At 58.4% G+C, this 56065-nt stretch carries 58 protein-coding genes and 2 tRNA genes (1 of these 60 running past the window's edge); 35 read left to right on the top strand and 25 right to left on the bottom strand.

Features of this window, described 5'->3' with window-relative positions; translation table 11 throughout:
- The 6 genes from LA321_RS00240 to rnm form a co-directional block, all read right to left on the bottom strand.
- On the bottom strand, positions 1-537 hold the 5' portion of the coding sequence (locus tag LA321_RS00240) for a DUF637 domain-containing protein (protein WP_042072913.1). 270 nt of this gene lie to the left of the window's left edge; 537 of the gene's 807 nt are visible here — the first part of the coding sequence; it begins with the start codon at positions 535-537; its stop codon lies off the left edge, out of view.
- A gap of 9 nt (positions 538-546) precedes the next feature.
- Positions 547-1470: a 23S rRNA pseudouridine(2605) synthase RluB gene (gene rluB, locus LA321_RS00245; protein ID WP_042072915.1), complete on the bottom strand. Its 924-nt coding sequence runs from the start codon at positions 1468-1470 to the stop codon at positions 547-549.
- 96 nt (positions 1471-1566) lie between these two features.
- The gene (gene scpB / locus LA321_RS00250) at positions 1567-2169 is read right to left on the bottom strand and encodes an SMC-Scp complex subunit ScpB (RefSeq protein ID WP_042027635.1); all 603 of its coding nucleotides are present in this window, start codon (positions 2167-2169) and stop codon (positions 1567-1569) included.
- 86 nt (positions 2170-2255) lie between these two features.
- On the bottom strand, positions 2256-3140 hold the full coding sequence (locus LA321_RS00255) for a segregation and condensation protein A (protein WP_042072916.1): 885 nt from the start codon (positions 3138-3140) through the stop codon (positions 2256-2258).
- A complete protein-coding gene (locus tag LA321_RS00260) occupies positions 3133-3753 on the bottom strand; it encodes an L-threonylcarbamoyladenylate synthase (RefSeq protein ID WP_042072917.1) in 621 nt (206 codons plus the stop codon). Before LA321_RS00260 ends, LA321_RS00255 begins: the two co-directional genes overlap by 8 nt.
- Before the next feature lie 104 nt (positions 3754-3857).
- Positions 3858-4739 carry an RNase RNM gene (gene rnm / locus LA321_RS00265; protein WP_042072919.1) on the bottom strand — a complete coding sequence of 294 codons (882 nt, stop codon included), beginning with the start codon at positions 4737-4739 and terminating at the stop codon, positions 3858-3860.
- A 446-nt stretch (positions 4740-5185) separates the two neighbouring features.
- Between rnm and LA321_RS00270 the strand changes: the two genes are divergently transcribed.
- The 7 genes from LA321_RS00270 (at position 5186) to LA321_RS00300 (ending at position 14252) form a co-directional block, all read left to right on the top strand.
- Entirely contained in the window at positions 5186-6832 is a 1647-nt protein-coding gene (locus tag LA321_RS00270; RefSeq protein ID WP_042072921.1) for an anthranilate synthase component 1, read from the top strand.
- A complete protein-coding gene (locus LA321_RS00275) occupies positions 6825-7424 on the top strand; it encodes an aminodeoxychorismate/anthranilate synthase component II (RefSeq protein ID WP_042072922.1) in 600 nt (199 codons plus the stop codon). Before LA321_RS00270 ends, LA321_RS00275 begins: the two co-directional genes overlap by 8 nt.
- A gap of 15 nt (positions 7425-7439) precedes the next feature.
- Positions 7440-8468, top strand: coding sequence for an anthranilate phosphoribosyltransferase (gene trpD, locus LA321_RS00280; RefSeq protein ID WP_042072924.1), 1029 nt, complete (start codon positions 7440-7442; stop codon positions 8466-8468).
- Positions 8468-9976 carry a bifunctional indole-3-glycerol-phosphate synthase TrpC/phosphoribosylanthranilate isomerase TrpF gene (gene trpCF, locus LA321_RS00285; protein ID WP_042072925.1) on the top strand — a complete coding sequence of 503 codons (1509 nt, stop codon included), beginning with the start codon at positions 8468-8470 and terminating at the stop codon, positions 9974-9976. Before trpD ends, trpCF begins: the two co-directional genes overlap by 1 nt.
- Positions 9977-10056: 80 nt before the next feature.
- Positions 10057-11250: a tryptophan synthase subunit beta gene (trpB, locus tag LA321_RS00290; RefSeq protein ID WP_042072926.1), complete on the top strand. Its 1194-nt coding sequence runs from the start codon at positions 10057-10059 to the stop codon at positions 11248-11250.
- Complete coding sequence (gene trpA / locus LA321_RS00295) at positions 11247-12053, top strand: tryptophan synthase subunit alpha (protein WP_042072928.1); 807 nt, start codon at positions 11247-11249, stop codon at positions 12051-12053. Before trpB ends, trpA begins: the two co-directional genes overlap by 4 nt.
- A 603-nt stretch (positions 12054-12656) precedes the next feature.
- Positions 12657-14252 carry a DUF4435 domain-containing protein gene (locus tag LA321_RS00300; RefSeq protein ID WP_082043456.1) on the top strand — a complete coding sequence of 532 codons (1596 nt, stop codon included), beginning with the start codon at positions 12657-12659 and terminating at the stop codon, positions 14250-14252.
- 164 nt (positions 14253-14416) lie between these two features.
- Here LA321_RS00300 and LA321_RS00305 read toward each other — a convergent pair whose 3' ends face one another.
- Positions 14417-14950 carry a metal-dependent hydrolase gene (locus tag LA321_RS00305; RefSeq protein WP_042072931.1) on the bottom strand — a complete coding sequence of 178 codons (534 nt, stop codon included), beginning with the start codon at positions 14948-14950 and terminating at the stop codon, positions 14417-14419.
- Positions 14951-15091: 141 nt separating this feature from the next.
- On the opposite strand from LA321_RS00305, the gene LA321_RS00310 reads away from it, so the two are divergent.
- Together LA321_RS00310 and LA321_RS00315 are read left to right on the top strand one after the other, a co-directional pair.
- The gene (locus tag LA321_RS00310; RefSeq protein ID WP_005302916.1) at positions 15092-15334 is read left to right on the top strand and encodes a DUF3297 family protein; all 243 of its coding nucleotides are present in this window, start codon (positions 15092-15094) and stop codon (positions 15332-15334) included.
- 198 nt (positions 15335-15532) lie between these two features.
- Complete coding sequence (locus LA321_RS00315) at positions 15533-16081, top strand: beta/gamma crystallin-related protein (RefSeq protein WP_042072932.1); 549 nt, start codon at positions 15533-15535, stop codon at positions 16079-16081.
- Between the two features lie 69 nt (positions 16082-16150).
- Here the strand turns inward: LA321_RS00315 and LA321_RS00320 are convergent, their stop codons facing one another.
- A complete protein-coding gene (locus LA321_RS00320; RefSeq protein WP_042072934.1) occupies positions 16151-16594 on the bottom strand; it encodes an inhibitor of vertebrate lysozyme family protein in 444 nt (147 codons plus the stop codon).
- Between the two features lie 563 nt (positions 16595-17157).
- Between LA321_RS00320 and LA321_RS00325 the strand changes: the two genes are divergently transcribed.
- The 5 genes from LA321_RS00325 (at position 17158) to LA321_RS00345 (ending at position 23306) form a co-directional block, all read left to right on the top strand.
- Positions 17158-18132, top strand: a complete 975-nt coding sequence (locus tag LA321_RS00325; RefSeq protein WP_042072935.1) for an autoinducer 2 ABC transporter substrate-binding protein — start codon at positions 17158-17160, stop codon at positions 18130-18132.
- Positions 18133-18230: 98 nt separating this feature from the next.
- Positions 18231-19727, top strand: coding sequence for a sugar ABC transporter ATP-binding protein (locus tag LA321_RS00330; protein WP_042072937.1), 1497 nt, complete (start codon positions 18231-18233; stop codon positions 19725-19727).
- Complete coding sequence (locus LA321_RS00335; RefSeq protein WP_026458385.1) at positions 19720-20703, top strand: ABC transporter permease; 984 nt, start codon at positions 19720-19722, stop codon at positions 20701-20703. Before LA321_RS00330 ends, LA321_RS00335 begins: the two co-directional genes overlap by 8 nt.
- Positions 20703-21662 carry an ABC transporter permease gene (locus tag LA321_RS00340; protein ID WP_042072939.1) on the top strand — a complete coding sequence of 320 codons (960 nt, stop codon included), beginning with the start codon at positions 20703-20705 and terminating at the stop codon, positions 21660-21662. Before LA321_RS00335 ends, LA321_RS00340 begins: the two co-directional genes overlap by 1 nt.
- A gap of 9 nt (positions 21663-21671) precedes the next feature.
- Positions 21672-23306 carry an FGGY-family carbohydrate kinase gene (locus LA321_RS00345; RefSeq protein ID WP_042072941.1) on the top strand — a complete coding sequence of 545 codons (1635 nt, stop codon included), beginning with the start codon at positions 21672-21674 and terminating at the stop codon, positions 23304-23306.
- A 157-nt stretch (positions 23307-23463) separates the two neighbouring features.
- Here the strand turns inward: LA321_RS00345 and LA321_RS00350 are convergent, their stop codons facing one another.
- The 7 genes from LA321_RS00350 to LA321_RS00380 all read right to left on the bottom strand — a co-directional run bounded on the left by LA321_RS00350 (position 23464) and on the right by LA321_RS00380 (position 29808).
- A complete protein-coding gene (locus tag LA321_RS00350; RefSeq protein ID WP_042072942.1) occupies positions 23464-24675 on the bottom strand; it encodes a NupC/NupG family nucleoside CNT transporter in 1212 nt (403 codons plus the stop codon).
- A gap of 347 nt (positions 24676-25022) precedes the next feature.
- The gene (arsC, locus tag LA321_RS00355; RefSeq protein WP_042072943.1) at positions 25023-25448 is read right to left on the bottom strand and encodes a glutaredoxin-dependent arsenate reductase; all 426 of its coding nucleotides are present in this window, start codon (positions 25446-25448) and stop codon (positions 25023-25025) included.
- Between the two features lie 63 nt (positions 25449-25511).
- Complete coding sequence (gene arsB, locus LA321_RS00360; RefSeq protein WP_042073364.1) at positions 25512-26576, bottom strand: ACR3 family arsenite efflux transporter; 1065 nt, start codon at positions 26574-26576, stop codon at positions 25512-25514.
- A 101-nt stretch (positions 26577-26677) separates the two neighbouring features.
- On the bottom strand, positions 26678-28441 hold the full coding sequence (gene arsA, locus LA321_RS00365) for an arsenical pump-driving ATPase (protein ID WP_042072944.1): 1764 nt from the start codon (positions 28439-28441) through the stop codon (positions 26678-26680).
- 46 nt (positions 28442-28487) lie between these two features.
- The gene (gene arsD / locus LA321_RS00370) at positions 28488-28856 is read right to left on the bottom strand and encodes an arsenite efflux transporter metallochaperone ArsD (RefSeq protein ID WP_042072946.1); all 369 of its coding nucleotides are present in this window, start codon (positions 28854-28856) and stop codon (positions 28488-28490) included.
- A gap of 4 nt (positions 28857-28860) precedes the next feature.
- On the bottom strand, positions 28861-29229 hold the full coding sequence (locus LA321_RS00375; RefSeq protein WP_042027661.1) for an ArsR/SmtB family transcription factor: 369 nt from the start codon (positions 29227-29229) through the stop codon (positions 28861-28863).
- Positions 29230-29412: 183 nt separating this feature from the next.
- Positions 29413-29808 carry an META domain-containing protein gene (locus tag LA321_RS00380; protein ID WP_042027662.1) on the bottom strand — a complete coding sequence of 132 codons (396 nt, stop codon included), beginning with the start codon at positions 29806-29808 and terminating at the stop codon, positions 29413-29415.
- A 158-nt stretch (positions 29809-29966) separates the two neighbouring features.
- Here LA321_RS00380 and LA321_RS00385 point away from each other — a divergent pair, with 158 nt between their 5' ends.
- Positions 29967-30446, top strand: coding sequence for a hypothetical protein (locus LA321_RS00385; RefSeq protein WP_042072947.1), 480 nt, complete (start codon positions 29967-29969; stop codon positions 30444-30446).
- Between the two features lie 3 nt (positions 30447-30449).
- On the opposite strand, the gene LA321_RS00390 is transcribed toward LA321_RS00385, so the two are convergent.
- Together LA321_RS00390 and LA321_RS00395 are read right to left on the bottom strand one after the other, a co-directional pair.
- Positions 30450-30929, bottom strand: a complete 480-nt coding sequence (locus tag LA321_RS00390; RefSeq protein WP_042072949.1) for a putative 4-hydroxy-4-methyl-2-oxoglutarate aldolase — start codon at positions 30927-30929, stop codon at positions 30450-30452.
- A 39-nt stretch (positions 30930-30968) separates the two neighbouring features.
- Positions 30969-31370: a DUF3293 domain-containing protein gene (locus LA321_RS00395; protein ID WP_082043468.1), complete on the bottom strand. Its 402-nt coding sequence runs from the start codon at positions 31368-31370 to the stop codon at positions 30969-30971.
- 397 nt (positions 31371-31767) lie between these two features.
- Between LA321_RS00395 and arcA the strand changes: the two genes are divergently transcribed.
- Complete coding sequence (gene arcA, locus LA321_RS00400; protein WP_042072952.1) at positions 31768-32487, top strand: two-component system response regulator ArcA; 720 nt, start codon at positions 31768-31770, stop codon at positions 32485-32487.
- Positions 32488-32679: 192 nt separating this feature from the next.
- On the opposite strand, the gene LA321_RS00405 is transcribed toward arcA, so the two are convergent.
- Both LA321_RS00405 and LA321_RS00410 read right to left on the bottom strand, forming a co-directional pair.
- Positions 32680-32754 (bottom strand) — tRNA-Gly (locus tag LA321_RS00405).
- A gap of 92 nt (positions 32755-32846) precedes the next feature.
- Positions 32847-32920: transfer RNA gene (locus LA321_RS00410), tRNA-Gly, on the bottom strand.
- Between the two features lie 201 nt (positions 32921-33121).
- Here LA321_RS00410 and cydD point away from each other — a divergent pair.
- From cydD to LA321_RS00430, 4 genes are all read left to right on the top strand, one after another.
- A complete protein-coding gene (gene cydD / locus LA321_RS00415; protein WP_042072953.1) occupies positions 33122-34891 on the top strand; it encodes a heme ABC transporter permease/ATP-binding protein CydD in 1770 nt (589 codons plus the stop codon).
- Positions 34884-36629 (top strand): heme ABC transporter ATP-binding protein/permease CydC, encoded by a 1746-nt coding sequence (gene cydC / locus LA321_RS00420; RefSeq protein ID WP_042072956.1) that lies wholly within the window; start codon positions 34884-34886, stop codon positions 36627-36629. The genes cydD and cydC overlap by 8 nt, the downstream gene beginning before the upstream one ends.
- Positions 36630-36726: 97 nt before the next feature.
- Complete coding sequence (gene rcsF / locus LA321_RS00425) at positions 36727-37095, top strand: Rcs stress response system protein RcsF (protein ID WP_026456265.1); 369 nt, start codon at positions 36727-36729, stop codon at positions 37093-37095.
- A 3-nt stretch (positions 37096-37098) separates the two neighbouring features.
- A complete protein-coding gene (locus tag LA321_RS00430; protein WP_042027672.1) occupies positions 37099-37488 on the top strand; it encodes a DUF488 domain-containing protein in 390 nt (129 codons plus the stop codon).
- A gap of 93 nt (positions 37489-37581) precedes the next feature.
- Here the strand turns inward: LA321_RS00430 and LA321_RS00435 are convergent, their stop codons facing one another.
- Positions 37582-38568: an NAD-dependent epimerase/dehydratase family protein gene (locus tag LA321_RS00435; RefSeq protein WP_042072957.1), complete on the bottom strand. Its 987-nt coding sequence runs from the start codon at positions 38566-38568 to the stop codon at positions 37582-37584.
- 269 nt (positions 38569-38837) lie between these two features.
- Here LA321_RS00435 and tsaA point away from each other — a divergent pair, with 269 nt between their 5' ends.
- Both tsaA and LA321_RS00445 read left to right on the top strand, forming a co-directional pair.
- Positions 38838-39542, top strand: a complete 705-nt coding sequence (tsaA, locus tag LA321_RS00440) for a tRNA (N6-threonylcarbamoyladenosine(37)-N6)-methyltransferase TrmO (protein WP_042072960.1) — start codon at positions 38838-38840, stop codon at positions 39540-39542.
- Between the two features lie 211 nt (positions 39543-39753).
- Positions 39754-40302 carry a cytochrome b gene (locus LA321_RS00445; RefSeq protein WP_042027676.1) on the top strand — a complete coding sequence of 183 codons (549 nt, stop codon included), beginning with the start codon at positions 39754-39756 and terminating at the stop codon, positions 40300-40302.
- Positions 40303-40365: 63 nt separating this feature from the next.
- Here the strand turns inward: LA321_RS00445 and LA321_RS00450 are convergent, their stop codons facing one another.
- Positions 40366-40845 carry a bactofilin family protein gene (locus LA321_RS00450; RefSeq protein ID WP_224212236.1) on the bottom strand — a complete coding sequence of 160 codons (480 nt, stop codon included), beginning with the start codon at positions 40843-40845 and terminating at the stop codon, positions 40366-40368.
- Positions 40846-41244: 399 nt separating this feature from the next.
- Here LA321_RS00450 and LA321_RS00455 point away from each other — a divergent pair, with 399 nt between their 5' ends.
- The 8 genes from LA321_RS00455 to LA321_RS00490 all read left to right on the top strand — a co-directional run bounded on the left by LA321_RS00455 (position 41245) and on the right by LA321_RS00490 (position 46600).
- Positions 41245-41919: a response regulator gene (locus tag LA321_RS00455; protein ID WP_042028195.1), complete on the top strand. Its 675-nt coding sequence runs from the start codon at positions 41245-41247 to the stop codon at positions 41917-41919.
- Positions 41919-43304 (top strand): ATP-binding protein, encoded by a 1386-nt coding sequence (locus tag LA321_RS00460; protein ID WP_042072964.1) that lies wholly within the window; start codon positions 41919-41921, stop codon positions 43302-43304. Before LA321_RS00455 ends, LA321_RS00460 begins: the two co-directional genes overlap by 1 nt.
- Positions 43305-43493: 189 nt before the next feature.
- Positions 43494-43973: a TIGR00645 family protein gene (locus LA321_RS00465; RefSeq protein ID WP_224210078.1), complete on the top strand. Its 480-nt coding sequence runs from the start codon at positions 43494-43496 to the stop codon at positions 43971-43973.
- Positions 43974-44360: 387 nt separating this feature from the next.
- Positions 44361-44591, top strand: coding sequence for a hypothetical protein (locus LA321_RS00470; protein ID WP_082043457.1), 231 nt, complete (start codon positions 44361-44363; stop codon positions 44589-44591).
- A 117-nt stretch (positions 44592-44708) separates the two neighbouring features.
- A complete protein-coding gene (locus tag LA321_RS00475; RefSeq protein WP_224212281.1) occupies positions 44709-44978 on the top strand; it encodes a putative quinol monooxygenase in 270 nt (89 codons plus the stop codon).
- A 248-nt stretch (positions 44979-45226) separates the two neighbouring features.
- Complete coding sequence (locus tag LA321_RS00480; RefSeq protein ID WP_124238224.1) at positions 45227-45511, top strand: peptidase associated/transthyretin-like domain-containing protein; 285 nt, start codon at positions 45227-45229, stop codon at positions 45509-45511.
- Between the two features lie 100 nt (positions 45512-45611).
- Positions 45612-46040: an N-acetyltransferase gene (locus tag LA321_RS00485; protein ID WP_042072966.1), complete on the top strand. Its 429-nt coding sequence runs from the start codon at positions 45612-45614 to the stop codon at positions 46038-46040.
- A gap of 95 nt (positions 46041-46135) precedes the next feature.
- Positions 46136-46600, top strand: a complete 465-nt coding sequence (locus tag LA321_RS00490) for a hypothetical protein (protein ID WP_082043459.1) — start codon at positions 46136-46138, stop codon at positions 46598-46600.
- Here the strand turns inward: LA321_RS00490 and LA321_RS00495 are convergent.
- Both LA321_RS00495 and LA321_RS00500 read right to left on the bottom strand, forming a co-directional pair.
- Positions 46507-47424, bottom strand: coding sequence for an IS5 family transposase (locus LA321_RS00495; RefSeq protein WP_042072968.1), 918 nt, complete (start codon positions 47422-47424; stop codon positions 46507-46509). The genes LA321_RS00490 and LA321_RS00495 overlap by 94 nt on opposite strands.
- A 286-nt stretch (positions 47425-47710) precedes the next feature.
- Positions 47711-49018, bottom strand: coding sequence for a sigma-54-dependent transcriptional regulator (locus tag LA321_RS00500; RefSeq protein ID WP_042072970.1), 1308 nt, complete (start codon positions 49016-49018; stop codon positions 47711-47713).
- A gap of 366 nt (positions 49019-49384) precedes the next feature.
- On the opposite strand from LA321_RS00500, the gene LA321_RS00505 reads away from it, so the two are divergent.
- From LA321_RS00505 to LA321_RS00525, 5 genes are all read left to right on the top strand, one after another.
- Positions 49385-49963 (top strand): hypothetical protein, encoded by a 579-nt coding sequence (locus tag LA321_RS00505; protein WP_224212237.1) that lies wholly within the window; start codon positions 49385-49387, stop codon positions 49961-49963.
- A gap of 87 nt (positions 49964-50050) precedes the next feature.
- Positions 50051-51148: a hypothetical protein gene (locus LA321_RS00510; RefSeq protein ID WP_042072972.1), complete on the top strand. Its 1098-nt coding sequence runs from the start codon at positions 50051-50053 to the stop codon at positions 51146-51148.
- Positions 51149-51202: 54 nt separating this feature from the next.
- Positions 51203-51880: a C39 family peptidase gene (locus LA321_RS00515; protein WP_042072974.1), complete on the top strand. Its 678-nt coding sequence runs from the start codon at positions 51203-51205 to the stop codon at positions 51878-51880.
- 7 nt (positions 51881-51887) lie between these two features.
- Entirely contained in the window at positions 51888-52547 is a 660-nt protein-coding gene (locus LA321_RS00520; RefSeq protein WP_042072976.1) for a hypothetical protein, read from the top strand.
- Between the two features lie 59 nt (positions 52548-52606).
- A complete protein-coding gene (locus LA321_RS00525) occupies positions 52607-53803 on the top strand; it encodes a transporter (RefSeq protein ID WP_042072977.1) in 1197 nt (398 codons plus the stop codon).
- A gap of 123 nt (positions 53804-53926) precedes the next feature.
- Here LA321_RS00525 and LA321_RS00530 read toward each other — a convergent pair whose 3' ends face one another.
- Positions 53927-55204, bottom strand: a complete 1278-nt coding sequence (locus tag LA321_RS00530) for an NAD(P)/FAD-dependent oxidoreductase (RefSeq protein ID WP_042027692.1) — start codon at positions 55202-55204, stop codon at positions 53927-53929.
- 50 nt (positions 55205-55254) lie between these two features.
- Positions 55255-55812, bottom strand: a complete 558-nt coding sequence (gene puuR / locus LA321_RS00535) for an HTH-type transcriptional regulator PuuR (RefSeq protein ID WP_042072978.1) — start codon at positions 55810-55812, stop codon at positions 55255-55257.
- Between the last annotated feature and the right edge of the window lie 253 nt (positions 55813-56065).

Here is a 56065-nt window from a genome sequence, read left to right on the forward strand (position 1 = left end):
TGCCATCGCATTGTACCGATGCACCGTCTCCGCCCGGTCAACGCCAGTATCGAAGTCGTTCTCATCCCCAGTGACGGCCACTGCCGCCAACCCACCCAACACCTTATTGAGCGCGACCTGATACTCCTCGTTACCGCCAAAGGCACTCAAGCTCCAGTTACTAGCAAGTTCCGACATGGCACCGCCTGCCGCTCCCGCAGCAAACTTGCCGCCTGTTATCTCGGCAATGGCGCCGCTGGTCACCCCATGGGCGGCGATTTTCCCTGCCTCTGCCAACGGGCTGTTGGCAGCATCGAATTTAATGCCTTGATCCCCTATCCAGTTGGCCGTGGCTTTACCCACTTCCCCCTGAATATTGGATAACAGGCTGGCTTTAAAAGTGCAATTACTGGGACAGCCATCTTTCTGACAAAGGCATAACATCACCAGCATATCCGATAGGAGCCGCTGCCGAACACTGAAAAAAAGCCCGCACCATGGGGTGCGGGCTTTGATAACTGCTGGTGGCACCGGTAGCTGACGGGTCACCTGCGCCATGGCGGGCGCTTATTTGCTGCCGGTACCCGAGTTGCGGGTAGAGGAGGTCGGCTTGCGACGGGCGGTGGTGGCGCGGGCGCGCGGCTCCTTGCCCTGCATCTCCTTGTGGCGCTTAACGGCGCGGCGGATCTGGGCGGCCTGCTTGTGACGGCTGCTCTTGCCATCCTGCTGCAGATCGACCTTGGATTCGGTCTCCGGCGGCAGATTGACCAGGCCGCGCAGGTAGTTCACTTCGGGCAGTTTTAGTTCCTGCCAGCCACCGCGCGGGATGCCGCGATCCAGCTTCACATCGCCGTAGCGGATCCGCATCAGGCGGCTCACCTGCACTTCCTGGGATTCCCACAGGCGGCGCACTTCACGGTTGCGCCCCTCGGTCAGGGTGACGTTGAACCACTGGTTCAGCCCCTCGCCGCCGGCCGGCTTGATCTTGTTGAACTTGGCCATGCCGTCTTCCAGCTGGACGCCCTTGCGCAGGCGCTGCAGCATGGCTTCGGTGATCTCACCGAAAACACGCACCGCGTATTCCCGCTCCACTTCGTGGCTCGGGTGCATCAGGCGGTTGGCCAGTTCACCGTCAGTGGTGAACAGCAACAGACCGGAGGTGTTGACGTCGAGGCGGCCGACCGCAATCCAGCGGGCCCCTTCCATCTTGGGCAGACGATCAAACACGGTGGGACGACCTTCCGGATCGTGACGGGTACACATCTCCCCTTCCGGCTTGTGGTAAGCCAGCACGCGGCAGATCACTTCCTCTGCGGCACGGGTCTTGACCTGGTGACCATCCACCCGGATCACGGCGTTCACTTCGACGCGATCCCCCAGCGTGGCGACCTTGCCATCCACACTGACCCGACCTGCGGTGATCAGGGCCTCCATCTCACGACGGGAGCCGTGACCCGCGCGGGCCAACACTTTTTGCAGTTTTTCACTCATCGGGGTTACCTGATTGTTGATCGCTGCCCACCGGCATGGGGGCAACGGTTGTCACTGTGGCGGGGCCCTTCGGGCAGTCCGCCACCGTTTGCATGATTAAGAGACCCGGTCAGCATTTTTGTCGCCGACATCAGGCTCGCTCCCCTCATCCACCATGGTGGCCAACGAGGGTTGCAGTTCGGGATCCAGCTCGGGGAGCTGCTCCAGACTCTGCAGGTTGAAATAGTCCAGAAATGCCCGGGTGGTGGCAAGCAGCTCGGGGCGCCCCACCACCTCCTTGTGGCCGATGCTGCGCACCCAGCCACGATCCTTGAGCGTGTTCACTATCTGGCTCGACACCGCCACCCCGCGGATCGCTTCGATCTCGGCCCGGGTGATGGGTTGACGATAGGCGATCAGCGTCAGCGTCTCCATCACGGCGCGCGAATAGCGCGGGGCCCGCTCGCTCCACAGGCGCGAAAGCTCCTCGGCGTAATCCTGGCGGGCCTGAAAGCGCCAGCCGGAGGCGACCTCCTTGAGCTCCACTCCACGCTCGCTGTAATCCTGCTTGAGCTCCGCCAGCAGCAGCTGCACGTAGCGGGTGGTGACAGGATAGTCGGCCAGCACGCTGTTTTTCAGCTCGCTGATGTTGAGCGGGCGCCCGGCAACGAACAGCGCCGCTTCGATCAGCGTCTTGAGTCGTTCAGTGGGCAGCGCCACGGTTGCCCTCCTCGCTCTGCTCGGCCAACGCGAAATGGAGCTTGTCCCAGCGGCGCTGGCTACCGCTGAGCAAACAGGGCGCGAGCTCAATGGGTCTGTTCACTTGTCACGCTCTCTTCTGCCGCCAACGCGAAATGGATTGGACCCAGTGGTTCTGCCTGCAGGATCCAGATCAGTTGTTCCTTGCACAGCTCCAGCAGGGCCAGAAACGTCACCAGTACCCCCATGCGCCCCTCTTCGGCCCGCAGCACCTGTTCAAGCCGCAGGGTCTGGCCCAGGGAGAGCATGGCGAGGATCTCCGCCATCCGCACCCGGGTCGGGATCTGCTCACGGCGGATCTGGTGATGTTCAAAATGAGTCGCGCGTTTTACCACACTTTGCATGTAAAGGGCGAGCTCAACCAGCGAAACATCGGGAGTCAACGGCTTGAGGGAGCCAAAATCCGGCGGCAGAGCGGCGGCGATGAAGATCTCCCGCTCCACCCTGGGCAGCGCGTCCACCCGCTCGGCGCCGACCTTGTAGCGTTCGTACTCCTGCAGGCGACGGATCAGGGTCACGCGGGGATCTTCCCCCTCCTCATCATCTTCCAGCTCGGGCGCCTTGGGCAGCAGCAGGCGAGATTTTATCTCCGCCAGCCAGGCCGCCATCAGCAGGTATTCGGCCGCCAGCTCCAGATTGAGCCCCTGCATCAGCTCCACGTACTCCATGTACTGGGCGGTGATCTGCAGGATAGGCAGGTTGAGGATGTCGAGCTGCTGGCGCCGGATGAGATAGAGCAAGAGATCGAGCGGCCCCTCGAAGGTATCGAGGAACACCTCCAGCGCATCGGGCGGAATGAACAGATCCTGGGGCAGCTCGTGATAGGGCTGCCCCAGGACTTTCGCGATGGGGGTGAGGGCTGCAGCCCCCTCCCCCGTCTCGCCGGGAATGGTCGTGGCCGTCACGGACACGGGTTCAGCGGTCTCACTCAAACGGAATCGGATCCCCGGCACCGCGACGACGCAGCACGGGTTCGTCGTCGGAGAAGTCCACTACCGTGGTGGGCTGCTCGCCCAGATAACCGCCGTTGACCACCAGATCCACCTGCTTGCCCAGCTTGTCGAAGATCTCCTCGGGGTCGAACTCCGCCATCTCGGAATCGGGCAGGATCAGGGTAGTGGAGAGCAGCGGCTCACCGAGGGCTTCGAGCAGCGCCTGGGCGATCTTGTTGTCCGGTACCCGGATGCCGATGCTCTTCTTCTTCTCGTTCATCAGGCGGCGCGGCACCTCCTTGGTGGCCTTGAAGATGAAGGTGTAGGCGCCCGGGGTGTTGTTCTTGATCAGGCGAAACGCGCTGTTGTCCACCTTGGCGTAGGTGGCGATCTCGGAGAGATCCCGGCACACCAGGGTGAAGTCGTGGTTGGGATCGATGCGACGGATGCGACAGATACGCTCCAGCGCCCCCTTGTCACCCATCTGGCAGCCCAGGGCATAGCCGGAATCGGTGGGATAGACGATGACACCGCCGTTTTGCAGAATTTGCACCGCCTGGCTGACGAGACGCGCCTGGGGGTTTTCCGGATGTACGTAAAAGTGCTGACTCATAACATGTTCTCGCAATGGGGGCAGCAACATCTGCCCGCTTGATGGTCATGGACGCAACCCCATGACACTACCTTAATCTGTTTGGTGTTGCGGCGCCCGCTTCATTAACGGCTGGCCAACAGGCCGGCATGCTCCTCGGCGCTCAGGCCGAAGTGGCCGGGATAGACCAGCCAGAGCGGCGTGCCCTCCTTGGGCAGCCAGAGGTGGCGACCCAACTCGGTCCAGTTGGAGGGGAAGTGAAAATCGGACCCCACCGAGATATAGAGATCCTGATCTTTGGCCCACTGGCCGAGATTGGCCCGCTCCTGGGGGCTCTGCTGGGGCAGCGAGACCTCCATGGCGTCCCCCCCAGCGGCCTTGAAGGCCACCAGCAGCCGCTTGATCCACTTGGCGGTAAGATCGTAGCGGCTCGGGTGGGCCAGCACCGCCAGGCCGCCGGCGTCGTGAATGACGGCGATGGCATCGCGCATCTCGGGCCACTCGGCCGGCACATAGCCCTTGTTGCCGCGGCTCAGGTACTTTTTGAATACCTTTTGCATGTTGTCGGCCACCCCGCGCGCCATCAGCACCCGGGCGAAGTGGGCCCGGGTCACGGCGGCGTCGCCGGCCAGTTGTTTGGCCTCTTCATAGGTACCGGGGATGAGGCACTTCTCCAGACGGCGCCCGATCTCCTCGGCACGGGCCTCGCGACGAGCCTGTTGCCCGCGCAAAAATTCCACCAGACGTGAATTTTTTTCATCCACGCCCAGGGCCACGATATGGATCTCGTGGTGCTCCCAGCTGGTGGAGATCTCGACCCCGCTCACCAGCCGCAGCGGCAGTTGCTCGGCGGCGATGGTCTGGCGCACCTCATCAAGCCCGGCAAGGGTATCGTGGTCAGTAACTGCTAACACCGCTACCTCTTTTTCGGCGGCGCGGCGCACCAGATCGGCCGGGCTCAGCACCCCGTCGGAGGCCGTGGTATGGCAATGAAGATCGAATATCATCAGATTATTCCGCTCTCGTGGTCAGGTCACTGTTTGTAGTAATTCGGTGAAAGAAGGCTAAAAAGCGACTTGACTTGGCCGCGGCTTTATCGTTTTCTGTAGGCACTTCATTGCAAACATCTTTTTACAGGAATTTATCATGCAAACGACTTCCATCCTGACCATTTGGTGGTGGCACACTCCCTGACATGCGGGCGTGTGGTCGTTGCTGTACCTGTAATCTGACAGCAAACAAAGAACCAAAGAAAAAGCCCGCTGACCCCAGCGGGCTTTTTTATTATCCGGCAAATGGACCTGTGATGAAACCGAGAATTCCGACAAGCATACCGACCTGGCGATGGCGTCCCTGACAAGCGCAACCAGACCCCTTCAATTTCAAAGGCATTTTTAAAGGTATTAGACGTCATGAACATCGGTAACACGCATCACATGCAAGGGAACGCACTATGACAGCCACGTATCGCCTGCCACTGGGTGAATTCGATACCCTCAAGTTAAACGCCCCCTATGTGGCCGACCCGCTGGCGCTCTACAGCCAGCTCTGTCAGGGCCGCCCCAACAACCTGCTGCTGGAATCGGTGGAGATCGACTCCAAGGCGGGCAAACAGAGTCTGCTGCTGGTGGATGCCTGCCTGCGCATCGAGTGTCGTGGCCGCACCGTGCGGGTACGCAGCCTCAATGACAACGGCGTCCAGCTGCAGCGCCTGCTGAGCGAGCGCCTCAGCACTGTCATCAAACAGAGCGAGGTGGCTGGCGAGCTGCAACTCGACTTCCCGGCATCGGATCGGGCGCTTGATGAAGACAGCCGTCTCAAGGGCACCAGCGTGCTGGACGTGCTGCGCACCCTGCAGCAAGAGCTTGAGTGCGAGCAGGGCAAAGAGGCGCTCTTTATGGCGGGCAGTTTTGCCTACGACCTCATCGCCTCTTTTGAAGATCTACCGGAGGTCCCCGAGGGGAGCAACGACTGCCCCGACTACTGCTTTTATGTGGCCGAGACACTCATCACCATCGACCATATCGATCGCACCACGGCGCTGCTCGCCTGCATCTTTGGCGGCAACAGCGACGAGCGCGAGCTGGATGAGCGCTACAACCGCCTGAGCGATCGCCTCGAGCAGTTCAAGCTGGCCTGCCAGCAGGCGGCCGAGCGGGCACTCGCTCCCCAGCCCCCGGTCGAGGGCATTCATGGCGGCATGCTGGTGGACAAGAGCGACAAGCAATTCTGCGCCGAGGTGGAGAAGCTCAAGGGCTTTATCCGCCGCGGCGACATCTTCCAGGTGGTACCGTCACGCTGCTTCTCCCTGCCCTGCCCCAGCCCCGTCGCCGCCTATCGCCGCCTCAAGCAGACCAACCCCAGCCCCTACATGTTCTACGTGCAGGATGAGGGCTTCACCCTGTTTGGCGCCTCCCCCGAGAGTGCGGTGAAATTCTGCGCTACCAGTCGCGATGTCGAGATGTACCCCATTGCCGGCACCCGCCGCCGCGGCTTCAATCCGGATGGCACCATCAACCGGGATCTCGATGGCCGCATCGAGCTGGAACTGCGTCAGGATGAAAAAGAGGTGGCCGAGCACCTGATGCTGGTGGATCTGGGCCGCAACGACATTGCCCGCATCTCGGAGCCGGGCACCCGCTACGTCAAGGAGCTGCTTAAAGTGGATCGCTACAGTCACGTGATGCACCTGGTCTCCAAGGTGGTCGGCACCTTGCGCGCCGACCTTGACGCCCTGCACGCCTATCAGGCCTGCATGAACATGGGCACCCTCACCGGCGCACCCAAGATCCGCGCCAGCGAGCTCATTCGCATGGTGGAAGGCAAGCGCCGCGGCAGCTACGGCGGCGCCGTGGGTTATCTGAACGGCGCAGGTGAGATGGATACCTGCATCGTGATCCGTTCGGCCTTCGTCAAAGAGGGCGTGGCCCATGTGCAGGCCGGCGCCGGCGTGGTCTATGACTCCAAACCCCAGGCCGAGGCGGACGAGACCCGCGCCAAGGCGGCTGCCGTGCTGGCCGCCATCGCAGCCAGCCATGGCACTTCCCTGCAAGCCCTGAGCGCCCAGCAGGAACAACACAAGGACGTGAGTCATGACTAACATCTTCCTGCTCGATAACTTCGATTCGTTTACCTACAACCTCGTCGACCAGTTCCGCTCCCTCGGCTATCCGGTGCGGATCTACCGCAACAGCCTGCCGGCGAGCCGCATCATGAGCGAGATCGCCGCCTGCGAGGGTGACGCCGTGCTGGTGCTCTCGCCGGGGCCGGGCGCCCCCCATGAGGCGGGTTGCCTCATCGACCTCATCAAGCTGGCCCGCGGCCAAGTGCCCATCCTCGGCATCTGCCTCGGTCATCAGGCGCTGTGCGAAGCCTACGGCGGCACCGTCGGCGCGGCAGGCGAAATCGTCCACGGCAAGCGCTCTTTGATTGAGCACAACGGTCACGGCGCCTTCGCCGGTCTGACGAGCCCGCTGCCAGTGGCCCGTTACCACTCGCTGGTCGCCACCTATGTGCCGGACGAGCTGACGGTGATTGCCCACTATCAGGGCATGCCCATGGCCATCGAGCAGGCGGACGAACGGGTGCTGGGCTTTCAGTTCCACCCGGAATCCATCATGACCTCGGAAGGGGCCCGCCTGCTGACCCAGGCCCTCGCCCATATCACCCGTCCCGAAAGCAGCGTGCGTTAAGGTAAGGAAGACCCCATGCATCATCATCTCAACACCCTCTATCAGGGACAGTCTCTTACCCGCGACGCCGCCCGTGACGCCTTTAGCCAGGTGGTACGTGGCGAAGTGGATCCCATCGTGCTCGCCAGTCTGTTGACCGCCCTCAAGATCAAGGGGGAGACCCCGGAGGAGATCGCCGGCGCCGCCGAGGCCTTGCTGGCGGAAGCGCGCGACTTCCCGCGTCCGGATTACGAGTTCTGCGATATCGTCGGCACCGGGGGCGATGGCCTCAACACCATCAACGTCTCCACCACCTCGGCGCTGGTCGCCGCCGCCTGCGGCCTGAAAGTGGCCAAGCACGGCAACCGCTCGGTCTCGAGCAAGTCGGGTTCAAGCGATCTGCTGGACAAGATGGGCATCAAGCTCGACATGAGCCCGGCCCAGGCGCGCCGCTGCCTGGATGAGCTCGGCATCTGCTTTTTGTTCGCCCCCCAGTATCACGCTGGCGTGCGCCACGCCATGCCAGTGCGTCAGGCCCTCAAGACCCGCACCCTGTTCAATGTGCTGGGGCCGCTTATCAACCCGGCTCGCCCCACCTATCAGCTGATGGGGGTCTATGCCCCCGAGCTGGTGCGCCCCATCGCCGAAACCCTGCTGGCACTGGGGCTGAAAACCGGTATGGTGGTGCACGGCGCAGGCCTTGACGAGATTGCCATCCACGGCCCGACCCAGGTGGCCCAGATCCGTGACGGCGAGATCCGCGAGTTTCTGCTCACCCCGGCTGACTTTGGCCTGGAGACCTACCCGGTCAGCGCCATTCAGGGGGGGGAACCTGAGGAGAACCGCGCCATCACAGCCGCCATTCTGGAAGGGCGTGGTACCCCGGCCCACAACGCCGCCATCGCCGCCAATGTGGCGCCGCTGCTGCTGATGGCGGGAAAGGCGACCGATCTCAAGAGCGCGGCGGCCGAGGTGCTGGCGGTGCTGGCAAGCGGCAAGACGGCGGAGCTCGCCGCCCGGCTGGCCACCCTGAGTCATCAGGAAGCGGGTCATCAGGAGGCATGATGTCAGCCACCATGTCGCACAACAGTCATTCAGAACGCCCGCAGGGCAAGAGCCAGTTTCGCAAGGATAACGAGATGTCAGACCTTATTGCCCCCCATGCTTTTCTGAACATGGCCTCCATCAGCCAGACCATTCTCGGCAAAATCGTGGCGGCTAAGCAGGAGTGGGTTGCCGCTCGCAAGCTGACCCAGCCGCTGGAGAGCTTCCAGAGCGCGCTGACCCCAAGCGATCGGGATTTCGTTGGCGCGCTCAAGGCGGGCTCCACCCGCTTTATTCTGGAGTGCAAGAAGGCCTCCCCCTCCAAGGGCTTGATCCGCGACGATTTCAGCCCGGAGGCGATCGCCGATATCTATGGCAAATACGCCACCGCCATCTCGGTGCTGACCGACGAGAAGTTCTTTCAGGGGGATTTTGCTTATCTAAGCCAGGTGCGCAGCCGCGTCAGCCAGCCGGTGCTCTGCAAGGATTTCATGATTGACCCCTATCAGGTCTATCTGGCCCGCCACTATCAGGCGGACGCCATCCTGCTGATGCTCTCGGTGCTCACCGACGAGGGCTATCGCGCCCTGTTCGCGGTGGCCAAAGAGCTTGGCCTTGGCGTGCTCACCGAAGTGAGCAACGAGGAGGAGCTGACCCGCGCCATCGCGCTGGGGGCGCCGGTGATTGGCATCAACAACCGGGATCTGCGGGATTTGAGCGTCGATCTCAACCGCACTAAACAGCTGGCCGCCATCCTGTCACAAAAAGCTCCGGCCGATCGGGTAGTGATCAGCGAATCCGGCATCAACCACCGCGCTCAGGTGGCGGATCTGCGCCACCATGCCAAGGGCTTTCTGGTGGGCTCATCTCTCATGGCCGAGCCGGATCTGGAGGCTGCGGTGCGCAAGCTGGTACTGGGCCAGAACAAGGTGTGCGGCCTCACCCGCCCCGAGGACGCCGCTGCGGCCCATCAGGCGGGCGCGGTGTTCGGCGGCCTGATCTTTGTTTCCAAAAGCCCGCGCTATGTGGACATTCCCGCCGCCCGCGCCGTGATGGCGGGCGCGCCGCTCTCTTACGTCGGGGTATTTCGCAATGCCCAGCCCGCCACCATCGTCAAGACGGTGGAAGCGCTCGGGCTCGCCGCGGTGCAGCTCCATGGCGATGAGGATGCAGCCTATATCAAGACGCTGCGCCCACTGCTGCCGGCTGGCTGCCAGATCTGGAAAGCAGTTGGAGTCACAAGTGGCGAACCGCTGCCCGCCCTCGACTATCCGGCGGATCGGCTGCTGCTGGATACGAAAGTCGGCAGCCAGAGCGGCGGCACTGGTCAGGCGTTCGACTGGACTCTGCTGGCCCATCTGGATAAAGCCAAGCTGATGCTGGCGGGCGGCCTTAATCCCGACAACGCCCTGCAAGCCGCGCAAGTGGGCTGCCTCGGCCTTGATTTCAACTCCGGGGTAGAGAGTGCCCCGGGCCAGAAGGATGCCCGCAAGCTGGCGGCCGCCTTTGCCGCCCTGCGCAACCTGTAAGCGTGCCCTGTGAGGCCGCCACTGAATCGCTGTTTCGTAATTGATGTTTCGTTTTCGACTCAAGGTATAAGGAAGAAGCCATGACCCTGCTCAACCCTTTTTTTGGTGAATTTGGCGGCATGTACGTGCCCCAGATCCTCATCCCCGCCCTGCTCCAGCTGGAGAAGGCCTTCGTCGATGCCAAGGATGATCCGGCCTTCGTCGCCGAGTTTCAGACCCTGCTGACCGAGTATGCCGGTCGCCCGACTCCGCTCACCCTGACTCGCAATCTGACCAAGGGCACCAAGACCCGCCTCTATCTCAAGCGTGAAGACCTGCTGCACGGCGGCGCTCACAAGACCAACCAGGTACTGGGTCAGGCGCTGCTGGCCAAGCGGATGGGCAAGAAAGAGATCATCGCCGAGACCGGTGCCGGTCAGCATGGCGTCGCCACTGCGCTGGCCTGCGCCCTGCTCGGCCTCAAGTGCCGGGTCTATATGGGCGCCAAGGACTGCGAGCGCCAGAAGCCAAACGTCTTTCGCATGAAGCTGATGGGTGCCACCGTGATCCCGGTGCACTCCGGCTCCAGCACCCTGAAAGATGCCTGCAACGAGGCGCTGCGCGACTGGGCCGCCAACTACGAGTCGGCCCACTACCTGCTCGGCACCGCCGCCGGCCCGCACCCCTTCCCCACTATCGTGCGGGAGTTCCAGAAGATGATCGGTGAAGAGGCCAAGGCCCAGTGCTTCGAGAAAGAAGAGCGGCTGCCCGATGCGGTGATCGCCTGCGTCGGCGGCGGCTCGAACGCCATCGGCATGTTTGCCGACTTTATCGATGAGCCGTCGGTGCGCCTCATCGGTGTCGAGCCGGGTGGCCACGGCATCGAGAGCGGCGAGCACGGTGCGCCGCTCGGTCACGGCAGCAAGGGGGTCTTCTTTGGCATGCACTCCTACCTGATGCAGGACAATCAGGGCCAGATCCAGGAGTCCTACTCCGTCTCGGCGGGGCTGGACTTCCCCTCCGTCGGCCCGCAGCACGCCCACCTGGCCGCCATCGGCCGCGCCGAGTACCCCTCGGTGACCGACAAGGAGGCGCTGGACGCCTTCCAGGAGCTGGCCAAATCCGAAGGGATTATCCCGGCGCTGGAGTCCTCCCACGCACTGGCCCACGCCCTCAAGATGGCCCGCAGTGAACCGGAAAAAGAGCAGGTGCTCATCGTCAACCTCTCCGGCCGTGGCGACAAAGATATCTTCACCGTGGCTGACATTTTTGAGAAAGAAGGAACCTTGTCATGAACCGTTACGCACAACTCTTCTCCCGTCTGGACGCGGCCAATCAGGGCGCCTTTGTGCCGTTCGTGATGCTGGGTGACCCCACTCCTGAACTCTCGCTGACCATCATCGATGCGCTGGTCGCAGGAGGCGCCGATGCCCTCGAGCTCGGCATTCCCTTCTCCGATCCGGTAGCGGATGGCCCCACCATTCAGGGCGCCGCACTGCGGGCCTTTGCCAGCCACACCACCCCGGACGACTGCTTCGAGCTGCTCGGCCGCATCCGCGCCAAGTACCCGCAGCTGCCCATTGGCCTGCTGGTCTACGCCAATCTCGTTTATGTGCGCAAAATTGACGGTTTCTACGAGAAGTGCCGGCAGGCGGGCGTGGATTCGGTGCTGGTGGCCGACGTGCCGGTGCAGATGTGCGCCCCCTACAAGGCGGCCGCCGACAAGTTCGGCATCGACAGCATCTTTATCGCCCCGCCCAATGGCGACGCTGAGACCCTGAAACAGGTGGCGGAGCTTGGCAATGGCTACACCTATCTGGTGAGCCGCGCTGGCGTGACCGGCGCCGAGACCAAGGCCGGCATGCCGGTGGAGGGGCTGATCAACACCTTGCGCGAGTTCAATGCCCCCCCCGCCCTGCTCGGCTTTGGCATCAGCGAACCGGCTCAGGTGCGTGAAGCCATCGCCGCTGGCGCCGCCGGTGCCATCTCCGGCTCCGCCGTGGTGAAGATCATCGAGACCCACCACCAAAACCCGGAACATATGCTCACTCGTCTGAAAGAGTTTGTGGAAGGGATGAAGGCGGCGACCAATAGATAAGGTCGGGTATGGGCCAAATGCCATTGCCCGTGTCTGCGAAAAGGGAGCCTGATGGGCTCCCTTTCTATTTTTTGCTTGTTGCCGCTCCCAGCGTCTTTGTCCCCTCTCCCCTTGGGAGAGGGCGGGGGTGAGGGGAATTTCCACACAAACCACTACTCCAAAAGCCCACTTAAGCAACAGTTTTCACTAATTGATTGAACCGGCTCAGATTTCTATCAACATCTTCTTTCAATGTCTCAATCAGCCCCCTTATGATGGCCACACGACAATCCAGCTCTCGGGAGGGTGCAGTGGTAGCGATTGTTGCTAACTTGCGGATGAAAAGCAGCAGGCTGGGGGCTGAAACCCAGGGGCGGTAGCCTTTCCAACGCTTGCCATCACCGACGACTTTACTGTTTCTCTATACAGGAGTAATGGAAGCGTTAAACAAGGAGGTCAAGCGAATACATTCAAGTATTAGAGGTATACTGGTAATATTTTTATTTAATTTTTTGGCAACAATCAGAGCAAAGCGGAGTTATATGAAAGGCTTTGCTATTAAATTACTACCTCCTTCTATCTAATCACTGTTAGGTGTTTTAGCTAGCCGGAAAAGGATAAGTCGTGAATTTCAAGATAACTTTACCAAAAAGTGATGGAACTCAAGGTACTGAGTCCTTACAAACGTCAAACAACCTAGTCTTTGTTGGCTCAAATGGAGCAGGAAAAACTAGGCTAGGCATATGGATTGAACAGCAAATCCAAAATCAATTAACGGTTCACAGAATTAGCGCTCAAAAAGCGCTTTCGATTCCTGAATATGCGCAATTGAAAACACATGAACAAGCTGAGAAAGACTTGCTTTGGGGGCGATCTGATGAACATGGATCTGTAGAGAGAAAAATTTATGACCGCTGGGGAAATAAACCAGCCACTCAGCTATTAAGTGATTATGACAAGCTACTTTCTTTGTTATTTGCAAAAGATATAGAGAGGGACAGACTTCATACAAACAACACAAGAGCGCAGCAAGAGTATATTCCTGTTCCAGACTCACCAATTGATGTAATAAAGAAAATCTGGACTGAGATAATGCCTCAGCGAGAAGTGTTTTTTGAAGACGGCAAGGTTCTAGTAAAAAAAGAGGGGGAAGCTAGCTACCATGGTAAGGAAATGAGCGATGGTGAAAGAGTTACTCTTTACTTGATAGGGCAGTGCCTATGTGCACCAAATAACTCCGTAATCATAATAGACGAACCTGAAATTCATCTTCATAAATCACTAGTCTATAAGCTTTGGAACAAAATAGAAGAAGTAGCTGGCAATAAGCTTTTTATCTACATTACACATGATCTTGATTTCGCCTCCTCTAGAAGTGATGCAACGAAGTACTGGATTAAAAAATTTCTTGGAAGTGATCATTGGGAGTGGAGTGAGGTCCCTTCGGATGACGTACTACCCAGTGACTTGGTGCTAGAGATAATAGGGAACAGGAAAAATATAATCTTTTGTGAAGGTGATAATGGCAGTTTAGATACCACAGTCTACCAGCTGGCATACCCGGAATATCACATTATTCCTCGAGGAAGTTGCCACAAGGTGATTGAGGCAGTACGTGCGTTAAGACAGAATGAAGAAATTCACCATGTAAATGCCTATGGAATAATAGATTCCGATTACAGAGATGAAGAAGAAAAAGAAATATTACAAGGCCAAGGAATATTTACGATACCAGTTTCTGAAATAGAAAATTTATTTTGTATAGAACCCTTGCTCAGGATAGTTGCCAGTCACCTTAGGTTAAATGAAGAAGAAATTGTCCAACAAGTTAAAAACTTTTTCATCAATGCGCTAAATTCAGAAATCAATGTACAAATATCCTCAAAGGCCGAAAGGCGAATTCAGTATCTATTAGGGGCGTACTCTAAAACTGAAAATACTATTCAGGGACTTGAAAATGGGCTAGCCAATACTCTTTCTAGAATTGACATTAATTCAATATTTCAAGATAGCAGGCGAGTCTTTGAGCGTGCAATTAATTCAAGAAACCTAGATGAGATATTGCTTCATTACAATCGAAAGAGCTTACACAATAGAATATCTGGCATATTTGAGCTTTCTAATGGTGGCTATGAGAAGTTGTTTATTAGATTACTGAAGAGTGAAAAACAAGGTGAAATATTACAAGCACTTCGAAGATATCTGCCCAGAGTAGAATAACCAGAACCTAAAAAATCAAAGTTCTCAGACGTAGCATAGCCGCCAAAATTTAGGTCACCCATCTTTCTGAGCAAAACATTGAAGCCAGAACCAAAAAGATGGGTGTCCAATTTTGATTTTTTGCCCAGCCACGATACATCCAACCCCCCTTGCCAATCCCGCCACTACCGTCCCGTTCTCCACCCCCGCCATCCCATCAACACCAACATCAATACAAGCCCCGGCAGCCAGACCCAGTAGAGCTCGGAGAGGATCACCGCCTCACCTCGGGCGGTGAGGTAGGCCTCCAGCTTGAATGGGGCGACCCGGATCACCTGCCATGGGGCGAAGAAACGCTCGTCACGCCACGGCCAGAGCCAGCCAACCCCCTTGCCGCCGGTGGTGAGGGAATCGAGCATGCTGTGGGAGAGCAGAGAGACCAGCAGAAACGCCCAGACGGTGGCGGCGCTGGCCCTAAGCTGGCGGTGCAACAGCATGGCCAGCGTGGGCAGGGCAAAGGCGAACAGCAAGGAGTGGGTAAAGCCGCGGTGGCCAAAGACATGGCCGTAGGCGACCCCCAGTTTAAAGGCGAGCACGTCGGCATCGGGCAGCATGACGATGGCAACCCCCGCCAGCAGCAGACGTGGCGGAATCATCCGGCTGCCAAGCCCGAGCCCAAGGCAGAGAGGTACGGCGGCGTGAGTGACGATGGTGGGCATAGGGTGAAGCTCCAACTGAAAACGTGAGCCTACCTTATCCCCGCTCGGTGAAGTGAAGGTGAAGTTGCGTGCCACCAGCCTTGAGCCCATGGCGGGCATTGCCTACAATGACCCACTTTTTATCACACTCAGGTAAATAAAATGAGCGACAACAAACCGGCCCTGCCCGACCGCCTGGCAGCCAACCCGCGCAGCCCGCACCATGTGGCGGAGTGTTTCCAGCACGAGATCGGCATTCGCGTGAACGGCAAGGAGCGCACCAATGTCGAGGAGTACTGCATCAGCGAAGGTTGGGTGAAGATCCCCTCCCCCAAGGCCAAGGATCGCTACGGCAACCCCATGCTGATCACCGTCAAGGGCACCGTCGAGGCCTTCTACGCCTAAGCCGCCCTGACCGCGCGCCCCGCCGGGCCCGCCGCCATGCTGTTCAGAACACCGGCCTTGCGCCGGTGTTTTGTTTCAGGGCCCCTATGACAAACCAAGCGGCGGGCAAGAGTTGTCGCAACCCATCCAAATCCCTCTTGCATCGCTCTGGCGCCTCGGCAATCCTTGCCGCCCTTCTGTCAGTTTCAAGACTTTTCCATGAACAAGCTGTTTACCCTGTTTACGCTATTGAGCCTGGCGGGGATGGCCCGCGCCGATATCCTGATCAACCCCAATATCGTGGTCGCCAATGGTGGCCAGGGTTACGGGGGCGGGCGTATCCATGTCTGCACCCTGACCCCCTTCAACAACGTCTATGCCGATGCGGGGCGCAGCGAATGGCTGGCGCGCCAGAAGGTGAGCCGCCGCTGCCAGCAAAAACAGGGCAACGGCAGCCTGTTTTGCGAAGCGGCCAAGGCCAGCTGCATCACCACCACACTCGATGAGGGCGACGGTGCCAGCACCCTGTTGGTGTTCGATGGCGCCCGCCAACGTGGCGAATCCCTCAGCATCGACCGGGATATCCCGGATCTGGCCCGCTACGGCTTTGCCAACCGTATCTCCTCCTTCATCGTGCCGGCTGGCTGGGTGGTGCGCTTTTTCGAGGAGACCGACTTTCGCGGTGGCTACTACACCCGCAAGGGCGGCGAGCAGGAGGCGACCGACTTCAACAATCGCATCCGCTCGGTGCGGATCCTGAGCCGCTAGCGCCCTGCCCCATCACTCCTTCGCCATAAAAAAAACCTCTGCCCAGGCAGAGGTTTTTCTTTTCGTTGCTTACTGCCAGTTGGGGTCGGCCTCAACCTGCTTCATCAGGGCGGCCTGCATCCCCTTGTCCGGCTGGCCGAGCCAGGTATAGCGGGCAAACTTCGACGGGGTTTCGCGGGCGGCGTCGCTATCCGGCAGGTCGATCAGCACGCCCCACACCCGCTTGGCCTTGGCATCCACCAACAGCTGCATGTAGTGGCTGGCGCAGTCGTGGGGTTTGCAGACCGAGCCGCTCTGATAGAGGGTACCGGCCACCGCTTCAAGGGGCGTACTGGTGCCGCTGCCTGTGCGCACCCACTTGGGCAGGTTCTTGATCCCCTGGGTCGCCTTGGCCCAGGGGGCCTTGAAGTCCGCCGATAGCAGCAGATCCGAGGTATAGGTGGCGGCGGCAAACGCTGGCGCGGCACTGGCCAGCAGCAGGGAGATCGCCAATGCGCGAGAGAGACGGGTCATGGAAACTTCCTTCTTAGGTGATGCCTGAAAAACGCGCTCACAGCGCATCGTCACGCTACTCCCTCCCCGGCTACCTGTCGACCACGAGAACATCAGGAGCCCGACATTAGACTTCGTCATTTTATGGCGTAATAAAGTAACAATTGTTCCCTTCAATGGGAAAACGTTTTCTTTGCTTTTGCGCTGTTAGCGCACTATTGATAATCAAGTAGATATAGACCAGCACATTATTTGTGATCAATCACTCATTTCCATTATTTCTTGAACGCAAGAAACTATCTATCTGCGCGTCTCGAAATTAACCCAACCCAAAATGTTAACTTATTGGTGATTTTTGTTTTACTTTTGTTTGACCCGCCAAGAAAACAAGTAGTTATAATTCCACACCAGACCACTAAAAACCTAAATTTAACAATAATTTTTCTGCATATAAACATTAATGGGCGTGGCTCACATTTATTGAGGGGCCGGCGGATTTCCACTATTGCAAAACTTATATTTGCGCAGCCAGGCAGGAGGAATACCTGCTCTATCCACCCTACATGCAAATAAGGTGAACCAAGGTGAAAAAATCCATTTTCAAGATCGGTGCGCTCTCTCTGGCAATGCTATCTGCCGGTGTGGCGGCCAAAGATTACGAGATCGTCAACGTTGTGAAGGTGTCCGGCATCCCATGGTTCAATCAGATGAACAAGGGAATAGAGCAGGCAGCGACTGACCTTGGTGTGAATGCTCGCCAGGTTGGGCCTTCAACCCCGGATCCAGCCCAACAAGTAAAAATCATTGAAGATCTGATCGCCAAAGGCGTCGATGCCATCACTGTTGTTCCCAATGACGTCACGGTACTGGAACCCGTCTTCAAGAAAGCCCGTGAAAAAGGAATCGTGGTGTTAACCCATGAGTCGCCTGATAAACACAACGCAGACTGGGACATAGAGACACTGGACAACACCGCATATGCCAAAGCCACTATGGATGAGTTGGCCAAGCATATGGGGAATAAAGGTGGTTACGTTGTTTATGTAGGCTCTCTCACCGTTCCTCTACACAACAACTGGGCAGACCTCGCCATCGCGTATCAAAAAGAGGCTTACCCAGAGATGCATGAAGTCACCAGCCGAATGCCTGTCGCTGAAAGCGTTGATGCCTCATATGCCACTACCAATGATCTGATGAAAGCGCATCCGGATATGAAGGGTATCGTCTCTTATGGGTCGCTGGGGCTGATCGGTGCAGGTGAAGCCATCAAGAAAAAGCGCGCCAAAGACAAGATCAACACCGTCGGGATCCTGATGCCAAGCCAGGCGGCTCCTTATCTGGTCCGTGGAGAGATCGACAAAGGCTTCTTGTGGAATCCTGCCGATGCCGGTTACGCCCTGGTTTCAGTGGCCAAAATGATGCTGGATGGCAAAGAGATCAAAGAGGGTCTGGAAATTCAGAACCTGGGCAAGGCCGAGGTCAATGCTGATACCAAGGTCATCAAATTCAACAAGATTCTGGAAGTAGACAAGACCAACGCCAGCAGCTTGGGATTCTAACTCCCTTCTCCGCATAAGGGTGAGTCAGGGGAATGGAGTGTCTGACTCACCTTCTTGTGAAATCTGTAGCCGTCCCTATATTCACCGGCAGGATATATATGTCGAACGAATTCATCACTCTCAAAAACGTCTCCAAGCACTTTGGTTCCGTCAGAGCACTGAGCAATATCAATATCAGTTTCAAGCGCGGTGAAGTGCATTGTCTCGCAGGTAAAAACGGCTGCGGCAAAAGCACGCTTTTCAAGGTGATATCAGGAGTTCATGCACCGGAGAGCGGGGCCCGAATTATCATTGATGGACAGGAATACAATCGCCTGACCCCCCAGCAGTCTCTCGAACATGGTGTGCAGGTTATCTATCAGGATCTCTCCTTGTTTCCCAATCTCACCGTGTTCGAAAACATAGCCATTCAGGATCATATGAAGTGGTATCGGGGATTTGCCAGCAATACGCGACTAAAGCAGATCGCCAGACATGCCATGTCCACAGTCGGTGTCGATTTACCATTGGACAAACGGGTGGAACAACTATCTATCGCTCAATGCCAGCTTGTCGCCATCTGCCGAGCCATGGCTGCCGATGCCAAACTGGTGATCATGGATGAACCCACTGCCTCCCTGACTCGAAGCGAAGTGAACAACCTGATAAAAGTTGTGGCAGACCTGAAAGCCAGAGGTATTACCGTTGTGTTTGTGAGTCACAAGCTCGACGAAGTCATGGAGATTTCTGATCGCATTACCGTGATCCGTGACGGTGAAACCGTTGGAACCTTTGAAGCCAATGCAGTGGATAGTGATGAACTGGCATTTTTGATGACGGGACAGCGTTTCGAATTCACGCCCATCGGAGATTTCACACCGAAATCTGATGGTGGCGATGTTCGCCTGACGACCGACAAGCTCTCAAGAAAGGGGCAATTTTACGATATCGATCTGGTGCTACGTGCAGGTGAAATTGTCTCCATTACCGGACTACTGGGGTCGGGACGAAGCGAACTGTGCCTGTCGTTGTTTGGCATGACCAAACCTGACAGCGGTGTCATCACCATCAATGGCGAATCTGTCAGCTTTAACAACAACCGCGACGCCATTGCCAAAGGCATTGGTTACGTGACTGAAGACCGCATGAGTACCGGGCTGGTGATGGCCCAGAGCATCGCCGATAACACGACGGCAACCATTCTTCCCGACTTATCCCACCATGGCATGCTGGATCATGATAAAGCCAAGAGGCTGGTCAACCAGCTCATCAAATCTCTTGCCATCAAGGTTGCCGACCCCGCGTTGCCGGTAACCAGTCTCTCTGGTGGCAATGCCCAGCGTATTGCCATCGCCAAATGGATTGCCGCCAATCCCCAGATCCTGATCCTGGATTCACCCACAGTGGGCGTCGATATTGCGAATAAAGAGAGCATCTACCAAATCGCTCGGGATTTAGCCGCACAAGGGATAGCCATTCTGATGGTCAGTGATGAAATTCCAGAGGTTTATTACAACAGCCACAGGGTGATTGTGATGAAAGAAGGGCGTTTCACTCATGAGTTCACACCTTCAAATTGTACAGAGCAGGAGATTATGGAGGCCGTCAATGCTTGATATACGAAGCCTGTTCAAGCACCACGAATTTTATCTGGCGGTACTTATTGTGCTATTGATGACGGGTTTGAATGTCGGCACAACAGACTTTATGACGCTGGGCAATATCTTTGACATGACGGTAAGCTCAGCCATTTTGGGGATCATGGCCTGTGGTCTGTTTGTCGTGCTGATCGCCGGAGGCATCGATATATCATTCCCCGCCACTGCCGCTATTGCCCAATATGTCATGGCCAGCTATATCCTCGCCAACGGAGGCAACTTCACTCTTGCCTTTATCATTGCGGCGGCTGTTGGCTCTCTCCTCGGCATACTTAACGCCGTACTGGTATACCGGCTCAAGGTCCCCGCCATCATCATCACCATCGCCATGTTGAATGTCTATTTTGGTTTGCTGATATACATCAGCAACGGTGAATGGCTCTATGGCTTCCCTGAATGGTTTATGGAAGGGACCGAATTGCTGAGCTTCACTGGCAATGACGGCTACGACTATGGCCTGAATCTGCCGATCATGGCACTGCTGATCACTATCATCTTCACCTCCCTGCTGATGAACAAAACCCGTATCGGTCGACAAATCTATGCAATGGGAGGCAACAGCGATGCCGCAGGCCGCATTGGCATCAACCTGTTTGCTCTACATCTGTTTGTCTATGGCTATATGGGAGCCTTGGCAGGCATAGCAGCCGTTGTACAGACCCAGATTACGCAATCAGTTGCGCCCAACTCCCTCATGGGTTTCGAATTGACTGTGCTGGCAGCGGTAGTATTGGGTGGGGCCAGCATGACTGGCGGCAAAGGCACCTTGTTAGGTGTCATCCTTGGGGTCGCCTTGCTGGCCATTCTCAAGAATGGATTGACGCTGCTGAATGTTCCGTCTTACTGGCACACCGTCGTGACCGGCTTGATCATCCTCCTGAGTATCAGCATTACCGCCCTGAATGAAAAACGACAGGCACAACAGGAGGCCTAATGGACGCATTAATGAATACCCTGAAGCTGCCAACGGACAGAAACATCCGCTATCTGCTGGTGATTATGGCCATCATCTTCCTCCTGATGGCCCTGAGCTCGGGAGCCACCTTCTTTTCAATGGCCAACTTGCAGTCCATGTCATCCCAGATGCCACTGCTGGGGATCCTGGCACTGGCGATGATGGTGTGCATGTTGACCGGTGGTATCAATCTGTCGATCATCGCGACGACCAACGCTTGTGCATTGGTGATGGCCAGTATTATTACCGTCGGCCCGGAAAACACCCCGGTATTGATCACCGCGATGGCAGCCGGTTTGGCGACTGCCATCGCGGTAGGGTTGGCCAATGGATTCTTGATTGCTTATATCGGTGTCTCACCAATCTTGGCGACCCTGGGCATGATGACCTTCATCAACGGCCTGAATGTACTGATCTCCGGGGGAAGCGTGATCTCCGGTTTTCCGGAGGCCTTGCTTACGCTAGGCAATGGTTCCATTCTCGGGATCCCCATGCCCCTCGTGCTGTTTGCCCTATTTGCTCTGGGCCTGTGGGCCATGCTGGAGCATACCCCATTGGGCCGGACCATTTACCTAATTGGTTCCAACGAAAAAGCCAGCCGCTTTTCCGGTATCAATACCCAGAAATCTCTGATGTATGTCTATCTAGTCTCTTCGGTGCTGTGCTGGGTCGCGGCATTGATCATGATGGCCAAGTTCAACTCGGCAAAGGCAGGCTATGGTGAGTCATATTTGCTGGTTGCCATCCTGGCCTCCGTATTGGGAGGTATCAACCCTGATGGCGGTTTCGGTCGCATCATAGGCATCTGTCTGGCTCTTATCGTGCTACAGACCCTGGAAAGTGGTCTCAATCTGTTGGGTGTTTCAAGTTACCTAACCATGGCCCTTTGGGGGGGCATCCTCATTCTTTTCATCGCCCTGCAAAAGTACAAAGCATAGGAACCCGTTATGAGTAGTTATTTTATCGGTGTGGATGTGGGTAGCGGCAGTGCCCGGGCCGGCGTATTCGATATCTATGGTCGCAAGACCGGTGAGGCCAAACGTAATATCCAAGTCTTCAAGCCCAGCGCCAATTTTGTTGAACAGTCTTCCGATGATATCTGGCAATGCGTCTGCATGGCCGTACGTGATGCCGTATCCCAGGCCAACATAGAGCCTATTCAGGTCAAAGGTATTGGTTTTGATGCAACGTGCTCCTTGGTCGTACTTGATCAACAGGGCCAGCCACTGACCGTCAGCCCCACAGGGCGACAAGAACAAAACATCATCATGTGGATGGATCATCGCGCTATTGCACAAGCAGACAGGATCAATGCTGGCAAGCATCCTGTACTGGCTTTCGTCGGCAATACCATTTCCCCCGAGATGCAAACCCCCAAGCTTTTGTGGCTGAAACAACACATGCCATCGACTTGGGCTAAAGCCGGATATTTCTTCGATCTGCCAGATTTTCTGACCTGGAAATCGACCGGAGACAACAGTCGTTCTCTATGCTCCACAGTATGCAAATGGACCTACATGGGACATGAAGAACGATGGGACAGAAGCTTTTTTGAATCTATTGGCCTTGATGATCTGCTACGCAACAATGCGCACGCAATAGGCTCGGATATTCGCCCCATGGGACAGCCTGCTGGTAATGGTCTGACCCGCCAAGCAGCTCAGGAATTGGGGCTGGTCATTGGTACTCGGGTAGGCACCTCCATTATTGATGCTCATGCTGGAGGCATTGGTGTATTAGGTGCCGCGGGTACCACCGGAGAAGCCGCCGATTTCAACAAACGTCTGGCATTGATCGGGGGAACATCTTCTTGCCATATGACAGTGTCAAAAACCGCACGCTTTATCGATGGTATCTGGGGAGCCTATTACAGTGCCATGATCCCGGGGTATTGGCTCAACGAGGGGGGACAGTCCGCGACCGGTGCGCTTATCGATCATGTCATCACCGCCCATCCATGCTACGAACAAGCAGCCTCACAAGCTGATGCCGCCGGGCTCACCATCTATGAACTGCTCAATGAATTGTTGCTCCAACTAGCTGGCAGTAAAGAAGATATTGCTTATCTGACCAAGGATCGTCATGTGCTTCCTTACTTCCACGGCAATCGCTCACCCCGCGCCAACCCACACCTGACGGGCTCGATGACAGGGTTGACCATGAACCGAACTCTGGAAGATATGGCACTACAGTATCTAGCCACGATTCAAGCTATCGCCTTGGGTACGCGGCATATCATTGAGGTCAAAAACGCGGCAGGCTACGAGATAGATACCATCATGGGATGTGGCGGAGGAACCAAAAACCCTGTTTTCATTCAAGAACATGCGAATGCAACAGGGTGTGCCATGTTACTACCGGAAGAGAGTGAAGCCGTCTTGCTTGGGTCTGCCATGCTGGGAGCAGTGGCTGCAGGCTTTTATGCTGACATCCCTGATGCCATGAATGCCATGAGCCGTATCGGTAAAACAGTCACTCCCCAGGCCAACAAGAGCAAACGCTACTACGATGCCAAGTACCGGGTATTTCAGCAGATGTATGAGGACGATTGCCACTATAAGGCCATGATGGCCGAATTTTGATGGACTAACGTCAGCGAACAGCAAAGTGACATTACTGGAATAGAAAAGCGGCTCATGCCGCTTTTCTATTTTTGTGGTTATGAAGAATCACCCTCTCCACAAAAACAACACCCCGCCGCGTCGGGTGACGGGCGGGGTGTGGTAGCGCACGACCCTATCAGGCCAGGGAGACGAAGATCCCCGCCAGGGTGGCGCTCATCAGGTTGGCCAGGGTGGCGGCCAGTACGGCGCGCAGGCCCATGCTGGCCACATCGTGGCGGCGCTCAGGGGCCAGGGTACCGATGGAGCCAAGCTGCACCGCAATCGATCCCAGGTTGGCAAAGCCGCACAAGGCGAAGGTGATGATGATCTGGGAGTGGGCGCTCAACTGATCCTTGATGGTGGCGAAGTCCAGATAGGCGACGAACTCGTTCATGATCACCTTCTGACCGATAAGCGATCCTGCCGCCATCATCTCGTCAGCCGGCACACCAATCAGCCAGGCCACCGGGGCAAACAAGTAACCGAGCAGCTGCTGCAGGGTGAGCGCGCTCCAGCCGAACCACTCGCCGACCATGGTGAGGCCGGCATTGATCATGGTGATGACGCTGACGAAGGCCAGCAAGATGGTGCCGATGGCCACGGCGATCTTCATGCCGTTCATGGCGCCACCCGCCAGGGCATCGATGGCATTGCTGTAGTCGCTCTTGTCGAGGGTGATCTCGTCCTGCTCTCGCACCCGCTCCTGCTCGGGCACCAAGAGCTTGGCCATCAACAGGCCCCCCGGCGCCGCCATAAAGGAGGCAGCGATAAGGTATTTAAGCTCCACGCCAAGACCGGCGTAGCCGCCCAGCACCGAGCCCGCCACCGAGGCCATGCCGCAGGTCATCACCGCAAAGAGCTCGGAGCGGGTCATGCCAGCCAGGAAGGGGCGGATCAGCAGCGGCGATTCCCCTTGCGAGAGGAAGATATTGCCGGTAGCCACCAGGGATTCGGCGCGGCTGGTGCCGAGCAGGCGGTGAATGCCACCTCCCAGCACCCGGATCACCCACTGCATGATGCCGAAGTGATAGAGCACGGCAATCAGCGCACTGATGAAGATAACAAGCGGCAGCACCCGCACGGCGAAGATAAAGCCGTTGGTCGCCAGATCGCCGAACACGAAGCGGATGCCGCTGTCGGCAAAACCGAGCAGGGCGGAGACGCCATTGCTCATGGCACCGAGCATGATTTGACCGGGGGGAAAATAAAGCACCAGAGCGGCAAAGCCGGTCTGCAGGGCAAGCGCCCCCAGCACGGTTCGCCAACGGATGGCACGGCGGTTTTCACTCGCCAGCCAGGCGATAAACATCAGGGCCAGCATACCGACCAGACTCAATAACAGTGTCATCTTGCACCTATGAAGAGAGGAGTTTCATACGGCAAGTCTGCAGACGGGTGTCGCGAGACGGTCAGGCGGGAGGCGGCCGACCCACGCGACACACAGACCACAAACCTACAGGTTAGTGGCGGGTCCCATCCTGGGGTCATTCACGTTCCGGGTGACAGCATGTATCGGGTGACGCCAGCGCCGTCGCAAGGAAAAATGCGGCCGGGTGGCAGGTCGGGCGGCGATGGTACAGTGATTGGCATCACAGAAAAAGCGGTAAAACGATTGGCAGGGGCAACTTTTTCAAAAAGGGCACGGGTCCCACCCGAAACAGGGTAAAACCCGGCCCGTCGAAGGGGTTTAAGGGGTTACTTGAGGCGCTTGCCCTGCTCGTCCACCACCTGCTCGCCATCTTCCTTGGCGAAGGCCCCTTTTTGCTGATCGGGCAATATATCGAGCACCACTTCCGAGGGGCGACACAGTTTGGTGCCGAGGGGGGTGACCACGATGGGGCGGTTGATAAGGATCGGGTGGGCCAGCATGGTGTCGATCAGATCGTCATCGCTGAAGCGATCTTCCGCCAGAGCGAGCTCCTCGTAAGGGGACACGTTCTTGCGCAGCAGTTCACGCACCGGCATCCCCATGGCGGCGATCAGCGCCACCAGCTCATCACGTGAGGGGGGCGTCTCCAGATAGTGGATGACGGTCGGCTCGACGCCGCTGTTGCGAATAAGCTCGAGGGTGTTACGGGAGGTGCCGCACTCTGGATTGTGATAGATGGTGATTGCACTCATTGGCATGTCTCTCATGGCTTAAGTGAATAAAAACATTGGATAAAAAGGGTTAGCGGCCATCTGTTAACGGCTTAGCCCCGCTTCGTACCAGGGTTTGCTGGCGTTGACGATGCGCACCACCAGCAGCATGACCGGCACCTCGATCAGCACCCCGACCACGGTGGCGAGCGCTGCGCCGGAGTGAAAGCCGAACAGGCTGATAGCAGCGGCCACCGCCAGCTCGAAGAAGTTGGAGGCGCCGATCAGAGCAGAGGGACAGGCCACCGAGTGCTTCTCCCCCACCTTGCGGTTAAGCCAGTAAGCCAATCCCGAATTGAACAGCACCTGGATCAGGATCGGCACCGCCAACAGGGCGATGACCAGCGGCTGCTCCATGATGGCGTTGCCCTGAAAGGCGAACAGCAGCACCAGAGTGAGCAGCAGGGCCGCCACCGACCAGGGCTGGATGCGGCTCATGACGCTGTCAAAATGTGCCTGCCCCTTTTGCAGCAAGGCTTTGCGCAGCAGTTGAGCGATGATGACGGGAATGACGATATAGAGCACCACAGAGGTGAGCAGGGTATCCCAAGGCACCATGATGCTGGAGACCCCGAGCAGCAGCGCCACCAACGGGGCGAAGGCAAACACCATGATGAGATCGTTCACCGCCACCTGCGACAGGGTGAAGTAGGGATCGCCGTTGGTAAGGCGGCTCCAGACAAACACCATGGCAGTGCAGGGGGCGGCCGCCAGCAGGATCAGCCCCGCCACATAGCTGTCGAGCTGATCCGCCGGCAACCAGTCGGCAAACAGCACGCGAATAAAGAGCCAGCCGAGGAAGGCCATGGAGAAGGGCTTGACCAGCCAGTTGATAAAGAGGGTGACCCCAATCCCCTTGAGGTGCCCCTTCACCTGGTGCAGGGCACCGAAGTCTATCTTGAGCAACATGGGGATGATCATCACCCAGATAAGCAGCCCCACCGGCAGGTTGACCTTGGCCACCTCCATGGCGCCGATGGCCTTGAAGAGCTCCGGCAATCCCTGCCCTAGCCCAATTCCCACCAGAATGCAGAGGGCCACCCAGGCGGTGAGGTAACGTTCAAAAAAGCCAATCGCCGGTTGGCTCTTGGCATCACAGGTTGCAGACATGAGGGCTCCCGATGCGGTCATCCCGCATCTCTTTCGTTAACGACAAATGTTCATCCGCCCCGACCACGCGGCCGGGGCCCTTGTTCAGTGATGCTGACTGTTCAGTGGTGCTGACAGAGGCGGCGCAGGGCATCCGCCCCCACCGGCTCCTCAGCCAAGAGCGGCACTACAGCAAAGCGGCTGGCATGCTGCCGCTCGACCGCCTCGACATGGGGCTGCTGGCGCTCGGCCCGCAGCTGCAGCAGCGGCGAGCTGACCGCGGCTTGCTGCAGACTGTGGTTGATGAGCCAGGCCCAGGGCTCGATGCCGGCGCGGCGCAGATCGGCCTGCAGATTAGCCGCCTCCTGCACTGGTGTTGGCTCGGGCAGGGTGACGATCAGCACCTTGGTCTGTTTGGGATCCTGCAGCTGCATCATGGGGGTGGTGAAGTGCAGCCCTTTGTTCCCCATCTGGCGGGCGATCTCCCTGTGATAGGCGCCGGTGGCGTCGAGTAGCAGCAGGGTGTGGCCGGTGGGGGCGGTATCCATCACCACGAAGCGCTTGCCCGCCTCGCGAATGATGCGCGAGAAGGCCTGAAACACGGCGATCTCCTCGGTACAGGGGGAGCGCAAGTCCTCCTCCAGCAGCGCCCGCCCCTGCTCGTCCAGCGCAGCCCCCTTGGTGGCCAGCACCTGAGCACGATAACGCTCGGTCTCGACGTGGGGATCGATGCGGCTCACCTCGAGATGGGGAAGTGTGCCAGCCAGCGTCTCGCCGAGGTGCGCGGCGGGATCCGAGGTGGTAAGGTGAACCGGCAGGCCGCGGCTCGCCAGCTCCACCGCTACCGCAGCGGCCAGGGTAGTCTTGCCCACCCCGCCCTTGCCCATCAACATGATGAGGCCGTGACCGTCGGCGGCCAGCTCATCCACCAGGGTACCGAGCTCGGGCCGGGTGCCCTGGAGAGGGGATGAAGCAGCAGGGGCCAACTCGCAAACCACCTGCGGCTGCAGCAGCTGGCGCAGGCTCTCTAGCCCCACCAGATTGGTGGCAAGGAGGGGGATCTGATCCTGCGTAAGCCCTCTGATCCCCGGCGCCATGGCGGCAAGGGCCTGCTGTTCGCGCTGCCAGAGGGCCTGCGCCAGCCCGTCACCAACGATGGCCGACTCCGGAAAGAGCCCATTGATCACCAGCTGCTGGTTCGCCAGACCGATGGCCGCCAGCTCCTCATGGGTGCGGGCAACTTCCCGCAAGATGGAATGCTGGGCGCGCGCCACCAGCACCAGCCGGGTTTGCGTACCGTCACAGAGCGCGGCGACAGCCTCGGCATACTGGCTGCGCTGTTTCTCCAGCCCCGCCAGCGGGCCCAGGCAGGAGGCATCCCCCTTGCCCTGCGCCAGAAATTCGCTCCAGGCCCCCGGCAGCTGCAGCAGGCGGATGGTGTGGCCGGTGGGGGCGGTGTCGAAGAGGATATGGTCGTACTCCGAGCGCAGCGCCGGGTCGGTGAGCAGGGCGGTGAACTCGTCAAAGGCGGCGATCTCGGTGGTGCAGGCGCCGGAGAGCTGCTCCTCTATGCTGCGCACCACGCGCTCGGGCAACTTGCCGCGCACCGGGCCGACGATCCGCTCCCGATAGGCTTTGGCCGCCGCCGGGGGATCTATCTCCAGCGCCGACAAACCGGGCACAGCGGCGATGGCGGTGATGCGATTGCCGATCCCGGTGGCAAACACCTGCCCCATGTTGGAGGCGGGATCCGTGCTCACCAGCAGCACCCGCTTGCCGGCATCGCACAGGGCGACCGCACTGGCGCAAGCCAGCGAGGTCTTGCCCACCCCGCCCTTGCCGGTGAAAAAGAGAAACGGCGGCGGACTGCTTAGAAACTGGTACATAGACTCTCCTGTCGGCTCAAGGGCATGGTTCCGGAACTCTCCGGACTTAACAGCAACCACTGCCAGGACGGCAGCCACCTTTCACTATGCCCTTGATGGTGGCCTGCGGCGCAGGCAGCCCGGCATAGCGGGCCAGCTCGCCGCGGCTCGGATAACGGCCGGTCAGTACCACCTGACCATCCACCAGCACCAGCGGCAACCCTTCCTCTCCGGCGTGGGTCAGAAAGGCGCAGACCGCTGGTGTTTCGGCAAACTGCAGCGGCTGCTGGGCCAGATTGAAACGCTCGATGGCGCCCCCCTGCTCCCTGACCCAGGCCAGATCGGCGGCAAAGGTAACCAAGGCCTGATCGACCTCGGTGCCACAGACACCGCTGGCACAGCAGAGCGCAGGGTCGAATGTCTGGATGACTGACATGGCATTACTCCTTGTTGCAGCAAGGTTGCGCGGGCAAAACATGGGGGGAGCAAGTGGACTCGGCGCGCATCACGCCGCACGCCTCCGGGTGGCCGGCGCAGCACTCCTCGGTGAGATAGCCGATAAGATCCAGCATCAGGGGAATATTGGCGCGGTAGCGCAGAAAACGCCCCTCCTGCTCCACCGACAAGAGGCCGGCATTGAGCATCGCCTTGAGATGAAACGACAAGGTGTTGGGGGCGATGTCTAGCTCGCTGGCCAGTTCTCCGGCCACCTTTCCCTCCAGCCCGGCCTTGACCAACAGGCGCCACACATCGAGCCGGATGCCGGATGCGAGCGATTCGAATACCTTGGTGGCCACTTCTCTGTTCATCTTGATCCCTCGGCTGCAATCTTCATTTCAACTATACAAGAATTATTGAAACGATCAATTTGCCGACACAACCAAACAAGACTCTCATCGCGGAAACAAGGCGGCCCAGTTGCGACGAGATATGCCAGAAACAGCAACGCCCTCCAAAAGGAGGGCGTTGCCACGACCGAAACACCGGCGTCGTTACTTGGCCGGCACGGCGTTGAAGGTCAGCAGCTCCGCCTTGTTGGCATCACTCAGGGTCAGCTGGTTGCCATTGATGGTATAGCTGGCAACCTTCTCCAGAGTCTGCAGGTACTCCATCTCCTTGCCCATCTGATCCCCGATGCACATCATGCGGGTAGCCCCCATGGGGCCCAGCGCCAGAACACCGTCACCCTGCTTGGTGATGGCGCCAAAAAAGCGGTTGCAGGCGCCCTTGCCCGCCACCTTGCCGTCTGCAACATGCAAAGTGAAGGTATCGCCGGTTGCACCTTGCAACTGCCAATCGGATGCCTGCAGTTGAGCCATGTTGGAACCCGTTGCCACGGCGCAGCCTCCCAGGGCCAGAGCGGCCAGTAATATCAGCTTCTTGCTCATGAATTCACCTCTTAATGATTAGAACCATCAATTCGACCGCCTGTTTACCACGGTATGGGACTCAGGCCAACGAAATTTATTGTGATCCGAGTCCCCTTTACTAACAGCTGGCATGTGCCATGCTTGGATCCAGTTCCGGACCCATGGAGGGGAAACGAATGGTCAGATCGCTCATCATCACGCTGCTTGCATCCTGCGTCAGCATGGCCGTTCAGGCCGCCGACTGGGATCTCTTCAAGCAGGAGTCGGACCCCGCGCTTTACATGAAGAGCTACTCCGGGGTGCTGCTCAATCAGCAGGCTCATCACAGCGACAGTTTTGATCTCTGGCTGGTCAACAGCGGCTATCAGTACCCGGTGATGGACGATATGACTGTTTTCATGGAGGCCGGCCCGGCGGTGGCGGATCAGAACCGCCAATCCGGCTTCAACATGAGCTCGGGGGTGCGCTACCAGCTCTCCCCCTCCATCCATATTGGCAGCCAGATCACCCACTTGGCACTCGACCAAGAGAGCACCCTGCTGGAACTCAACTCCAGCCTGCTGCTGACCCCCAGACTCTCCCTCACCGCCAACTATGGCATTGGCGCCTTTACAGCCGAGCAAGCACTCACGTTGGGAGTCGGCTTTACCTTCTGAGCGTCATAGCAGCGGTGTGGCACTCACTACCACGCCGTTGCGATCCGCGTAGACATAATCCCCTTCGTGAATGGTCACTCCGGCAAAACTGACCACGGCGCCGAGTTCTCCCTGTCCCCGCTTCTCGGTTTTGACCGGACAGGCCGCCAGCGCCTTGACTCCGAGCGCCAGGGTCGCCAAGGTGCCCACATCCCGGGCGGCACCGTGGATCAAAATGCCTTCCCACCCCTGCTCCACCGCCTTGATAGCCAGCTGATCCCCAAGCAGGGCGCGGCGCAAGGAGCCGCCACCGTCGATCACCATCACCTGCCCCTGGCCAGGGCGCATCACCAGCTCCCGCACCAGGCTGTTGTCTTCGTAACAGGAGAGGGTAACGGCGCGGCCGTAAAAAATATCCTTGCCGCCAAAATCCTGAAACACGGGGTCGGCCACTTGCAGCACATCACCGTGCTGATCGCAGAGGTCGGGCAGTAGATCCAGCATGATTTGATTCCTTTCAGATGCATGAAGGTGTTCATTCTTTCATCGGATTGGCGTTCTGGCAATCCAGTAGGATTCAATATTGCCCAAACAAACTGCTGTGTTTTCAATCAATACCGGTACCAGCCAAAGCTGCCCTTCCTCTACCCAGTAGAGGGCATTCTGGCCGAAACGGACCGCCAGCTCGCAGGCCCGCGCCAGCGGCAACGCCACCGCCAGCGATGACTCGCGCCACTGCTCATCAGGGGAAGATCCCCACAAGGGGCCGGCTACGCTCTCCCCTTCCAGTTGCCGCCACAAGGCCCTTTCACGGCGCAGGTTGCGACGTTCACTCATCGGCTGACTGGCCGGATTCCAGGCGGTGATGATGGCAAAAGCAGGCCAGGGAGGCGGCTCAAATGGCGCAATAAAGCGGATTTTCTTGTAGTTTTCCCACAAAATCATGTCAATCACATGTTACATTCCATTACATTTAATAGGGGTAAAAATCGTCATCAGGCCAAGTATCATGCTGTGAACTTGGGGTTTGACCTATATCAAAACAGAGTTAAAAAGTTGCTATCTGACAGCAAAGAGTGTTGTTATGCTCCTGTTAACTGATAAAATACCGCAACTTTCCGTCATGGATGACCTTTCCAGGCTTCTCTTTATCAGATTTGTTGGGAGCCAAAATGTGGCACAGGGATGTTTGCCAATGCTGATGCCAAATTCGCGATATTCCGACCTGACTCTCATACCCAGGATGACGTAATTAATTTTCAGGATCAGTCAGGAATTCGGCTTGATACGCCAAAGAGTGTTAAATTTAAGATAATTAACTGATAAGAATCTGGGAATTTTCATGCAAACACCACACATTCTGATCGTCGAAGACGAACTGGTCACCCGTAACACCCTGAAAAGCATCTTTGAGGCTGAAGGTTATGTCGTGCTCGAGGCCAACAATGGCGACGAGATGCACCAAGCCCTCACTTCCCACACCATCAATCTGGTGATCATGGACATCAACCTGCCGGGCAAGAATGGCCTGTTGCTGGCCCGTGAACTGCGTGAAAACGACAACATCGCCCTGATGTTCCTGACTGGCCGCGACAACGAAGTGGACAAGATCCTGGGTCTGGAGATCGGTGCCGACGACTATATCACCAAGCCGTTCAACCCGCGCGAACTGACCATCCGTGCCCGCAACCTGCTGAGCCGCACCATGAATGTGGCCGCTGGCGGCGAAGAGAAAAAGCTGGTCGAGCGTTACCTGTTCAACGGCTGGGCGCTGGACATCAACAGCCGTGCTCTGGTAAGCCCCACCGGCGACATGTTCAAGCTGCCACGCTCCGAGTTCCGCGCCATGCTGCACTTCTGCGAAAACCCGGGCCAGACCCAGACTCGTGCCGAGCTGCTCAAGAAGATGACCGGCCGCGAGCTCAAGCCCCACGACCGTACCGTGGACGTGACCATCCGCCGCATTCGCAAGCACTTCGAGAGCGTGGGCGACACCCCGGAGATCATCGCCACCATCCATGGCGAAGGCTACCGCTTCTGTGGCGAGCTGGAGCAGGAATAAGGCTCTTTGCACCGCATCTTGAAAAGGCGCCCCCGGCGCCTTTTTCATTTCTTCGCTACGGATTTCATCCCTTCGCCACCTAGCAATCAGTGGAAATGGTTCACCCTGACCAAAAGGCAGGCAGTGAAGTCTGGAAGCAATGGGAGAGAAAGCAAAAAGCCCACTCGCAGGAGTGAGCTTTTGACTGGAAGCTGGAGCGGGCAGCGGGAATCGAACCCGCATCATCAGCTTGGAAGGCTGAGGTAATAGCCATTATACGATGCCCGCCTGGCATCAAAACTCGTTCTGGTGTGAGGGAATACCCACGACAGACAGCCTGTTGGCTGGGGTGACAACAGCCTTGGCTGCCATCTGGAATTTGGAGCGGGTGATGGGAATCGAACCCACGTATGCAGCTTGGGAAGCTACCGTTCTACCATTGAACTACACCCGCGTCAGGGCTCCTACTATATGCATTTTGCCGCCGAGCGCAATGCTACCTCCGTCAATTTTTTCAATAAATCAATCTGTTCGGACAAGGATTGAACAGGCGGTTGCTTTTTCAGCCAAACATTTAGAACACAGATAATTTACAAGGTTGCCAAGGCCAAACGGCAAGGATAGTCTTGCGCCACTCGACGCGAGGATGGTGGTAATGGATAAAAAAACGCAAAAACGTCTCTATGGCTGGTTGCGCAAGCAATCGAGTCACGGTCGCCGCTGGATCGGCCTCTCCATCGCATTTGGCCTGGGCCAGGGCGTGCTGATGGTGGCGCAGGCCTGGCTGCTGGCGACCCTGTTGCATGGCTTCATCATCGAAGGCTCGACTCCGGAGCAATCCATCCCGCTCTTTATTACCCTGCTGCTGGTGACCCTCGGCAAGGCAGTGCTGGCCTATGGCCGCGAAGTGGCCAGTTTTCAGGCTGGCAGCGCGGTGCGCCAGACCATCCGCGAGCTGGTGCTCACCCGCCTCGGCCGGCTCGGCCCTGCCTATATCCAGCGCCGCCCGGCCGGCAGCTGGGCCAGCTTGCTGCTGGAACAGATTGAAAACATGCAGGATTTCTTCTCCCGCTATCTGCCGCAGATGGCTATCGCCGTCTTTATACCTTTAGTGATCCTGGTAGCCGTGTTCCCGGTCAACTGGGCCGCGGGCCTTATTCTGCTGGGTACGGCGCCGCTTATTCCGATCTTCATGATCCTGGTGGGGGTCGGCGCCGCCGATGCCAACCGCCGCAACTTCCAGGCACTGGCCCGTCTCTCCGGCCACTTCCTCGATCGCCTCAAGGGCTTGCGCACCCTGCAGCTCTTCATGCGCACCCAGGCGGAAGGGGAAGCCATTCGCGATGCCTCGGAAGATTTTCGCGAGCGCACCATGGAAGTGCTGCGCCTGGCGTTTCTCAGCACCGCCGTGCTGGAGTTCTTTGCCGCCCTCTCGGTGGCTCTGGTGGCCGTCTACTTTGGCTTCTCCTATATCGATCACCTCAATTTTGGCCACTATGGCAACAAGGTGACCCTCTTTACTGGCCTGTTCGTACTGTTCCTCGCCCCCGAGTTCTACGCGCCCCTGCGCGAGCTTGGCGCCCACTATCACGCCAAGGCGCAGGCCATCGGCGCCGCCGAACAGTTGCTGGAATTTCTCGAGGCCGAGGTGAGTGAACCGGCCTCCGGTCACGCGCCCTTCCATGCTGACAGCCCCATCCGGGTGGAGGCGCGCGCCCTCGAGGTGTTGAGCGCCGAGGGCAAGGTGCTGGTCGGCCCCATCGACTTCACCCTGGAAGCGGGTTCACGCACCGCCCTTATCGGTGTCAGCGGCGCAGGCAAGAGCTCGCTGGTCAACGCCCTGCTCGGCTTTGCCCCCTACCGTGGCGAGCTCAAGGTCAACGGCCAGGAGCTGGCTACCCTCGACATGAGCCAGTGGCGCCTGCAACTGGGTTGGCTCTCCCAAAACCCCCAGCTGTTCCACGCCTCCTTGCGGGATAACCTGCTGCTGGCCAAACCATCGGCCAGCGACGCCGAGCTGGAAGATGCCCTGAAACGGGCCCAGGCGTGGGAATTTGCCATGGAGAAGGGGCTCGACTATCCGGTGGGGGATCAGGCCGGTGGCCTCTCCGTCGGTCAGGCCCAGCGCCTGGCGCTGGCCCGCACCCTGCTCAAATCCACCCAATTGATGGTGCTGGATGAACCCACCGCCAGCCTGGATCGCCACTCCGAGCGCGCCATCATGACCACGCTGGAGCAGGCCATGGCCGATCAGACCCTATTGATGATCACCCACCGCCTCGATCAGCTCACCAAGATGGACAAAATCCTGGTGCTGGAGCGCGGCAAGCTGGTGGAAGAAGGCAGCTTCCAGCAACTCAGTACCGCGCAGGGGCCCTTTGCCCGCCTGCTGTCCCAACGTAACGAGGGTTCTCTCGATGACTGATCTCTTGCCGTTTCTGCGCCTCTACCGCCAGCACTGGCTCAGCCTCTCCATCGGTCTACTGCTGGCGCTGGTTACCCTGGCTGCCGGGATGGGGCTCTTGTCACTCTCCGGCTGGTTCCTCTCCGCCGCCGCCGTGGCGGGGATGGCGGCCGCCACCCGCGATCACTTCAACTACATGACGCCGGCAGGCGGGGTGCGCTTCTTCTCCATCATCCGCACCGCCGGACGCTGGGGTGAGCGGGTAGTCAGCCACGATGCCACCTTCCGGGTACTGACCCGGCTACGGGTCTGGTTCTGGCAAAAGCTCTCGCCCCTTGCCACCGGTGCCCTGGCCGGTTTTCGCCAGGCGGATCTGCTCAACCGCCTGGTGGCCGACATCGATGCGATGGACCACGTTTACCTGCGCCTGCTCACCCCCATAGGGGCGGCCCTGCTCAGCAGCGCCGGCCTGGTGCTCTTCCTCTCCTTCTTTGACAGCGAGCTGGCCCTAACCCTGGGCGCCATCCTGCTGTTTGGCATGATTGCCCTGCCGCTGGTGTTCTACTTCCTCGGCCGCAAGCCCGGGCAGGCGCTGATCGCCGAAAAATCGAGCCTGCGCACCCGCATGGTGGACTATCTGGATGGTCAGGCCGAGCTGCAAATGTTCGCCGCCGCCCCCAAGGCCCTTGGCGAGCTGCAACAGGCAGAACAGGCCCTGCTGCGCGCCCAGGCCCGCATGGCCAGGGTGAGCGGACTGGCCAACGCCTCGGTGCAGCTGCTCAGCGGCTGGACCCTGACCCTGATGCTGTGGCTGGCAGGCCATGGCGTGGCAGGAGCGACGCCGGATCCCATCACGGCGCTGATGGTGTTTGCCACCCTGGCGAGCTTCGAGGCCCTGATGCCGCTGGCCGGCGCCTTCCAGCACCTCTCCACCAGCCTCACCTCAGCCCGCCGCCTCAACGAGGTCCTGCAGGAGGCCAAGGCTCCCGAGTGGGGGGAGGAGGAGCGTCACGCTCCCCAGGGCGCCCTGCAGATCAACGACCTCTATTTCGGCTACCCCGGCAACCCCCATCCGGTGCTGCGTGGCTGCACCCTGCAACTGCATGCTGGCGAGAAGCTGGCGCTGCTGGGCCAGACCGGCTGCGGCAAGTCCACACTGATGGGGCTGCTGACCCGCGAATGGAGCCCGCAGGCGGGCAAGATCCTGCTTGATGGCAAGCCGCTGACCGCTTACAGCGAAGGGGCGCTGCGCGCCTCCATCTCGGTGGTGAGCCAGCGGGTGCACCTGTTTGCCGATACCCTGCGCGGCAACCTCAAGCTCGCCGCCCCCGACGCGAGCGACGAACAGCTGGTCGAGGTACTGAACCGGGTAGGCCTTGGCAACCTGCTGGAGGATGATGAAGATCTGAGCGATACCGGCCTCAATGCCTGGCTCGGGGATGGCGGCCGACCGCTCTCCGGCGGTGAGCGGCGCCGCATCGGCATCGCCCGCGCCCTGCTGCACGACGCCCCGCTCTGGTTGCTGGACGAGCCGACCGAAGGGCTCGACAGCCAGACCGAGCGGGAGATCATGGCGCTGCTGTTCGAGCTGGGGGCGGATCGCACCCTGCTGCTCATCTCCCACCGCCTGCTGGGGCTGGAGCGGATGGACAGGATCGCCCTGATGGAAGAGGGCCAGATCCGCCTGTGTGCCCCCCATCAGGCCCTGCTGGCCGACGATTACTACCGCAGCCTGCACCAGCGGCTGGCGCCGGTCTGACCGGGGTCACACCCTGACGCCATGGCGCGAGAGGGGGCTGGTCGCCACCGACGACTGGCCCCTATAATGTCCTCTCCTTATTCGACAAGATGCTGATATGAAACGCCTGATCCTGATGATGCCCCTGATTGCCTCCGGCTGTGCCAACTACGCCTTCAACAGCAATCTGGATAAAGAGAACTTCGACGACTATTTCAAGCCGGGCGGTGTTCGTATTTACGAACAAAACGAGCTGGCCGACCTCAACTATCTCTACCTTGGCACCGTCGAGGGGGAGTCCTGCCAGGCCGATACCAACCAGCCGCAGCCCAATGCTGGCGATGCCCGTACCCAGGCCCGCCGCCACGCCGCCGACATGGGTGGCAATGGCGTGACCATCGACAAGTGCGCCGAATTCAGCGACACCCCGGGCTGCCTGAAGCAGGTGATCTGCTACGGCCAGGCACTGAAAGTCGCCGAGGAGTAAGCCATGGCGCTGGCTATCGTCCGCCTCGGCACTCCCCGCCTCCCTGATGAGGGGTTGCGGGTGGGTACCGTGCGCCGCCCCCCTCGCGGGGTGCCCAAAGACAAGTTTGCCAGCCAGAACTGGTATGACGTCTGGTTCCCCAACCTTGCCCCCAGCAGCGAGACCATGAAGCTGGGCCAGGGCGCCGAGACACAGGCCCAGTGGGCGGCGTTTTGCAAGCAGTACAAGGCCGAGATGGCAACGCCCGCCGCCAGACACGATCTGGCGCTCCTGGCCGCCCTCTCCCACACCACCAACCTGTCGGTGGGCTGCTACTGCGAGCAGGAGTCCCGCTGCCATCGCACCATCTTGAAGGAGCTGCTGGTCGCCGCTGGCGCCAGCTTGCGCCCATAAGCAAGCTCCTGGGCACCATCATCAGCATCCCGAAATAAAGAGGGCATCCCGCAGGATGCCCTCTTTTGCATGGGTCCGGTTTCATGGCAAGCGCTATTGCGTCACGCTGAGGCGCTGGCGCAGCGCCGCCTCCTCTGCTGTCGTCATCCCGTCCAAAGGCACAGCCCCATTGTCGGCGAGCCAATGGGCCAGATCGATGGCGGTCTCCTCCAGCGGACGGAAGTTGAGCCCCTGCACGATGGCCGCCTCGGCGCTGATGCGGCCATAGCCGGCATACTCAGCCAGCCCGTTGGGCAAAAGCGTGGGATAGCTCTGCCAGGGCTCAACCCCGGCCGCCAGCATCTCTTGCCAGGGCATCCACTCGGGCTGTAGCACCTTGGCCGGTATCAGTCTCGCGGCCAGCCGCTCCACCCAGTCCGCCAGCGTGATGCCGGGCTTGACCAGGTTGAAGACTCCCCCCAACTGGCGCTCGGCGGCCCGCAGGACAAACTCGGCGCAATCGCGCACGTCGAGATATTGCAGTCGATCCTGACCATCCCCCGGCAGCAGCCAGGCCCCCCCCTGCTGCACCCGTTTTACCCACCAGGCCATGCGCCCAGTGGGATCAAAGGGGCCGCACAGCACACCGGGGCGCAGGATGCAGAGTCGTGCCCCCCAGCGAGCGCGATATTCGGCTTCGCACAATACCTTGAGCGGGCCATAGTCGGTGGGGAATTCATCCTCGCTGATCTCGTGCAGGGGCGCCGACTCATCCATCTCTGGTTGGGCAAAGTCGCGATAGACACTGATGGTGGAGATAAAGATCAGCCGCTCGCAGCGACCGAGCAGTGCCGCCGAGAGGCGCGCTGCCTGCTCCGGGTGATAGCAGCAGGTGTCGATGACAAGATCCCAGTAGAGACCATCCCCTTGCAGCGCACTCAAATCCCGGTCCCGATCGCCGGTGAGCTGAACCAGATCCCGCCAGTCCGGATGCTGGTAGTGGCCGCGATTGAACAGGGTCACCTCGTGCCCCCAGTCCAGTGCCAGCGCGGTGAGATGGCGGCCGAGAAACCCGGTGCCGCCGATGATCAGCAATTTCATCCATGTCCCTCCTGATCGGCACAGGCGCTCCCGTCTCCCCACCGATCTGTTCATCCTCTGCGGCTGATGTTGCGCAAACTGACCGCGCCGCCATCCTGCCGGCTCCTTGTCTGCCCCTACCCTACGCAACTTGGCAGCCAGACACAGCCTGCGCAGCGCCGGGATGGGACGGGGATCACGGCAGCAGACGCGCAGGGATGCTATCGGGTCATGCCTGCGTTTTGGGGCCGGTTGTGCTAAATTGCCGGGGTTTTCAGTCAGGATCCGCCATGAAGTTCGAAATCGACACCCTGGGTATCATCCGCTCTCCCTACAAGGAGAAGTTCGCCATCCCGCGCCAGCCCGGTCTGGTCAAATCGGCCCGCGCCCGCCTCGAGCTGCAGCCCCCCTATGATCAGCCGGACGTGCTGCGCGGCATCGAGCAGTTCTCCCACCTGTGGCTCAGCTTCGTGTTTCACCAGACCATGGATCAGGGCTGGCACCCGACGGTGCGCCCGCCGCGCCTCGGCGGCAACGAGCGGGTCGGGGTGTTTGCCACCCGCTCCACCTTCCGCCCCAACCCCCTCGGCCTCTCCGTGGTCGAGTTGCACGGGGTTGGCCGCTCGCGCGGCAAGCTGTGGCTGGAGCTGGGGGCGGTGGACTTGCTCGATGGCACCCCCATCGTCGACATCAAGCCCTACATCCCCTATGCCGACAGCCTGCCGGATGCCCGTGGCGGTTTCGCCCCGGATGCCCCCACCCCGCCTCTTTGCGTGAGCTTCACGCCAGAGGCGGAGCAGCAGTTGCAACCCTGGCTCAAGGCCCATCCCGAGCTGCGCCAGCTGGTGAGCGAGGTGCTGGCTCAGGATCCGCGCCCCGCCTACAAGCAGGGTAAGCCGGATGACAAGGTGTACGGGGTGCGGCTATTTGACTGCAACGTGCGCTTTAGCATCAGCGAACCCGTTTGTCAGGTGCTGGCCATCGAAGCCGCCTGAGGCTGACAGGGCCCCATCAGTGCCCGGTTTCACGAACATTTCACGCACCCGGGCGCCTAATGGCCCTGCAAACGGTGTGGTCAGGTGCTACCCTCTCCCCGGCCGCCCACGGCTGCAGTACCCACCCGCCGTTTGCCGCCCATGGAACCGGCCCGACCTCGCGCCCGGCTATGCCACACGGATGTGACGCTCTCACTGAAGGAAACCAATCATGCTGATGAATACCGAACAACGCTACGGCGCCCTCAATATCGGGCTGCACTGGCTGACCCTGTTGCTGATGATCGCCGTCTACGCCCTGATCGAATTTCGTGACATCTTCCCCAAGGGAGATCCGGGACGGGACCTGATGAAACAGTGGCACTTCATGCTGGGGCTGCTCATCTTCGCCCTGGTGTGGGTCCGCCTCTTTCTGCGCGCCATCAGTCCGACGCCCCGCATCGTGCCCGAGTTGCCACCCATGCTGAGCCTGCTGGCCAAGCTGGCGCCCATCGCGCTCTACGGCTTTATCATCCTCACTCCGCTGTTTGGCTGGCTGCTGCTGAGCGCCGGCGGCAAACCCGTCCCCTTCTTCGGCATGACGCTCCCGGCGCTGGTCGCCCCGGATCCCGAACTCAAGAAGTGGTTCAAGGAGATACACGAGACCCTGGGCAATATCGGCTATGCCCTGATCGCCCTGCATGCGGCGGCGACCCTCTATCACCACCATGTGCGCAAGGACAACACCCTGACCATGATGCTGCCGCAGCAGCGCGACTGACATCATCAGCACAGACGAAAGAGGGGGCCAACAAGGCCCCCTCTCTCTTTCTGGCAAATTGGTTCAAGCCTGCGCGACAAGCGTCTCGGCCACTTTATCCCCGGCTCCCCGGGCCTGCTCTTTTGCCTTGGGCTTGCCGCTCTTGCTATCGGGCAGCGGGTTATTTGGCGGCTCGATGGTCGCTCTCTCCGCCGGTTGGGAGTGGCCAATAAAATTGCCTCCCTTGCAGATGGAGAGGGTGCCTCCCTTGAATACGCCCTGCATCCGGCCATTTTCCAGGATCTCCACCTCTTGCGAGCTGCAGGTGCCGTCCAGCAGGCCGTTGATGACGACCCTGGGTGCACTCACCTCCCCTTCGACAAAGCCTCCCTGCATGATGCGCAGCACCCCCTTGCCAATTTCGATGGTGCCGTTGACGTGCCCCTGCACCTCCAGGTCACCGTCAAGCAGCAGATCTCCCTTGAAGCGGGCTCCCGCCGCGATCACGGTCGTGCCCGCCGGCGCGCTGTCACCGGACTGACTCGCACGTTTTCGTCCAAACATCCTGACTCTCTCCATCAACCAAATGAGCAAAACCAGCGGCATGGGCGCCACCGGCCATAAGTAGTTATCCGACCCCAGCACATAGAGCAGCAGGGCAGCTCCCCAGCAGAACCAGACGATATAAAGAAGGTCGCTACGCTCCCTGCCTTGCAGGCAGGCGCGCCATCTTCGGGGCTGATCTTTCATCCATCACCCTCTCTTGCTGCATGAACCGCCGGCAAGATACCGGACTGGATGCCATCAATAGCATCATGTCCGGTTTAAACGACCAGTTGACAAAAAGTCTGAAGTCGGGCTGATTCAGTCCCGATACAGGCGGGGCGCATTAGGATACGGATTGACTCTGCATGACTAACCCTTTCTAATTGGCAGCCTGGACCTCCTATGACCGCCCATATCATGAAAATTTTGTTGGTCGAAGATGACAAGCTGCTCAATCACCACCTCTCCTCCCTGCTGACCGAGGCCGACAATCAGGTCTACAGCACGGATCAGGCTGGTATTGCGCTGCACTACGCCGCTGACTATCCCATTGATGTGGCCATCATCGATCTCGGCCTGCCGGACATGGACGGCCTGCAGCTGATCCGCCAGATGCGCGAACAACAGATCCCCTTCCCCATCCTGATCCTGACCGCTCGTGGCAACTGGCAGGACAAGGTCGAGGGGCTGGAAGCGGGCGCCGATGACTATTTGGTCAAGCCGTTCCAGAAAGACGAGCTGCTGGCTCGCCTCAACGCTTTGCTGCGCCGCAGCGCCGGGTTTATCTCCCCGCGGGTGAAGGCCGGTGATTACGAGCTGGATCTCTCCCGCAAGGAGCTGACCATCGCCGGCGAAGTGGCGGTACTCACCAGCTTCGAGTACCTGATTCTGGAATACCTGATGCGCAATGCCCGTCAGGTGGTTTCCAAGCAGCAGCTGCTCGATCAGCTCTACGGCGACGGCGAAGGGGACCCCAATACCATAGAGGTGATGGTGAGCCGGCTGCGCAAGAAGCTGGATCCGGAAGGGACTATTCAACCCATCTCCACCATCCGTCGCCAGGGCTACATTTTCAACCTGTCGTGCAACTGATGCGGCTCCCCCTGTTGCTGCGCCCCGTGCAGCTGCTGCGCCGCTCCCTGCACATCAAGCTGCTGCTCAGCTCGCTGCTGGTGATCGCCCTCATCATGAGCTTTGCTGTGTATGCCCTCTACCTTGCCCATGTCGAGGAGCTGAGCCAGAAGGCGAGCGCCCGGATGCAGGAGAACCTGGCCAAGCTCTTCTCCTCCACCGAGCCCTCCCAGAACAAATCCGCCGATCTTGGCCACCTCTCCCGCAATGCCGGGGATCGCAACCTCGACACCCTGATCTGCCGCGCCGATGGCGCCCTGGTGTGGTCCAGCCTGCATCTGCCCGAGGTGATCAAGACCAAGCAGACCATCTGCGGGGATCTGATGAAGTACCTGGGGGGGATGGATCTCGACTACTTCTTCAAGAAGCACACCATACAAAACGGCGAGAGCTACTTCGTCTACAGCCTGCGTTTTGTTCGCAACCCCGGTACCGGCACCACCGCCTACTACGTGGTGATGATAGATTCTGCCAAGCGCTACCACGCCCAGGCACTGGCCTACCTCAGCCAGACCGCACGCCAGGCGCTGCTGGCCTATATGCTGCTCGCGGGCATGCTGGTGCTCACCACCTTCTGGAGCCTCAGCTCCCTGCGCGCCATCGCCCGCCAGCTCGACGAGATCCGGGCCGGCAAGCTCGACGCCCTCTCCAGCGATGTCGAGCGGGAACTGGCGCCCCTTACCGACTCCATCAACCAGTTGCTGGAGAACGAGCGGCAGCAAACCCAGCGCTACCAGCACGCCCTCAACGATCTCGCCCACAGCCTGAAAACCCGGCTGGCGCTGATCCAGATGACCACCCGGGAGAGCAAGCTCGGGCGCGACATCCACGACAACATCAACGAGCAGATCCTCACTATGGATCAGATGGTCCAGTACCAGCTCAGGCGCGCCGTCACCGGCCGCCAGCGCCTCGCCAGCAAAGGCACTGAGCCGGTGCCCCTTATCGAGAAACTGCTGGCCAGCCTGACCAAGGTCTATCGCCACAAGAAGCTGCAGACCCAGTTTCACTTCGATGACGACGCCCTGTTTCACGGCGAGCAGGGGGATCTGATGGAGCTGATGGGCAACCTGCTCGACAATGCCTGCAAGTTCGCCATCAGCGAGGTGCATGTGACGGTGCGCCGTCAGGCCGAGCAGCTGCGCATCGAAGTGGAAGATGACGGCCCCGGCATAGAGGCAGCCAAATCGGAGCAGATCTTCCAGCGCGGCGTGCGGGCCGACAGCTCCCCGGGGCAAGGCATTGGCCTCGCGGTCGTGACCGAGATAGTCCACAGCTACGGCGGCCAGATCCGGGTGGATGAATCGCCCCTTGGCGGTGCCCGCTTTACCCTGACCCTGCCCTGACCCTCAGGGGCCCTGCCACAGGGCCCTTGCTTTCCCCTCCTGCAATGCGGGTCGCGCCTGTCGTGTGCCCACCGCACAAATCCCCCACCGTTTTCATTCAGATACTTGTGATGCGCCCCATCTCGGTTAAGCTAGGGGCGTTTTTGTATGTTAACCCTTTGATGGACTTGCTATCACACCATGGAAAACATGTTTGAAAGATTGATGTACGCATCGCGCTGGATAATGGCCCCCATCTACCTGGGGCTCAGCCTTATCCTGCTGGCGCTGGGCCTGAAGTTCTTTCAGGAGATCATCCATATCCTGCCGAATATCTTCGCAATGAAAGAGGTGGATCTGGTGCTGGTCACCCTGTCACTGATCGATATCACCCTGGTGGGGGGGCTCATCGTGATGGTGATGTTTTCCGGCTATGAGAACTTCGTCTCGCGCCTCGACGTGGGGGATGAGAGCGACAAGCTGGTGTGGCTCGGCAAGCTCGACGCCGGTTCCCTGAAGAACAAGGTGGCCGCCTCCATCGTCGCCATCTCGTCCATTCACCTGCTCAAGGTGTTTATGAATGCCGAGAATATCCCCAACGACAAGATCAAATGGTACCTGCTGATCCATATCACCTTTGTCGTCTCCGCCTTTGCCATGGGCTATCTGGACAAACTGACCCGCAAATAAGGCGCGGCCTTCATACACTGCGGCCACCTTCGGGTGGCCGCAGTGTTTTTACTCTTCCCCCTTTCACCGTATCCAGACGCCCCACCGACCCATTCAGGCAGCAACCCAGCCCGTGTTTAATTTATTGATCAACGACTGATTATTGCCCATTGCCTCTTCCAGAAAAGGCTTCATTCGGTATCATGGTCGCTCGACAAAGTACCGCATCCAAAGGCTCGCCATGCGCCTTCTCAGCTATGCCGATTTTGTCCGAAGCATATTGGTTCATAACAGCAGTGTGGGAGCTGTAACTCAGGGGCGGTAGCATGACCGTAGTGAGTAATTCGTGATGACAAATGTTAAACCTTGAAAAATATGCATCCTTTATACCTATAAGAGCTCTTTATTATGAAGAAAACTCAAATAATAAATCAATTAGTAGAGGCAGTAGATGTTCATACATTGGAGAGTTTTTCTGCTGATGATTATAGAAATTATTTAAAGAGTGAAGGGCTATTTATGGTTAATCATCACGACATTCTAGTATCATCATGTGCTGGATACCCAATTGCCTTATCAAAGAAACATTTAGACATATACATTGAAGAATTAAAAAACATTAGACATCTACTGCCATAATAAAATAGCACATATTATATACTTGTTTTATTCTCGTTTTTATTTTTAAATGTCAGTTATTTACCCTGTTTATTATCAACATTAAAATATCTCTGTTTGAGGGAAGCCGTGAGCAAGGTGATACTAAAGGGATGTATTATTGTTCCTCCATCAGATTTAGCTCAGGTTAAAGATGAGCTTGCCAGACATATCCAACTGACTCGCACTGAACCCGGTTGCCTTGTCTTTGAGGTAATTCAAGATAGCGCTAATCCATGTCGATTCGATGTCTATGAAGAGTTTGTCGATAAGAGCGACTTTGAAGCACACCAAGCCAGAGTCTCACTCTCATATTGGGGAGAGGTAACTGTCCACGTTGAGCGTCATTACACTGTGACCATGGAATAGTAATTTTTAGGTAAAGTCTGTTGTTGTATTTCCACTCGTAACCGAGAAGCTAACCACTTATATTATATATCCGGTTATTAAGTAATCCTCAAACTTATAATACCAAGACAAACCTGCACTATATTTATTTCAATAAGTTGTGGCTTTAGGGCTCAATTTTAAATCTCATTGATAACGGGATAAATGAAATAATTCATCATGTTTTTAGTTAACCGATAAACATCCAACAACACTAATCAAGGAAGAAAATGAAAAAAATTCTCGTAGTATCCACAATCGCCACACTTCTCTCTGCATGCTCAAGTTTGCAAGGAGTTGTTAGAGACAAAGAAACAGGAACTCCTGTACCATCTGCTCTTATAAAAGTGAGAGAAGCGACTGGCTCAACTGATGCAATGGGGCACTACAGGGTAATGGGGTCATTCTTACCAGGCGATACATTAATGATTAATGCGCCAGGGTATAATATCTATACACAAAGCATCATGTCAGCAAATGATATTGTCGACATTGAGTTAACTAAACAGAAATAATATATCTAAATAGGACGTCTCATGCTATCGTGTGAGCGTCCTTTTATATTAAAAAATAACAATGTGAATTAAAACCTCTTATTGAATTAGCGAGATAACCATGATCCGTCCATTATCTACTGCCGATTTGGATGCCGTGGTAGAGCTCTGGTATCAGGCATCCATACGGGCTCACCACTTTATCCCCGCCTCTTTCTGGTATGCACAGCGGGCGGCAATGCGGGATATCTATCTGCCCGCCAGCGAAAGCTGGGTCTATGAGGAAGGTAGCAAGCTCCTGGGGTTTGTCTCCTATCACCAAGGGGCACTCGCGGCCCTCTTTATCACCCCGGACAAGCAGTCACAGGGGCTGGGTCGCCAACTGCTTGAGCACCTCAAAAGACGATATGAGCGCCTCGATTTGAGGGTGTATGCAGAGAATGAAGCTGCGCGGCACTTCTATATCCGCAACGGCTTTATCGGTGGGGCACACCAAGTGTGTGAGCATAGTGGGCGTTCTACCATCCCGATGTACTGGCAAAGATATTGAGTAGGAGAAACTTAATACACAGCTCATAATATTGATTCGAAACAATGGATAATAGCTATAAAATAGCTATTAATGGCAACACAAGGAACGTAACAATGTCATATGAAGAGATAGCCAAAGTTTGTGAACAACTCAGTTATAGAGACAAGTTTCGACTTGCTCAACTTTTACTTCAATTAGGACGAAAACAAGAAGAGGATGAATACCCCGCCCCACGAATTACTTCTGAATCAAATGGCAATGATCAAACTGATTATGTTACCGAGCGATTATTGAAATTAAAACCAAGCAAACTCACGTCTTTATCCAATTCCATTAGCGCGATGTTTCAATTCCAAGGCGGAATTTCTGAAAAGGACAAACAAGATATTATTGCAAAGCTAAAACAAAATAATGTTATTCATATAAGTGGCGTTGTTGCCCAAATCAGCCAGCAAGTCATGACTTCCCCAGCCCTGGGTAACCGCTACACTCGAGGCTTTCTGACAGGTAGGCCCAGGGTATTCAGCTTGTTTATGGCGCTGACATACGCCATGACTTCTCCCACTTGGCCGTTGTAGTTACGCAGACTGATTTTCCCCGCCAGCAACTGCTTGAACCGATACATCGCCGTCTCTGCCAGCGAGCGACGGTGATACCCCGATATCTTCTTCCAGTGCGCCAGCCCTTCCTTGCGCATCACCAGCACAGCGTCATTTCTTGGGTGTCCCTTTTTCCATAACCCCGCGCTCTTGCGAGGCGGGATACAGGCTGTCGCCCCTTTGCGCGAGATAAGCTGATGGCTGGCTTTGCTGTCATAAGCTCCATCCGCATAAACATGTCCCAGCTTACGCCGCAGAGGGTTGAGCAAGGTGGGCAACACCTCGGCATCATGGACATTTTCCAGCGAGACTTCTGCCGCCAAGATATCGTGGGTCACCGGGTCTACCGCCAGATGCAACTTGCGCCAGACTCGCCGTTTCTCGGCGCCGTGTTTTCTGACCTTCCACTCGCCTTCACCAAACACCTTCAGACCGGTTGAGTCGATAACCAAGTCGGTAATGCGTCCCTTTGAGGGCTGCCGATAGGCCACTATCACCGTGCGGGCCCGCTTGCAGACACAGCTGTAATCGGGGGCACAAAGCGGTACGTTCATCAACTCGAACAGGGAGTCGAGTAGTCCCTGGGTGGCCCGCAGAGTGAGGCTGAAAATCCCCTTGAGCATCAGGAAGGTACAGATGGTCTGGTCAGTGTAAAGCTGGCAGCGGCCCCGCCGTCCATGATGGTCGTGGTGAAACCAATTGCTCATGGCCTCGGCATCAACCCAGAAGGTGAGTGAACCACGATTAATCAAAGACTTGTTGTATTTAGGCCAGTTGGTGATGGGGTGAAGCGATGTGCCCATGCTGCAGACTTGAAAGGGAATGGTGGTGATCAGATCACCACCTCCTCAGTTAGTTCCATTCAAGCTGCATCGATTTGGGCAAAAACGCCCATATAAGTGATACAGGTAAGGTCTCATACTCGCAGTAATGTAAAAATTACCAAATACGCACTCATGACAAGGCCACCATTGGGTGGCCTTGTTGTTTCTGGCATCTTCCGGACAAGCACGGACGGGTTGCAACACTGCCGCCCATATTAACGCTGGTATAGGCCACCCCTTCTCGCCACCCTGACGGGGTGCCAGCTTACAGCAAATCGTGCTTGTCCAGCAGGCGATAGAGGGTCGCACGGGAGATATCGAGCTGGCGCGCCACCTCTTCCAGCTGATCCGGGAAACGGGTCAAGGTTCGTTGCAACGCCTGACGCTCCGCCGCTTCACGCACGGCCTTGAGAGAGTTGTTCATGTTCAGCAGCTGGGAGTCCCTGTGGATCAGCTCCATATCCTGGGCATCGATAAAGGGGCCGGAACACATGACGGCGGCCCGCTGTACCCGGTTGCGCAGCTCCCTGACATTGCCTGGCCAGTCGTAAGACTGCATGGCCTGGCGCGCCTTGCGGGTGAAACTTATCATGCGATTGCCCCGCGCCTCGGCCAGGACCTCGTCCGCCAGCAGCTGGATATCTTCGGCTCGCTCACGCAGCGCGGGTGTGCGCAGGCGCACCACATTGAGCCGATAGTAAAGGTCCATGCGAAACGAGCCGTTGGCTACCGCCTGCTCTACGTCTATGTTAGTTGCGGCAATGACCCTCACATCGACGCTGCGGGACACATGGCTGCCCACCGCCTCTATGCTCTCCTCCTGCAAGAAACGCAGCAGGGTCGCCTGATCTTCGAGCGGCAGTTCGCCTATCTCGTCGAGGAACAGGGTGCCGCCATCGGCCGCTTCTATCCTGCCTATCTTGCGACTCTGGGCTCCGGTGAAGGCCCCCTTGACGTGACCGAACAGCTCGGACTGGATCAGCTGGTGGGGCATGGCGCCACAGTTGACGGCCACGAAGGGACTATCTTCCCCAAACGCGCTGTAGTGCAGCTCCCTGGCGACCAGCTCCTTGCCGGTACCGCTCGGCCCGGTCACCAGCACCGGCAGGCGACAGTGCTGCAAGCGCTGGATCTGTTCACGCAGCTGACGAATGGGGGCACTTTCCCCCTGAATGAAGCGCGGTTGTTCCGCTATTTTCGGGCGATAGCGCCTGATCAACCGGGCCATGCCGAGGGCATGGCCCAGGCTGTGGGAGAGCCGTATCCGCTCGAGGGGAAAGGTGTGAAAATCATGGAAGCAGGCGGCCAGCAAATTGCGCATCTCCTCACTGGCGAGGGCATCACGCTGGATCAGGCCGATCCACAGACTGCTCGCGTGCTGCGTGATCAAGGCCGACAATGCCTCGTGCTGATCAGGCTCGATGGCCACCAGTACCAGGGGATAATCCTTCTCCTGCAACTTTCTCTCTGCCATCGCCAGTGAACTTGCCTGCTCCACCCGCCACTCGCTTTTGACCAGCAGACTCTCCAGTACGGCACATGAATTGATGAGCAATAATGCCGTTGCTGTCATATGGAAACCTCCTTGTTCGAGCTTCTTATAAGCGTGCCAATCCTGGCCCCGCAAGGTTCATGTTTTTATTTTGATAGAAATTCTCATTATCAAAGAGCTTAATTAGAGCACATCAGGTGACGATAACTATAAACCATCCCGCCTAATTGACTGATGCGCAGCAATATTGAGACAAGCCAGTCTTAGGCTGAGAAAAATAAATTCATTGATAAACAACACCTTGATGGATGACATAAAAATGCAGTCTCAAATTTGAGACAAATCGGCACAACTTGAAAACACAAAAAGGTTTTAAATCAATAAGTTAAGTTTTGGCACCGCCATTGCTATATCTGTAAACCCCAGGTGACAAACAATAGAGATAGCATGATGAAATATATTGTCGTGGCGATCCTTTCACTCCTCCAATTGATGAACTCATCACAAGCGGAGAATCGTGTTGATTTGGGGTCGCAAGCGCTTGGCAATATTCGTGGCAACCTGGGCGTCAATATGGTTGCCGGCAATCACAACCAACAAGGCAACCTCGCATCTATTTCCCTCTCGGGTCCGGCCGTAATTCAGTTCAGCCAACAGAATCAATCCAGCGTCACCCCGGGCGGTCACCAGAGCGTCGCTATCCATGGCGCAGCACTTGGCCAGAACCAGGGGCTTTTGAGCATCAACCAGGCAGCGGGTGAAGCCAACCAGCAACTCAATGGCTTCGCATTGTCACTGGGCGACGCCGGGATAAGCGTCGTGACCGACGTGAATCTCGGCAACAGTATCGCCAGCCCCTCCCCGGGCCAGCTCCCCGCAAGCATGACAACCAGCATCTATCTGGATGACAACGCCCTGAGCGGCAGTAAAGGGGTCATTCAGGTGAACCAGGTCACGGGACAGGGCAACCAGGCCGTCAACATGGTTGCCCTGCCCCTGGCGGGCGCAGTAACGGCATCACCCTGATGCCGCAGGGACAGGAAGCGAAGTCCGGGGGCACAGCACCTGCCGATGGGCGGATCTTCCCCAGAAAGTTCAATGGAGAGACTCAATATGCGTGGACTTATTTACAGCTCATTAGCCGCCGCTGTCATCATGGCGATGTCCGGCACCGCATCCGCCGAGTACCGCGGTGACAAGGATGAGACAGGGGCAACCTTGACCAAGAAGGTCAAGGCTGAGGTCGATGTGAAGTACGAAGGCAAGGTGATGGTCGGCGGCTTTGTCAACGTCAACAAGCTCGGCATGGCCGTCGTGGACAACCAGCAATCCAGCACCATGATAGGCACAGCCAACAGCAGAACGGAGAACGCAAGCAAGATTGATGGCTCGTTCCAGGGGGCATCCGGCAACATCGGCGCCAACGTGGCGGCCGGTGACTCCAACGTGCAAGGCAACAGCGTCTCCCTGGCCGCCTATGACCAGGTCGATGCCGAGTTTGTCATGGGCGGTGGCCACCCTCACGGCAGCACGGGTGGCTCTTCGGATGCCGAGATCTTCTCCAGCCAGAGCGCCAGCATGAACTGGGCCAGCAACCAGGGGCACCAGAACAGGGCGGGTGTCGGTGGTGGCGCCTTCAAGAATGCCGCGGGCAATATCAACGCCAACGTGGCCTCCGGCTCCGGTAACGTGCAGGCCAACAACCTGGCCGCCTCGGTATCCACCGGCGCCATGGCGGTGGCCACCGTGGCCAACAGCCAGCATGTGTCCAAGAACCTGACCGAGAACAAGAGCCTGAGCGCCACCAGGACGGTGGAGAACGCCCCGGTTCACCTCAAGCTCGATGCCAAGGGTAATTACGAGGGGACGAGCAAGCAGTCCAACAATGTCTATCCGGAGATCTGGCAGGATCGTGATCACCCCAACGGCGGCAGCCTCTGGGGTCACATCGACTACGACAATCTGGACAACGACGGCAGCAAGGACTCCAAGTTCGAGTTCAAGGAAGAGGGTGACATGACACTGCACGGCTCGGTGACCGGCTACATCCCTGTGGTCAACACCTACACCGCCCGTGAGACCTTCAACCATGCCACCATAGACGGCGGCTCCTTCAATGGCGCCGTGGGCAATATCGGGGTGAACGTCGCGTCTGGCACCAACAATTTGCAAGCGAACAACCTCTCGCTGGCAGCCGGATTTGCCAAGTGATCCACCCTTGGGGGGCCTGTGTGCCCCCCATTTTTTGCCCACAAGGAGGTGTCAATGCGCTGGCTATTGCCGTTGCTGTTCAGCCCCGTCGTCTGGTCGGCGACCCTGCCGATGGGAGAGCATCTCCCGGCGCTGGGGGGGCTTGCCAAACCGGTACAGAGCATCCAGGAGCGCCGCTATGCCAATCTCGAGCGCCAGCATACCGACTTCAGCTGTGGCGCGGCGGCGGTGGCCACCATACTGCGCCATGCCTATGGCCAGGCGACCAATGAACGCTGGGTGATGGACGGCATGATGGCCATGGCCGATCCGGCGCAGGTCAAACGCTACGGCTTTTCCATGCTGGACATGAAGCAGTACGTGCAGATGCTGGGGATGCGTGCCCGGGGTTACCGCCTGAGCGATACCAAGCTGCGCCAGGTAAGGGTGCCGACCATAGTGCTGCTCAACATTCGCGGCTATCAGCACTTCGCTGTGCTGCGCGCCATCGACCGCCGTGACCGCGTCTATCTGGCAGACCCTGCCCTTGGCAACCGCATCATCTCGTTCAGGGAGTTCAAGGAGAGCTGGAACGGGATCCTGCTGGCCGTGATCGGTGCAGGCTATCGCCCGGACGCTCCCCTGGCCAACCCCTCCCCCCCGTTCTCGGCCAGAGGCAGGGATGGGCTGTTCGCCCCGGTCAATGCAACATCCCTGCTGGACTTTGGCTTCCAGCACAAAGAATTAATGTGAGGTCACCATGAACACCCGACCCGCCCTCTACCTCGTCTGCAGCCTGGGCGTATTGCCCCTCCCGCTGCTGGCGACATCCGATCCCCTGGCACAGCTGTCGGATCAGTTTGCACCACAGATGTCCGATAGCGAGCTGGCAGGCTTGCGGGGGCGTTATGTCAGCGCTCACGGCATCCATTATTTTGGCATCGAGTTCATCTCCACCCTGACCACAGCCCAGTCCCGGCAGACGGCAGCCATGAACCTGGCACTGAGCGTGGAGCAGCACACCCCCAGGCTGGATATTCGCATCAAGGAGGGGGCCAGCGCGGTCGCCACGGCCCCTGCCAGCGCCTCTGTGCAGGGGGCCGGGCTGGTGCAGGTGATGCAGCTGGAAGGGCGCGGCAACAGCTCGGTGAACCTCACCGGCATCGGGACGACGCCCCCCGAGATGGCCGGGGAGCTTGTCTCCGCCGGCCATTATCAGCAGCAGGGCGTACTCGGCACCGCCAGTTACAGCGTCTCGGGCAACTACGCGGGTCTGCAGTTCAATACCCCGGATGGCAGCGTCCGGCTGGAGCAGAGCCTGCGGGGTACGGACTTCAGTCGCGGCCTGCTGCAACTCAATCGGGTCAGGGGGGATGGCTTGCAGACCCTCAACCAGACGAGGATCTGGTTCTCCCGCTAGCCTCTGCTCCCCTGACGGCACGAAAAAAGGACGATAAACGACAACAAGGATCCGCTCCCATGAAACAGTCCCCCCTGCTGTTGATGATGTTGACCCCGCTGACTTGCTGGGGTGCCACCGCAGAAGAAGAGGCGTTGCAACAACAGCTGGATCAGTTGCGCCAGCAGCTGATCCAGCAAAATCAGGCGCTCCACCAGCTGCAGGCCAGGCTGGAAGCCGTCAAGAGCAGCGGAGTAACCGCGACGGGCACCGGCACGGCTGCCGTGACACCGGCCAGGGCACAGCAGGAACCGGACCGTCGCAGCCCGGAGCCCGGTCGCAGCACCGAAGATCTGCTGCTGGAGCAGCACAACGTCTTCGATCGCGCCCTGACCTTCGACCTCGGCCTCTCCTACCAGCACTACAACCGCAAGGATCTCGCCCTGCGCGGCTTTCTCGCGCTGGATGCCATCTTTCTTGGCGAGATCAATCTGGACAGGGTGCGATCCGATCAGATCAGTGCCGATCTGGTGACCCGTTACACCCTCAACGATCGCTGGCAGCTGGAGCTCGCCATTCCCTACCTGTTTCGCAGCAGCAACTACCAGAGCACCGGCAAGGATAACTCCAGCCGCAGTTTCGAGGAGCAGAGCGTCAGCGACGGGGGCCTCGGCGATCTCAGCCTCGCCGTCTACTACCGGGTCATGGCCGAAGACGAGGAGTGGCCGGATCTGGTGTGGAATGTCAGGGTCAAGGCACCGACCGGCAAGGACCCCTATGGCATCGAGCTCGACACCTCGGCATCGGGCAATCTGATGACCCCGAAGGAGCTCGCCACCGGCAACGGGCTCTGGCAGCTGTCGACCGGTTTCTCGCTGGTCAGGACCCTGGATCCCGCCATCCTGTTCGCCAACATCAACTATGGCCACAGCCTCAAGGAGGATTTTGACGACATCTCCTATCAACCGGGGCAGCAACCGGGCAGCGTCCAGCTGGGTGACTGGTTTGAATACGGGCTCGGGGTCGCATTCGCCCTGAACGAGCGCTTCAGCCTTTCCTTCAACATCAACCAGCGCATCACCCGCGAGTCCGAGCAGGGGGCGGAAGGGTTCGGGATGGAGAAGGTCATCGGCTCGGACGCCAACGCGGCGAGTTTTGGCATGGGTTCGACATGGGCCATCACCGACCGGCTCTCCATGGTGGTCAACTGGTCGGCAGGGCTGACCACGGATGCCCCCGACTACAGTATCGGGATCCGTTTTCCTTACCGCTTCTAGTCAGACCGAGTGTGGGAGGCAGGTTTTATGGGGAACAAACAATGAGGGAGGCATGATGCCTCCCTCGGGTGATTCCGGGCTGACGATAGAGCCTTGCCCTTGCATCGCCTCCCGCTGGGCCGCTTACACCCCCAGGCGATCGCGCAGGGTGTACCAGGCAGCGCCGGCGGCGGTGAAGGGAATGCGGAACATGCGGCCCCCCGGGAAGGGGTAGTGGGGCAGTTTGGCAAACGCATCGAAGCGCTCCGCCTGACCGCTCAATACCTCGGAGAGCAGCTTGCCCGCCAGATGGGTACAGGTGACGCCGTGGCCGCTGTAGCCCTGCATGTAGTAGATGTTGGGGCCGATACGACCAAACTGCGGCAGGCGCGACAGGGTCAGCAGGAAGTTGCCGGTCCAGGTGTACTCCACCTTGACGTCGGCCAGCTGGGGGAAGGTTTTGCGCATCTTGGGGATGATCAGCCGCTCGATATCCGCCGGATCCCGCGCCCCGTAAACCACACCGCCGCCATAGATGAGCCGGTGATCGGCGCTGGTGCGGTAGTAGTCGAGCAGGTAGTTGCAGTCTTCCACGCAGTAGTTTTGCGGCAGCAGTGAACGGGCCCGCTCCTCCCCCAGCACTTCGGTGGTGATCACCTGGGTGCCACAGGGCATGCTCTTGCCGGCGAGCTCGGGCACCAGGTTGCCGAGGTAGGCGTTGCCGGCCACCATCACGAAACGCGCCTTGACCGCCCCCTTGGCGGTCTTCACCAGCGCAGGCTGGCCCGGCGTGATGCTGGTGACGGCGGATTGTTCGAAAATAAGCCCCCCCTGCATGCGGATCGCCTCCGCCTCCCCCAGCGCCAGGTTAAGGGGGTGGATATGCCCACCGCTCTTGTCGAGCAGGGCGCCGACGTAGCGATCGCTCGCCACCACTTCACGCACCCCCTTGGCATCGAGCAGCTCCAGCTTGTCGTTGCCCCACTTCTGCCAGCGGGCCTGCTGGGCCTTGAGCTCGTGCAGCTGCTTCTCGGTCTCGGCGGCAAACACCCCCCCTTCCTGCAGATCGCACTGGATGTTGTAGCGCTTGATGCGATCGCGGATGATCTGGCCCCCTTCAAACAGCATGGAACCGAGCAGCCTGGCCTGATCCGGCGGGCAGTTCGCTTCTATGGTGTCGATGTCGCGGCTGTAGGAGTTGACGATCTGGCCGCCGTTGCGACCGCTGGCGCCAAAGCCGACCCGGGCCGCCTCCAGCACCACCACCTTGTATCCCTTCTCCACCAGGTGGAGCGCACTGGAGAGGCCGGTATAACCCGCCCCGATGACGCAGACATCGCACTCCAGTTGCTCGGTCAGAGTGGCAAAAGGCGCATGTTGATTGGCGCTGGCTGCGTAGTAACTGTTTACATGCTCGGTCATGATCCCTGTTTCCTTACCGGTTCTTTTCCCTAGCGAGGCATCGCCTGACACTAGAAATTTGCCGGGGTATGCGCGCTGACGATGCGGCATGTCTGCCCCGACGGATTGCTGAAGCTGTGGGGCTCGCCCGTGTCGATCACATAGCTGTCGCCCGCTTCCAGCTGATAACTCTGTCCTGCCACCGTCAGGGTCACCGACCCCTCCAGCACCGTGCCGACCTCTTCCCCCTGGTGCTTGACCTGGCCACCGGTGTCGGTGCCGGGGGGATAGGTCTCCAGCATGAAGCCGAGCTGGCGGCGGTTGTTGCCGTTGTGCACCAGCTTCATGGAGACCCCCTGGCTGCCCAGCTCGATCAGCTGCTCGGCCTTGATCACCACGCTCGGCACGCTCTGCTCCTCTTCGGCGAAGAAGCGCGACAGTGGCAGGCCATAGACGGTGAGCAGCTTTTGCAGGGAGGCCACCGACGGGCTCACCTTGTCCTGCTCTATCATGCAGATGGCGCCGTGAGTCAGGCCGCTCAGCTCGGCGGCTCGCCGCTGGGAGAGCCCCAGCTGATGGCGCACCGCCGCCAGCCGCTCCCCCATGCTCTGGTATGGCAACCCGCTCATGGCAGTCCCCGGGTATCTTCGCTCTTGCCTCTTTGGTACATGATCAACCTCCCTGTCGCCGCTGGTTAAAATAGCGGACCAATCATCCCCCGGCTGTTTGCTATGTTACACAGCGCGAGCGTTCATTATTTTGCACACCCTTGATACCATCCTGTGGCACCATATGGGATAGACCGTGCGTCACAGCCCATTTTCTAGCATGCCGAACACCAATAATTCAAATATATTTAACACTTGAAAAACATTTCGGCTC

Source organism: Aeromonas enteropelogenes, from assembly GCF_020097295.1.
In the GTDB taxonomy this organism is placed as follows: domain Bacteria; phylum Pseudomonadota; class Gammaproteobacteria; order Enterobacterales; family Aeromonadaceae; genus Aeromonas; species Aeromonas enteropelogenes.

Bases quoted from the DNA above. Each gene is read 5' to 3' on its own strand.
- LA321_RS00260 (WP_042072917.1), bottom strand. From the start codon at position 3,753: ATGAGTCAGCACTTTTACGTACATCCGGAAAACCCCCAGGCGCGTCTC.
- LA321_RS00450 (WP_224212236.1), bottom strand. From the start codon at position 40,845: ATGTTTGGACGAAAACGTGCGAGTCAGTCCGGTGACAGCGCGCCGGCG.
- cydD (WP_042072953.1), top strand. From the start codon at position 33,122: ATGGATAAAAAAACGCAAAAACGTCTCTATGGCTGGTTGCGCAAGCAA.
- trpB (WP_042072926.1), top strand. From the start codon at position 10,057: ATGACCCTGCTCAACCCTTTTTTTGGTGAATTTGGCGGCATGTACGTG.
- LA321_RS00340 (WP_042072939.1), top strand. From the start codon at position 20,703: ATGGACGCATTAATGAATACCCTGAAGCTGCCAACGGACAGAAACATC.
- LA321_RS00530 (WP_042027692.1), bottom strand. From the start codon at position 55,204: ATGACCGAGCATGTAAACAGTTACTACGCAGCCAGCGCCAATCAACAT.
- LA321_RS00455 (WP_042028195.1), top strand. From the start codon at position 41,245: ATGAAAATTTTGTTGGTCGAAGATGACAAGCTGCTCAATCACCACCTC.
- LA321_RS00305 (WP_042072931.1), bottom strand. From the start codon at position 14,950: ATGCCCACCATCGTCACTCACGCCGCCGTACCTCTCTGCCTTGGGCTC.
- LA321_RS00320 (WP_042072934.1), bottom strand. From the start codon at position 16,594: ATGACCCGTCTCTCTCGCGCATTGGCGATCTCCCTGCTGCTGGCCAGT.
- LA321_RS00435 (WP_042072957.1), bottom strand. From the start codon at position 38,568: ATGAAATTGCTGATCATCGGCGGCACCGGGTTTCTCGGCCGCCATCTC.
- LA321_RS00390 (WP_042072949.1), bottom strand. From the start codon at position 30,929: ATGCTGGATCTACTGCCCGACCTCTGCGATCAGCACGGTGATGTGCTG.
- LA321_RS00335 (WP_026458385.1), top strand. From the start codon at position 19,720: ATGCTTGATATACGAAGCCTGTTCAAGCACCACGAATTTTATCTGGCG.
- LA321_RS00330 (WP_042072937.1), top strand. From the start codon at position 18,231: ATGTCGAACGAATTCATCACTCTCAAAAACGTCTCCAAGCACTTTGGT.
- LA321_RS00380 (WP_042027662.1), bottom strand. From the start codon at position 29,808: ATGAGCAAGAAGCTGATATTACTGGCCGCTCTGGCCCTGGGAGGCTGC.
- LA321_RS00460 (WP_042072964.1), top strand. From the start codon at position 41,919: ATGCGGCTCCCCCTGTTGCTGCGCCCCGTGCAGCTGCTGCGCCGCTCC.
- LA321_RS00500 (WP_042072970.1), bottom strand. From the start codon at position 49,018: ATGACAGCAACGGCATTATTGCTCATCAATTCATGTGCCGTACTGGAG.
- trpD (WP_042072924.1), top strand. From the start codon at position 7,440: ATGCATCATCATCTCAACACCCTCTATCAGGGACAGTCTCTTACCCGC.
- rnm (WP_042072919.1), bottom strand. From the start codon at position 4,739: ATGATATTCGATCTTCATTGCCATACCACGGCCTCCGACGGGGTGCTG.
- rcsF (WP_026456265.1), top strand. From the start codon at position 36,727: ATGAAACGCCTGATCCTGATGATGCCCCTGATTGCCTCCGGCTGTGCC.
- LA321_RS00310 (WP_005302916.1), top strand. From the start codon at position 15,092: ATGAGCGACAACAAACCGGCCCTGCCCGACCGCCTGGCAGCCAACCCG.
- LA321_RS00495 (WP_042072968.1), bottom strand. From the start codon at position 47,424: ATGGGCACATCGCTTCACCCCATCACCAACTGGCCTAAATACAACAAG.
- trpCF (WP_042072925.1), top strand. From the start codon at position 8,468: ATGTCAGCCACCATGTCGCACAACAGTCATTCAGAACGCCCGCAGGGC.
- LA321_RS00465 (WP_224210078.1), top strand. From the start codon at position 43,494: ATGTTTGAAAGATTGATGTACGCATCGCGCTGGATAATGGCCCCCATC.
- LA321_RS00480 (WP_124238224.1), top strand. From the start codon at position 45,227: ATGAAAAAAATTCTCGTAGTATCCACAATCGCCACACTTCTCTCTGCA.
- LA321_RS00525 (WP_042072977.1), top strand. From the start codon at position 52,607: ATGAAACAGTCCCCCCTGCTGTTGATGATGTTGACCCCGCTGACTTGC.
- LA321_RS00315 (WP_042072932.1), top strand. From the start codon at position 15,533: ATGAACAAGCTGTTTACCCTGTTTACGCTATTGAGCCTGGCGGGGATG.
- arcA (WP_042072952.1), top strand. From the start codon at position 31,768: ATGCAAACACCACACATTCTGATCGTCGAAGACGAACTGGTCACCCGT.
- LA321_RS00490 (WP_082043459.1), top strand. From the start codon at position 46,136: ATGTCATATGAAGAGATAGCCAAAGTTTGTGAACAACTCAGTTATAGA.
- rluB (WP_042072915.1), bottom strand. From the start codon at position 1,470: ATGAGTGAAAAACTGCAAAAAGTGTTGGCCCGCGCGGGTCACGGCTCC.
- cydC (WP_042072956.1), top strand. From the start codon at position 34,884: ATGACTGATCTCTTGCCGTTTCTGCGCCTCTACCGCCAGCACTGGCTC.
- arsC (WP_042072943.1), bottom strand. From the start codon at position 25,448: ATGAGTGCAATCACCATCTATCACAATCCAGAGTGCGGCACCTCCCGT.
- LA321_RS00510 (WP_042072972.1), top strand. From the start codon at position 50,051: ATGCGTGGACTTATTTACAGCTCATTAGCCGCCGCTGTCATCATGGCG.
- LA321_RS00270 (WP_042072921.1), top strand. From the start codon at position 5,186: ATGACAGCCACGTATCGCCTGCCACTGGGTGAATTCGATACCCTCAAG.
- LA321_RS00375 (WP_042027661.1), bottom strand. From the start codon at position 29,229: ATGAACAGAGAAGTGGCCACCAAGGTATTCGAATCGCTCGCATCCGGC.
- LA321_RS00505 (WP_224212237.1), top strand. From the start codon at position 49,385: ATGATGAAATATATTGTCGTGGCGATCCTTTCACTCCTCCAATTGATG.
- LA321_RS00445 (WP_042027676.1), top strand. From the start codon at position 39,754: ATGCTGATGAATACCGAACAACGCTACGGCGCCCTCAATATCGGGCTG.
- tsaA (WP_042072960.1), top strand. From the start codon at position 38,838: ATGAAGTTCGAAATCGACACCCTGGGTATCATCCGCTCTCCCTACAAG.
- LA321_RS00275 (WP_042072922.1), top strand. From the start codon at position 6,825: ATGACTAACATCTTCCTGCTCGATAACTTCGATTCGTTTACCTACAAC.
- LA321_RS00430 (WP_042027672.1), top strand. From the start codon at position 37,099: ATGGCGCTGGCTATCGTCCGCCTCGGCACTCCCCGCCTCCCTGATGAG.
- puuR (WP_042072978.1), bottom strand. From the start codon at position 55,812: ATGAGCGGGTTGCCATACCAGAGCATGGGGGAGCGGCTGGCGGCGGTG.
- LA321_RS00385 (WP_042072947.1), top strand. From the start codon at position 29,967: ATGGTCAGATCGCTCATCATCACGCTGCTTGCATCCTGCGTCAGCATG.
- LA321_RS00395 (WP_082043468.1), bottom strand. From the start codon at position 31,370: ATGATTTTGTGGGAAAACTACAAGAAAATCCGCTTTATTGCGCCATTT.
- LA321_RS00515 (WP_042072974.1), top strand. From the start codon at position 51,203: ATGCGCTGGCTATTGCCGTTGCTGTTCAGCCCCGTCGTCTGGTCGGCG.
- arsA (WP_042072944.1), bottom strand. From the start codon at position 28,441: ATGTACCAGTTTCTAAGCAGTCCGCCGCCGTTTCTCTTTTTCACCGGC.
- arsB (WP_042073364.1), bottom strand. From the start codon at position 26,576: ATGTCTGCAACCTGTGATGCCAAGAGCCAACCGGCGATTGGCTTTTTT.
- LA321_RS00345 (WP_042072941.1), top strand. From the start codon at position 21,672: ATGAGTAGTTATTTTATCGGTGTGGATGTGGGTAGCGGCAGTGCCCGG.
- LA321_RS00470 (WP_082043457.1), top strand. From the start codon at position 44,361: ATGAAGAAAACTCAAATAATAAATCAATTAGTAGAGGCAGTAGATGTT.
- LA321_RS00350 (WP_042072942.1), bottom strand. From the start codon at position 24,675: ATGACACTGTTATTGAGTCTGGTCGGTATGCTGGCCCTGATGTTTATC.
- trpA (WP_042072928.1), top strand. From the start codon at position 11,247: ATGAACCGTTACGCACAACTCTTCTCCCGTCTGGACGCGGCCAATCAG.
- LA321_RS00485 (WP_042072966.1), top strand. From the start codon at position 45,612: ATGATCCGTCCATTATCTACTGCCGATTTGGATGCCGTGGTAGAGCTC.
- arsD (WP_042072946.1), bottom strand. From the start codon at position 28,856: ATGTCAGTCATCCAGACATTCGACCCTGCGCTCTGCTGTGCCAGCGGT.
- LA321_RS00520 (WP_042072976.1), top strand. From the start codon at position 51,888: ATGAACACCCGACCCGCCCTCTACCTCGTCTGCAGCCTGGGCGTATTG.